Source organism: Kitasatospora aureofaciens (assembly GCF_001188955.3).
GTDB classification, from domain to species: domain Bacteria; phylum Actinomycetota; class Actinomycetes; order Streptomycetales; family Streptomycetaceae; genus Kitasatospora; species Kitasatospora aureofaciens.
The window spans coordinates 1-57,215 of the sequence record NZ_JPRF03000023.1 but is presented as its reverse complement, the minus strand read 5'-3'; the positions used below and the strand labels follow the sequence as shown (position 1 = coordinate 57,215).

The window sequence follows — 57,215 nt, the reverse complement described above, 5'->3', positions numbered from 1 at the left end:
GTAGTTGACGGTGCGGATGCCGAGTGCGTCCTTGAGGCGTCCGGCGGGCAGCACCTGTGGCAGTGGGGCGGGGCCTTGGCCGGGTTTGGGGAACGGATAGCAGGTGGGGCGGGCCGAGTGGAAGGTGATGTTGCCCTCGGTCTTGCTGAACAGCTGGTGGACGTGCCCGTTGAGGCAGGTGACCGAGGAGAAGCGCCGGAACATCGAGAGCAACTGCACCGCGTCGTCGGTGCCCCACCCCCACGCCGGGTACATGGCGAACAACGGGATGTGACTGAAGATGACGATGGGGGTGTCCGACGACAGGCCGGCGATGTCCCTGCGCACGAAGTCGATCTGATCGTTGCCCAGGTGGCCGAGTTGCTCCAGGTGAAGTGTGTTGACCAGCGCGATGAAGTGCACGCCGTGGGTGTCGAAGCTGTACCAGCCGTCGCCGACGGTGTTACTGCCGAAGGCTTGCCGGTACGCGCGTGGTCCGTTGTCCCCGATCGAGTCGTGCTCGCCCGGCACGGTGAACACCCGGTCCGTGTCCAGCTGCGACATCATCTGCTTGACCTGGTCGAACTCGTCGGGGGTGGAAAGATGCGTCAGGTCACCGCTGTGCATCACGAAGTCCGGCCTGAAACCCAGCGAATTGACCTGGTTGATCGCGTCGGCGAACGTCCCGGTGACGTCCATGTTGGCCGGGCCCTGGAAGCCGATGTGGCTGTCGGAGACCTGCACGAACCGCAGGTCCGCGCTGCTTGCCGGGGCCGCACTCGCCGAACCAGGGATGTGACTGATCACCTCCCCTGCGACGACTGTCAGGACCACGGCGCCACCGAACCAGGCAGAGTGCCGCATGAGCTGGCGGCGGGTCATGCCGTGCTCGCCGTCGCCGTTGGAGTCGCGGGTGTCCTCGGTCATGCGGTCACCACCACGGTGGCGGTCATGAACGGGTGGATGGTGCAGTAGTAGGCGTAGCTGCCGGGTTGGGTGAACGTGTAGCTGTAGGCGTCATTGGTGGCCAGCGCTGTCGACTGCAGCGGCCCGCCCGATCCTTGCTTGCTGGTGACGGTGTGAGCGTCGGGGTCGGTGTTGCTCCAGGTCACCTTCGTGCCAGCCTTGACCGTCAGCGTGGCCGGGGCGAACGCGAAGTTCTTGATCGTCACCGCGTTGGCGCCCACTGGAGCGGACGGCTGGCCGCTGGGCGAAGTCAAGGATGTGCCTGATGGCGGGCTGGCCGTAACCGTACCGTTCGTTCCGGAGGCGCCGGGAAATCCCGGCAGGGTCTGGCCGGGTGCCGGACTCAGCGCGCCGGAAGACCTGGGGTGTGACGACCCACCGCAGGCGCCGAGCAGTGCGAGCGCTGCGGCAACGGCGACAGCGGCCAGGCACACCGTCCGCGACCGCCGGACCGGGGGAGAGGAACTCGCATTCATGACCATCATTCCTTCTGCACGTCCCCGGCCCCACGAACGGGTGCGATCCAGGACCAGGCCGGGTGGCATTTTCAGACAAGACAGACAACCGCGTTGCACCTGCCGGGGGATGGCGGAAGGGATGCAACCCGTTGGTTACTGTATGTGAGCGAACAGCGCACTTCGTGTAGCGAAACGGATTTCCTGGAGGAGTCCCGTTCCGAGGAGGCCGCTCGCTGGGAGGAACCGCACGCGACCGAGCGCAGCTGTCAAGTAGGTCACGGCACACTCGGCGGTGGAGGCCGTCAGTCGAGTTGCCGCCGCCCACCACGACGACCCGCTGCCCGGCGAAGTCCGCAGCCCGTTGTTGGCCGGTGGGGTGGATCTGGCGTCCGGCGAGGACCCGGCAGGCCAAGGCGTTCGAGGCCGTCCGCCCGATCTGCGACGAGACCAAGGGCCTCATCGAGGGCCTGATCGCCGAGACCGACACCAAGGCCGCTGCTGAGCAGGAGAACAGACACCAGCATGTCGACGAACTCCGAAACCGGCGCCGAGGTGCGCGAGGTCGTCGTCATCGGTTCCGGCCCGGCCGGCTACACCGCCGCCCTGGACGCCGAGCGCTACCTCGTGGCCCTGGGCGACATGGAGGCCCGGGCCGCCGCCGTCACGGTCTGAGCCCCCGCCGCACCGGCCCCTACTCCGGGCAGGGCCCGCAGGGCCGCCCGAACACGAGGTGCCGCCGCGGCCCGTCCGGTCGTGACCGGCAATCCCCGGCCCGCCGCAGGCCTCAACTCCGCACCGCCCGCTGCGTGGCGCGTCGCCGGACGCGCCAACTGGCGAGACCGCCCCCGCCGAAGCGCCAGCCCCGGCCCGAACGGCCTGCCCTCTGCCCCGTGAAATACAGGCGCGAAATCGGCGCGAGAAAAGCTGCCCGGCAGGCCGTGCCAGAAATCCGCCGAAACTCAGGCGGAGATTGAGGGCGGTTGTTGCTCATCGCAAGAGCACCCCCATCGCTCGAGGGATCGGTGTTGCCACGATTAGAGAGCAGCGAACTAATCAGTGACTTTCTCGGTTAGAGTGTCCGAACTCCGCGACTCGCTCTCGACGAGAGCGGGTAGATCGCCCGCAAGGCTGAGGGGACGCGTCCGGAGCGGAGCTACGGGCCCGGGGACGCTGCGGGGACCGATGACATGGGAGACCGTGGACGGAGGTCCGCTCCGGTGATTGTGCTCGGGCTGACCGAGGCCGTCCACGGCCTCGGCCGCACGCCGCCGGTCCCGGCACGGCTCGCCGAGGTCGCCGAGGGGTGGCTCGGCGACTGTCCGGCGTGGCGGTCAGCCCGGTGGCGTGCGGCCGAGACCGACTCTGCGCCGGCCACCGGGGCGTGCCGCCTTCAAGCCGCGGCTCGGAGGGCTCAGGAGACGGACGTGGCGGGGGCGTCCGGCGGGTGGTGCAGCCGGTGGAGGGCGGCGTAGGCGGGGCTGCGGGCGATGAGTTCGTCGTGGGTGCCGTGGGCGGCGAGCCGGCCCTGTTCGAGCAGGACGATCTGGTTGGCGTCTCGGACGGTGAGCAGGTTGTGCGAGATGATGACCGTCGTGCGGCCGGCCATCAGCAGGCGCAGCGGGCCCATGATCCGCCGGGCCGACTCGGCGTCCAGGCCCGTGGTCGGCTCGTCCAGGACGAGGACGGGCGCGTCCCTGATCATCGCGCGGGCGATGGCCAGACGCTGGCGCTGGCCGCCGGAGAGCAGCCGGCCGCGTTGGCCCACCACGGTGTCGTAGCCGTCCGGGAGCAGGCTGATGAACCCGTGGGCGTCTGCGGCCCGGGCGGCCGCCCGGATCTCGGCCTCGCTCGCCTCCGGGCGTCCGTAGGCGATGTTCTCCCGGACGGTGCCGTGGAAGACCAGGGTCTCCTGGAGTACCACCGCGACGTTCTCGCGCAGCTGGGTGAGGGCCAGTTCGCGCAGGTCGAGGCCGTCCAGCCGGACCGTGCCGCCGTGCGGGTCGTAGAAGCGCAGCAGCAGTTTGGCGACGGTGGACTTGCCCGCGCCGCTGGCGCCGACCAGGGCCAGCATCTCCCCGGGCGCCACCTTGAACGACACGCCCGACAGCGCGGGGACTTCCGTCTCCGGATAGCGGAAGGTGACGTCGTCGAACTCGATCTCGCCCTGGGTGCGGCCGATCGCCCGGGGGGCGGCCGCCTCGCTCACCTGTGGGCGCTGGTCGAGCAGTTCGATGATCCGCTCGGCGGCGGCGGAGGCCGCGTAGAAGGTGGTGCCGAGTCCGGACATGCCCTGGATCGGGCCGTAGAGCCTGCTCAGCAGGGCGAGGAAGACCATCAGCCCGCCGAGCGTGAGCCGTCCGTGCACCAGCTCCCAGGCCCCGAGCCCCATCACCACCATGCCGCCAAGCAGTTCGATGAAGTCGACCGTCGGCCCGTAGAGCGCTCCGATCCGGGCGGAGGCCATCGCCGCGTGGTAGCGACCGACGCTTTCGCGCTGGAACCTGGCGTGCTCCCAGTCCTGGCGGTTGTACGCCTGGACGAGTGCGATGTTGCCGAGTGACTCCTCGGTGACGGCGCTGATCGAACCGGCGCGCCTGCGGCGCTCGCGTGAGGCCGCCCGGATCAGCTTCGCGAAGCGGCGGGCGGTGAGGAAGAACAGCGGTGCGGCGACCAGTGCGGTCAGCGTCAGGTCCCAGCGCAGCACCAGCAGTACGCCGACGTAGATGCCCAGCCGCATCGCCTGGCTGACCGCGCTGACGAGCCCGGAGAGCAGGAAGGTCTCGACCGCGTCGACGTCGCCGGTCACCCGGGACAGCACGTCGCCGAGCCGCCGCCGTTCGAAGAACCCCAGTGACAGGCCCTGGAGGTGCCGGAAGACGTCCGACCGCAGGATGAGTAGGAACCGCTCGCTGACCCAGGTGGAGGTCACCCGGTCGGCGAATCCCAGTACTCCGGAGAGCAGGGCGAGCAAGGCGTACGCGAGGGCGATCGGGAAGAACAGGCTCAGCCGGTGCGGAATGAGCATGTCGTCGATCACGATCTTGAAAAGCCAGATCTCCGCCACCTCGATCGCCGGGGCCACCGCGACCAGCGCCAGCAGCACCACCAGCCAGCGGCGGCCGCCCCTGGTGTACGGCCAGAAACGCTGGAAGACCTCCCGGAGTGGAACCGGCGGTGCGGTGGGGACCACGGCTGGGTCGGCGGTCTCGGCGACCGTGAGAAACCGTCGCAGCACGGACCGCAGGTAGCGTTTCCTGGTCATCTCACGGTCTTCCCGCTCGCCTCGAACCCGGTCCCCCGACCCAGCGGCAAGGCCGGGCACAGATGCCCGGCCCGCTCTCAGAGTGGATTCGTACAGATACTAACGGCAACTAGTCGCCCCAGTCGCCGTAGTCGCCGTAGTCGTCGCCGTAGTCGCCGCCGTGGTCACCACCGTGGCGCATGAAGTCGTCAAAGCCGTAACCGCCGCGACCGCCGTGGTCTCCACCGTGGCGCGTGAAGTCGTCGAAGCCGTAACCGCCGCGACCGCCGTGGTCTCCACCGTCGCGCACGAAGGAACGGATACTTGCGAGGAATGACATGGTCACACCTTCTCTCGATGTGCTTCTACATCCAGCGTCATCCTCGACTCGGGGATCCACAAGAGCATAATCGGGGAAGCGATGATTTGGCCGCAATGTCCAAATTGACGGATCGGTGTCCGCTGGTGTCGTCGCTCGACACTAGGTCGAGGCCCTGGAGCCGGAGGAACTGCGCCGGCTGCTAGCGGGCCGGCTTGTCGCCCGCCGCGCAGGAGACCCTGGCCGTCCGGCGGGCCGACCCACGCGTTCCATGCCGTCCACGGAACCGCGCCGGACGGTATGTGGTCCGCACTTGGGACGTCGCCCGCTCCCGGCCCGGGTGCCGTTCCACTCGACCGTCACCGGCGAACCGGTGCCGGTGCACCGCGCCCCCGAGGCGTTCCGGCACGTGCAACAGGCCCGGCACATCGGCAAGGCGGTGCTGACCATGCCCGCCCGGCTGGACGGCCCCGGCACCGTCCGGGTCACCGGCGGCACCGGCACCCTGGGCGGGCTGGTCGCCCGCCATCTGGTCACCCGGCACGGTGCTCGGAACCTCCTGCTGGTCAGCCGCCGGGGTTCGGAGGCGCCGGGGCCCGGGAACTCCTCGCCGAGCTCACCGCGCCGGGCGCCCGGGCCACCGCCGTCGCCTGCGACACCGCCGACCGTGCCGCCGTGGCCGCGCTGCTCGCCGGCCTCCCGGCCGACCGCCCGCTGACCGCCGTGGTGCACGCGGCCGGGGTCACCGCCGACGCCCGCTGGCCGGCCTGACCGGCGACCAGGTCGACGCCGTTCTGCGCCCCAAGATCGCCGCTGCTCCTGCACGCCGGGCCGCTGGGCATCCTGCAGCCCACGGCTCCCTCGCCGCTTCTCGACCTCGCGGAGCTGATCGGTGGAGACTACAGCGTCGAATCCGTCCGTTTCACCCGTGGCGACCTGCTGCTTCTCTACACGGGCGGTGTGATCGAGACCCGCAACCGCCCGGAGAGTTCTTCCCGCTGCCGGGCTGGATGCGGCGGCAGACCCGCAGAACGCAAGCCGACGGTCGAACTCGGGCCGTTTGGCGTTGACAATGGTATTTGTCCCCGTTGTCCTGGAACAAGGCTGGGCCTGGCTTGGTCGACTTGCAGCGAAGTCCTGATGTGCCCGGGCGGCTTGCTCGCCCGCGGCGCAGCGGGCAAGGACGCCAAGAACCCGGTCGGCCGGGTGCGGGAAGGCCTGGGCGGCTGTTCAAGGGCCTGCTGAGCCCGCGCAGCCTCGCCGGCCCGGTGTTCCTCCTGCAACTGGCGGTGATGCTGCTGATCGTCGCCGCCGCGCTGGGAGCTCTCGTGGTCGGGGCTCGGCGCGACGCCACCGCGGATGCCCAGAGCCGGACGCTCGCGGCGGCGCAGGCGTTCGCGAACTCTCCGGGGATCCTGACGGCACTGAGCAGTCCCGACCCGACCGCAGCCCTGCAGCCGTACGCCGAGGCGGCCCGGAAGGCCGCCGGCGTGGATGCCATCATCGTCTACCGGTTGGACGGGATCACGCTCACCCACAGCGACCCGAACCAGATCGGGAAGCACGTCATCGGTCCCTACGCGCAGGCGGCGACCGGCAAGCCCTTCACCAGCACCTTCCACGGATCGCTGGGCCTCTCCGTGATCTCGGCGGTACCCGTCAAGGCCGCCGACGGCTCCGTCGTCGCCATCGTCTCCTCCCCGGTCACGGTCGGGAAGGTACAGCACAGGGTCAACCAGCAGCTGCCAGTCCTGTTCGGCGGTGCCGCGTTGGCTCTTGCCATCGGTGCGGGCGGGACGAGTCTGGTGAGCCGTCGGCTGCAGCGGCAGACCCACGGCCTGGGCCCGGCCGAGATGACCAGGATGTACGAGCACCACGACGCCGTGTTGCACGCGGTCCGGGAGGGCGTGCTGATCCTCGGCGAGGACGGCCGCGTGCTGCTGGCCAACGACGAGGCCTCCCGGATGCTCGGCCTGCCCGTCGACTGCGAAGGCCGTCCGATCACCGAGCTGGGCCTGGGCGACCCGGTCGCCGAGTTGCTGGCCTCGGGGCGAGTGGTCACCGACGGCGTGGTCGGCTCCGGCGACCGCCTTCTCTCGGTGAACATTCGGGCCACCGACCGCGACGGGGGACCGCCCGGGCGGGTCGCGACCCTGCGTGACTCCACCGACCTGCGAGCCCTGTCCGACAAGGCCGAGGCGGCCAACGAGCGCCTCAAGATGCTGTATGAAGCCGGCAGCACGATCGGCACCACGCTCGACGTGGTGCGCACCGCCCAGGAACTCGCCGAGGCGGCCGTCCCGAGCTTCGCCGACCACGCCACCGTCGACCTCGCGGAGCCCGTCCTGCACGGCGACGAGCCCACCGGCACTCGGATCCTCCGACTGCGGCGCGCCGGGCTGAGCGGCGTCCACGCGGACACGCCGTTCCATCCCGTCGGTGCGACCATTCCGATCGATCCCACCGCCCCGCTCGGCCGCAGCCTTCATCACGGCGAGTCCGTGATCGAGACGGATCTGACCAGCGCCGTCGTCCGGCAGGACGACGCCCCGGACCGGGCCCAGCGCACGGTCGACCACGGCATCCACTCGCTGCTGAGCGTGCCGCTGCTCGCCCGGGGCCGGGTTCTCGGCGTGGCCGCCTTCTGGCGCGCGGCCTCACCGGAGCCGTTCGACCAGGACGACCTCTCGCTGGCCGAGGAGCTGGTCGCCCGGGCCGCTGTCGGCATCGACAATGCCCGCCGCTACACCCGCGAGCACCGGATGTCCGTCGCCCTCCAGCACAGCCTGCTACCCGGCCGACTGCCCGAGCAGAGCGCCCTGGACGTCGCCTACCGCTACTTGCCCGCCGAGGCCGGCGTGGGCGGCGACTGGTTCGACGTGATTCCGCTGCCCGGGGCCCGGGTCGCCCTGATGGTGGGCGACGTGGTCGGCCACGGCCTGCACGCCGCCGCGACCATGGGCCAGCTGCGCACCGCCGTGCACAGCTTTTCCTCCCTCGACCTGCCCCCGGACGAACTGCTCGGCCACCTGGACGACCTGGTCAACCAGATCGACCGGGACCGGGCAGCCAAGGACAGCGACGCCATCACCGGCGCGACCTGTCTGTACGCCATCTACGACCCGGTCACCCTGCGCTGCGTCGTAGCCCGGGCCGGGCACCTGCTGCCGGCCCTGGTCCACCCGGACGGCTCGGTGGAGTTCCCCGAGTTGCCCGCCGGGCCGCCGCTCGGTCTGGTCGACCTGCCGTTCGAGAACGCCGAACTACAGCTGCGGGAGGGCACCCGGCTGGTCCTCTACACCGACGGGCTGGTCGAGGACCGCTCCCGGGACATCGACGTCGGCCTCGAACTGCTGCGCACCACCCTCGGCCAGGGCGACCGCAGCCCCGACGACACCTGCGAGGCGGTGCTGAACGCCCTGCTGCCGGCCAACCCGACCGACGACATCGCCCTGTTGGTCGCCCGGACCAGGGCGCTGCCGGCCGACCGGGTCGCCACCTGGCACGTCCCGGCCGACCCGGCCGCCGTCGCCCGGGTCCGGGCCGGCGTCGCGGAACGGCTCACCGAGTGGGGGCTGGACGAGATGGCCTTCGCCACCGAGCTGATCGTCAGCGAGCTGGTCACCAACGCCATCCGGTACGCCGTCGGTCCGATCCAGCTCCGGCTGCTCCGTGACCGGGCACTCATCTGCGAGGTCTCCGACGGCAGCAGCACCTCCCCGCACCTGCGGTACGCGGTCAGCACCGACGAGGGCGGGCGGGGGCTGTTCCTGGTCGCCCAGCTCTCCGAGCGCTGGGGCACCCGCTACACCCCCAACGGCAAAGTCATCTGGGCCGAACAACACCTCCATGAGAGCGCCACCCCGGCAGTGAAAGGTCCCGGCGAGAACCCGCGCGTGACCCCCGAAAGACGTCTGGAGTCATCGTGACCGCATCCCGTGCCCGAGCGGCGACCGTCTCCGGCTGCTTGGTCCTCCTGGCCGTGGGCCTGGGGGCGTGCGGCCACACACCGCCCGCCGCCCCCAAGGATCCGTCGGTGGCCACCTCCGCGAGGGACGTGGGCGGCATGGACGCACTGACCGCCGCGGCGAAGAAGGAGGGCACGCTCAGAGCGATCGCGATCCCCCGCGACTGGGCCGACTACGGCGGCCTGATCGACGGCTTCGAGAAGAAGTACGGGATCACGGTCACGGTCGACGATCCTCTGGGTCACAGCCAGGACGAGATCGACGCCATCAAGAAGAACGGGAAACAGCAGAGTGCCCCCGACGTCATCGACGTGGGAGACACGTTCGCCCGGGCAGCAGGCCCGCAGAACCTGCTCGCGCCGTACAAGGTCGCCGCGTACAGCTCGATCCCGAGCAACCAGAAGGACCCGCATGCCCGTTGGTCCAACAACTACGGGGGCTACATCTCCATCGGCTGCGACGCGAACCGCGTCGAGATCTGTCCCCAGACCTTCGCGGATCTGCTGAAACCCGCTTACCAGGGCAAGGTCGCGCTTGAGGGCGACCCCACCCGTTCCGAGACCGGATTCGCCAGCGTTTACGCGGCGGCCCTGGCGAACGGCGGATCGTTCGACAACATCCAGCCCGGCCTCGACTTCTTCGCCAAGCTCAAGCAGGCGGGCAACCTCAACCCGGTCGGTGCCACCTCGGTCACGGTCGCGAGCGGCCAGACGCCCATCAGCATCAACTGGGACTTCGTCAACCTCAACTACACCGATCAGCTCCGCAGCAAAGGCGTCAACTGGCAGGTCTCGATCCCCTTCGACGGCAGCTTCGCCCAGTACTACGCGCTGGCGATCAACAAGGACGCCCCGCACCCGGCGGCCGCCCGCCTGTGGCAGGAGTACCTCTTCAGCACCGAGGGTCAGAACCTCCGGCTCAACGGCTACGCCCGCCCTGTGCTCCTCGACGTCATGAAGAAGGACGGCACCCTCGACGAGGCCGCCTTCGCAAGATTGCCGACGGTTGAGGGAACGCCCGAGTTCCCGACGGATGCGCAGACGGAGAAGGCGAAGGAGACGGTCGCCCTGGGCTGGGCGAAGGCCGTCGCGGACGGCTGACGCCGGGGGCGTGTCCAGCCGACGGCGCACTCACGGCAGCCCCGCCCATCGGCTGCGTGTCACGAGCCGGCGCGACCTGAAGGTCGCCCGATCCTCGTCGGCCGGGGAGTAGCCGGCCGTCCGCGCCGTCTGCGGGTGCTCGCGGAAGAGTATCTTCGGAGGGTCCACGGCCGGGTGATCCGCATCGGCCGCGAGGCCCTGCGCTGGCTGCTCGCCCGACGAGGCGTCACCTTCCAGCGCACCAAGACGTGGAAGGAGTCCACCAACCCCGAGTACGACGGCTGGGACGCCTACTTCGAGAAGATCGTGTCACCACCTTGTAACAGTCAGCGATGATCAAGGAGCGGCACAGGATCGGGCCCACCGGCCGGGACCGCGCGGCAAAACCCCGGACGGGCATCGCTCCGGGTGAGAGGTTCGCCTGTTCGGCTCAGCGAGGATGACGGCCAGGAGACGGCGCCCGGAGACCTTCCTACCGTTGGACCCCGGGAGGCTGCATCCCCGCGGAGCCCGGCCGAGGACCTCTCGCCCGTCGGCCACCGCCCACGCCGAACCCGGCAGTCGACTTCCACCGTGACCACGCAGGGTCCGGGTCGAAGGAGATGAAGGACATGAACACCACGCGCACCGCCCGCACGCCCGCGACACCCGCACTGAACGGGTGCGGGACATCACGCCGCCGCCCTCGGGCACGGATCGGGCTCGCCGCGACCGCCACGGCCCTGTCGCTGCTGCCGATCGCCCCGTCCACCGCCAGCGCGGCACCCCACCTCCCGCTCACACAGATCGTGCGGGAGGCCAAGGTGAAGGCGCAGCAGGAGCACCCCGGCTCGCAGTTCTACGACGCGGACGCCGTCCTGCTGACACCCACGACCAACCCCAACGACGTCCAGGCCTGGTGGATCCGCTTCCGGGCCAAGGACTCGGAGCCGTCCTTCGAGTACAAGTACTCGACCACCGGTCAGTACCAGAGCACGCAGCCGTGGAGCGTCCCGATCGGGATCCAGGCCATCTCCCCGTTCACCATGACGGAGGTCCAGGCCCACGATCTGGCCGTCAAGGCCGGGCACACCGGCGCGTTCAAGCCCCTGTACCTCAATGAGCCCGTCGTGCAGAACCCGCATCCCACCTACTACTTCTGCATTCCCAGCGAGGGCAGGACGGTGGCGGTTGACACCGTGACGGGCCACGTCACCACGCCGTGGTCGTGCTAGTGACCACGGTGTGAGCCCTGTTCGGTGGCCGTCACCCAGCGGGGGTGACGGCCATCGGCGGCTGGCGACCCTTGCCGTCCGCCCGCTCGGTGCCGCCGACCGGGCGGGCGATAAGGGTCGCCAGCCTGGAGTGCGAAGGGCCGGTTGCCGCCGGTCAGCCGGGCCCGGGTACGAGCGGGGGCCGTGCCGGTTCGGCCGGTCGCCGCGGATCCGCGCTGGCCGTTGCGGCCAGCATGCTCTGTGTCGCCGGCATCGCCCCGGTGGCGCTGTCCGGGACCGCCCACGCGCAGGGCACCTGCACGGTCTCGGGCCCCACCACCACCTGTACGTTCGCCTTCACGGGCGCCGAGCAGACGTTCACCGTCCCGAGCGGCGTCACCCAGGTCGACGTCACGGCGATCGGCGCGGCCGGCGGCCTGGAGGGTGCCAACAAGACGCCCGGCGGCCGCGGCGCGCAGGTCTCGGGCACGGTCACCGGGCTGTCCGCCGGGCAGACCCTCTACGTCGAGGTCGGCGGCACCCCCACGCTCGACGCCTCCGCCTGCTACGTGTTCTCGCCGTGCATCGGCGGCTTCAACATCGACGCTTCGGTGGCCCATCCATTCCGCCACGTCCGTGATCGGTATGCCGTTGCTCAGGCAGTTCGACGCCGGCGTCGAGGCGTACCCGGACCGGCTGCGTGAACTGGACGCCCTGATCCGGGCTGAGGGGCCGTTCGTCGTCCACTCGGCGCGCTTCCTGAGCGAGGCACGCAAGCCATGACGGGCCGCCGGGGCGCGCCCAAGCCCCGGTCCGGCCCGCCGCAGCCCGTCGCTCGGCCCGCCGAAGCCCGCCGCAGTCCGCAGCTCGGCCCGCCGGGGAGGCCGGCGGGCCGAGCGGGGCGTCAGGCCTGGGCGACCAGGTCCAGGTACTCGTCGTGCCAGAGGTCCTCGTCGCCGTCCGGCAGGAGCAGGACACGGTCGGGCCGCAGGGCCTCGATGGCGCCCGGGTCATGGGTGACCATCACGATCGCGCCCGGGTAGGTGCCGACCGCGGCCAGGACCTCCGCCCGGGAGGCCGGGTCCAGGTTGTTGGTCGGCTCGTCGAGGAGCAGCACGTTGGCCCCGGAGTGGACCAGGGCGGCCAGGGCCAGCCGGGTCTTCTCACCTCCGGAGAGGACGCCTGCGGGCTTGTCGGCGTCGTCGCCGCGGAAGAGGAACGCGCCGAGGACGGTCCGCAGTTCGCCGTCGGTCAGGTCGGGTGCGGCCAGGGCGAGGTTGTCGCGGACGCTGAGCGCCGGGTCCAGGGTGTCGTGTTCCTGGGCGAAGTAGCCGAGCCGCAGGCCGGTTCCGGGGACGACCCGCCCGGTGTCCGGCTGTTCGTGGCCGGCCAGGATGCGCAGCAGGGTGGTCTTCCCGGCGCCGTTGAGGCCGAGCACGACCAGTCGGCCGCCGCGGTCGACGGCGAGGTCCAGGCCGCTCAGCACCGCCCGGCCGCCGTAGGCCTTGGTGAGGCTGATCGCACCGAGCGGCATCCGCCCGCAGGGCGCGGGCTCGGGCAGCCGGATGCGGGCGGTGCGTTCGGCCTGCCGGACGGGTTCGAGCTCGGCGAGCATCCGGTCGGCGCGGCGGGCCATGCTGCGGGCGGTGGTCGCGGTGGCGACGTTGGACCGCATCCGGTCGGCCTGGGCGTGCAGGGCGGCGGCCTTGCGTTCGGCGTTGGCCCGCTCCCGCGTGCGGCGGCGCTCGTCGGCCTCGCGCTGGGCCAGGTAGGCCTGCCAGCCGGTGTTGTGGACGTCGATCACGGCGCGCTGCGGGTCCAGGTGGAGGACCCGGTTGACGGTCTCCTCCAGCAGGCCGAGGTCGTGGCTGATCAGGACCAGCCCTCCCTGGTGGGTGGCGAGGAATCCGCGCAGCCAGGTGATCGAGTCGGCGTCCAGGTGGTTGGTGGGCTCGTCCAGCAGCAGGGTGCCGTGGTCCGCGAACAGGATGCGGGCCAGCTCGACCCGGCGGCGCTGGCCGCCGGACAGCGTGCCGACGGGGGAGTCCATCACCCGGGCGGGCAGCCCGAGCCCGGCCGCGACCCTGGCGGCCTCGGCCTCGGCCGCGTAGCCGCCGCGGGACTGGAACCGGGCGTCGGCGCGCGTGTAGGCGTCCATCGCCCGACGCTCCTCGGCGGGGGAGCCGGCCAGTGCCATCGCCTCCTCGGCGGCGCGCAGCGCGCGCACGGCGGCGTCCAGACCGCGGGCGGACAGGATGCGGTCGGTGACGGTGACGGCCGGGTCGGCGGCGCGGGAGTCCTGCGGGAGGTAGCCGACCGGGCCGGTGCAGGTGACCGTTCCGGCGGCGGGCGGCAGCTGCCCGGCGAGGGTGGCGAGCAGGGTGGTCTTTCCGGCGCCGTTGCGGCCGACCAGGCCGATCCGGTCGCCGGGGGCGATGTGCAGGGTGACGTCGGACAGCAGCAGGCGGGCGCCGACGCGCACGTCGACACCATGGGTGGTGATCACGGGATAACGCTCCGAAACAGCTAGCGGACACACGGGTGGCGTGGAGGCGGTCCGTCAGCTAGGAAATTCGGGGCGTAGACATGTCGGCCAGGGTAGCCGCGGCTCGGAACGGACGCATCCGAATTAACGGGAGCGCTCGGACCGGGCGGCCGCCGCACGGGGGCGCGCACCGGGCGAGTGCCGGTGCGCGCCCCCGTACGGACGTCCCTCAGCCGCGCAGGACGGCGGCCACCACCGAGGGGTGGAACAGCCGGGTCGGCGGCTCGACCAGCGACAGCACCTCGTGGAAGGCCGCCGTGACCTCGGGGTTGCGGGTCGCGCCGTGCAGGACCCTGTCCAGGTAGCGGTGCTGGAGCCTGATCAGGGCTCCGGTGGGTCCGCCGGTGGTGGCGGCGAAGCGCACGTCCTCGGCGCAGGACATCATCCAGGCGTTCTTGGACACCGCCGCGATCTCCCGCCGGGCGTCCCGGGCCGTGGCGGGCCCGATGTCGCCGTGCCGCAGGGCCGTCCGGCGCAGCACCTGGGCGCAGAACAACGAGATGGTGACGCCCTGGCCGTACACCGGGTTGAAGGTGCTCGCGGCGTCGCCGACCGCCACCAGGCCCGCCGGGGAGCTGCGCTCGTAGTGGCGCCGCACGCCCGGGCCGGGGAGGAAGCCGCGCACCTCGCTCGCGGGTTCGGCCTCCCGCAGCATCTCGCTCAGGCCCGGGTCGCGCAGTTGGGACAGGTGCTTGGTGAAGCCCGCCTCGCCGGGCTCGGGTTCGGCACCGCGCATCCCGGCCAGGCTGACGATCCAGCGGTCGCCCTCCACCGGCAGCAGCACGCCCATCCGCGGCTTGTCCGGGGCCTTGGTCTGCAGGTAGATCGCCTGGTGGCCGAAGTCGACGCCGGGCGGACGGTGGAACAGCCGGGAGGCGTAGGCCACGCCCGCGTCCACCCGCTCCTCGGGCACCGGGCGGCAGCCCAGTTCGCTGAGCCACTTCGGCACGGAGGTCGATCGGCCGGAGGCATCGATCACCAACTCGGCAGGAAAATCCCGGACTTCACCGCGTTCCGAGCCGCGTTCCGAGCCGCCTTCCGAGTCGTGCGCCGCGTCGTGCGCCGAGTCGCGCTCCGTCTCCTGCTCCGAGCCGCGCCCGGCTCCCCGCTCGCGGAGCTTCACCCCGGTCACCGCCTGCGCGGAGCCGAGCAGGCCGACCACGTCGGTGCCTTCCAGGAACTCGATCGAGGGCTCGGTGCGGACCCGGTCCAGCACCAGCTTGTCCAGCACCGGACGGGTGCAGGAGAGGAAGGTCATCCGGGCGGGGTAGTCGATCATCCACCCGGCCGAACTGAGCCACTTGAGGTCACCCGAGGTGGAGACCCGATGCGCGCCCGCGGCCGTCAGCTCCTGGTTGATGCCGGGCATCAGCTCCTCCAGCGCCCGGTGGCCCGCCTCCAGCACCAGGTGCGCGTGCCGGCCCTGCGGCACCCCGGCCCGGAACGCCGGCTCCTCCGGGTACCGGTCCCGCTCCACCACGACGATCCGCTCGGCGAAGCCCCGCAGCGCCCACGCCGCCACCACACCGGCCAGCCCGCCGCCGATCACCACCGCCGTACCCCGCCCGGGGGCCGTCTCCGAAGAAGTCATGCGACGTAGCGTAGTGGCGGCGGCGTCGGACCGTAATCGCTCCAGCTGGACGAACGTTCCGGCAGCGCAGTGTGGTTGACGTCGCAACGGGCTCGAGGGCAGGTACCCCCACTCCCGCGGTGGACGTTAAGGAAGCGTCAAGAAGCCCGGGCCGCACCGTCAAGGAGGCGTCAGGAGACGTCCCTTCGCGGGTGGCGCGGCACTAGCGTCGCGCGCCGGAGAGAAACGGTTCTGCGCTCGGGCCCCATTCCGGGGCCCCGGCGAGCCGTACGACGGGGGAAAGGGACGTGTCGTCATGACCACCTCGGCAGCGGGCGCAACAGCCACCTCGGCCACCTCGGCCACCTCGGAGGAGGGGGACGCGGGGGAGGACGACGGCCCCGGACCAGCAGCCGGGCCGCCGATCCCCTCCGGCCTCCCGGCCCGGCTCGGCCGGAGCCTCCGCGCGGTCGGCAGCCGTGCCCACTGGACCACCCCGCGCCTGGTCCGCGGCCTCACCGCACTGAGCCTGGCCGGCCTGATCGGCCTCGGCGCCACCGCCACCGCCGTCCTCGGCGGCGCCCGCGACGGCACCGACACCATCGGACACCGGGCCGCCCCGCAGGCCACCCGCGCCTCCGATCTCTACTTCGCGCTCAGCGACATGGACGCCCAGGCCGCCAACCTGCTGCTGGTCGGCGCCGACCAGGACTACACCGCGCTGCGCAAGCAGACCCTGGACACCTACGAGCAGCGCCGCAACCAGGCCGACGACGACCTCCAGCAGGCCGCCCAGTCCGCCGCCACCGACCCGGCCGCGCAACGCGCCGTCCAGCTGGTGCTCGGCCGGCTCGGCAGCTACGAGGCCCTGGTGGCCCGCGCCCAGCTGCTGGAGGAACAGGCCGCGGCCCCGGCGGGCCGGCCCTCGCCCGCCGCCCTGGACGCCTACCGGCAGGCCTCCGACCTGCTGCGCAATCAGCTGCTGCCCGCCGCCGACCAGGTCACGGCTGCCAACGAGGCCACCGTCGACCACGTCTACGCCCAGCAGCGCGACGCCCTGGGCAGCGGTTGGTGGTGGCTGTTCGTCGTCGGTCTGCTCGCCCTCGCGGCGCTGGCCGGGCTCCAGCGGGTGCTGGCCGTGCGCTACCGCCGGGTGCTCAACCCCGCGCTGGCGGCCGTCACGCTGCTGACCGGCGTGGCGCTGGTGACCGGGCTGAACCTGGTGGGCCGCACCGAGGACCACCTGGTGACGGCCAAGAGCAACGCCTACGACTCGGTGATCGCGCTCAGCCGGGCCCGCGCCGTCGCGTACGACATGAACGCCGACGAGAGCCGCTACCTGATCGACCAGGGCCGCGCGGCCGTGTGGGAGCAGGCCTACCTGGAGCAGAGCCAGGCGGTCGTCCACCTGGACGGCGCGACCATGGGCAGCTACGGCTCCCAGCTGCAGGACGCCTTCGACCGGCACCGGGCGGACCGCTCGGCCGTCCCCTTCGGCGGCTTCCTGGGCAGCGAGCTGCACAACGTCACCTTCCCCGGCGAACAGGACGCCGCCGAGCGGGTCCTGGGCGCCTTCCAGGAGTACCAGGTGATCGACCGCCGGATGCGGGACCTGCACGACGCGGGGAAGCTCAAGGAGGCCATCACGCTCAACACCGGGCTCGCCAAGGGGCAGTCCAACTACGAGTTCGGGCAGCTGAGCGCGGCCATGGCGGACACCATCACGGTCAACCGGACGGCGATGGACGCGGCGGTCGCGGCGACCGACGGCGACCTCGACGGCACCACGGTGGCCCTGGCCGGGGCGGTGCTGGCGGCGGCGCTGGGGCTCACCGCGGTGGGGGTGCGGCCCCGGCTGCGCGAGTACCGGTAGCGCGGCGCCGCCCGCCCGGGGGCCGGCCAGGGGTCGGTCGATCGGTGACCGGTTTCCGGACGGCGACCGGTGGTTGGAAGGCGGCCGCTGTCCGGACGGCGACCGGTGTCCGGACGACCGGTGTCTGGAAACCGGTGACTGGAAACACGGAAAGCGGGAACCCGGAGGGCGGGGCCCGGTGACGAACGGCGGATCGTCACCGGGCCCCGCCGCGTGCTCAGCCCTCCCGGGCAGGCGTCACCGGTGTGCCGGATTGACAAAGGCCCTTGCCATCCCGGCGAATAGCAGGCATGGCCGACGAAGAGTTCGAGAACGTCCTCACCACGGTGGGTCCCCGGCTGCGCGCCCTGCGCCGGGAGCGCGGCACCACGCTCGCCAAACTGGCCGCGGCGACCGGCATTTCGCTCAGCACGTTGTCCCGGCTCGAGTCCGGCCAGCGCAAGCCGACCCTGGAACTGCTGCTTCCGCTGGCCCGGGAGTACCGGGTGCCGCTGGACGAACTGGTGGGCGCCCCGGCGACCGGTGACCCCCGCATCCACCCGCGCCCGGTGACCAGGAACGGCCAGACCATCGTCCCGCTCACCCGCCACCTCGGCGGTCTGCACGCGTACAAGCACATCGTGCCGCCCGGCCGGAACACCGGGCCCGAACTGGACCTGAAGGTCCACGAGGGCTACGAGTGGCTGTACGTGCTGTCCGGGAGGCTGCGGCTGGTGCTCGGCCCGCACGACCTGGAGCTGACGGCCGGTGAGGCCGCCGAGTTCGACACCCGGACCCCGCACGCCTTCGGCAACGCCGGTTCGCAGCCGGTGGAGTTCCTCAGCCTGTTCGGCCCGCAGGGCGAGCGTATCCACGTCAGGGCGCGCCCGGGAACCTCTGTTCGGTAGGTTCGTTCCCTGTCAGGGAGTCTCCGCTTCGAGCTCCCGCCAGGCCGTCGGGAGGGGCCGAACACATGAGTGTGCAGCAGAGTACGGAGTCCGGCGGGAGCGGCGGAACCGAGGAGAGGCCGACGACCGGACCGGACGGGACCGGGACGGAAGGTGACCAGCCAGCGGCCGTCCAGGAGGAGAACGCGGCGGCCGAGCCGGACGGGACCCCCGCCGCCGGTGCGAAGCCCGCGCGCAAGAAGCGCCCGTTCTGGCAGGAACTGCCGATCCTGCTGGTGATCGCCCTGCTGCTCTCGCTCGGCATCAAGACCTTCTTCGTGCAGGCCTTCTCGATCCCCTCCGGTTCGATGGAGAACACCCTGCAGATCGGCGACCGGGTGCTGGTCGACAAGCTCACCCCGTGGTTCGGCGCCGAGCCGGAACGCGGCGAGGTGGTGGTCTTCCACGATCCGGGCGGCTGGCTGGAGGACACGGCGCCGAAGGACGACGGCCTCATGGGCAGTGTGCAGAAGGTGCTGAGCACCGTCGGCCTGATGCCCTCGGCGGACGAGAAGGACCTGATCAAGCGGGTGATCGCGGTCGGCGGGGACACCGTCGAGTGCAACGCGGGCAGCCCCGTGAAGGTGAACGGCGTCGCGCTGGACGAGCCGTACCTGTTCCCCGGGGCGACGCCCTGCGACAACGACCCGGTCGGCACGGTCACCGTGCCCAAGGGCAAGCTGTGGGTGATGGGCGACCACCGCAACAACTCGCGGGACTCCCGCCCGCACCAAAACCTCACCGGGGACGGCTTCGTGCCGGTGGACGACGTGGTCGGTCGGGCCTTCGTGGTCGCGTGGCCGATCTCCAACTGGTCCACCCTGCCCGTCCCGGACACCTTCGACAAGGTGCCCTCGCGGGCCGCCGCTGCCCTGCCGGAGCAGGCGCCCCCGGCCCCGGCGGCGCTCGCCCTGGCGGGCGTGGTGCCGATCGCTCTGTGGCGGCGCCGGCGGTCGCGGCGGTCGCGGCGCCGGACGGGCTGAACGGACGGGCCCCAACGGAACTCCACCCGCCGTGTCCTGCGGCGGGTGGAGTTCCGGCGAGCGCCGCGGGATCGTGAAGGGCGTGTCAGGAGTTGTCGGCGGAACCGTTGGCAGGCCCCCGTCGTCCCTGGGAGCGACTGCCGACAGGCCACTTCAGCAACCGGGGACGACGTGAGTTCCGAGATCTACTTCAGCGACAACTACCGCGATCTGTGCGAGAAATACGGTACGGGAGCGGGCTTCCAGTTCGAGTTCTACTGCTACCGCTGCTCCGACACCTGGCGCTCGCCCTTCGAACGGTTCACCACCGGCCAGGTCGCCGGCTGGATAGGCAAGGGCGTCAACGCGGCCTGGAACCTCATCGGCGGCAACGCCAACACCATCAGCAACGCCGCGGACGGACTGGCCGGCCAGACCTGGGGCACCTCGCGGGACGCCGCCTTCCAGCGCGCGATCGCCAACGCCCAGTCGCACTTCAACCGTTGCGCCCGGTGCACCCACTACGTCTGCGGCCGCTGCTTCACTCCCGAGCAGGGACTGTGCCTCACCTGCGCCCCGGACACCGCGGCCGAGGCGGCGGCGGCGCAGCGGCGCGGCCTCAACGACATGGTGACCGACCGGGCGTACCAGGTCGGCCAGCAGTCCGGTGCGGAGTTCGACGTCCGTACGCCGACCCAGCTGGTCTGCCCGCAGTGCCGGGCCGAGACCCACGGCACGCCGTTCTGCCCGGGCTGCGGGTTCAGGCTGGCGCAGCCCGTCCAGTGCGGTCAGTGCCACAAGGACGTGCCGGAGGGAGCCGCGTTCTGCCCGTCCTGCGGGACGAGGCGCTGAGCGGCCGGTAGCCGGAACGGGCGGGGCGCCCGCGGACCCGAGGTCTGTGGGCGCCCCGCCCGTTCGTCGGTGCGGTGCGGTGTCGCGTCGTGCGGTCCGGTGCGGCGGCTCAGCCGTACGACACGTTGGCGCACGGGTCGTCGTCCGCCGAGCGGGCGGTGCCGCTGACGCTGGTCGGCAGCGGGGCCGGGGCGCCGGGGGCGCCAGGTGCCGAGGCGGCGGCGGAGGCCGGGTTCGCGGCGGCGAAGTCGTGGCCGAGCACCACGCTCAGGCCGCGGCCGCCCGGCTGGACGGTCGCGCCCGGGAAGAGCTTCGCGACCGACTCGGCGGCGGTGCGCTCGCCCGTGCCGTACTCGACCACGGTGGTGCTGCGCGGCTTCCCGGCCGCGTTGCCGACGGTGGTGACCGTGTAGCCGGCGCCCTTGACTGCCTCGGCGCCCTTGCTGCCGAGGCCGCTCTCGCCGGTGCTGTTGAGCACGGCGACCTTGATCTCGGCGTTCTTGGCGTCCGCGGCGGGGGTGGGCGTGGCCTCGGCGGTGGGCGCGGCGCTGGGGGCGGCGGAGTCGGTGGCGGCGGGGCTCTGGGCGCTGGCGTCCTGGCCGTCGATGGTGCGGTCGGCCTTGAGCGCGGCCCAGAGCTGGTCCACGTCCGGGTGCACCAGGGCGACCCGGGGGCCCTCGTAGCGCCACGGCGCGGTGAGGAACTTGATGTTGTGAAGGTCGACGTCCTTGATCGACATGGCGAAGGACATCAGCTTGGCGGCCGAGCCGAGGTCGGGGTCGACGGTCAGCGACTTGGTCGCCGCGTCGGCGAGCGGCAGCAGGGTGGTCGGGTCCATGCCCTTCGACTTGACCTCCTTGATGAGGGAGGAGAGGAAGGCCTGCTGGCGCTTGGTGCGGCCGATGTCGGAGCCGTCGCCGATGCCGTGCCGGACCCGGACGTAGTCCAGCGCGGCCTGGCCCGAGACCTTCTGCCTGCCCTTGGCGAAGACCAGCTTGCCCTTGTGGCCGAGGTTGGGGTTGAGGTCCCCCTCGTGGATGTCGTTCGGCAGGCAGACCTCGACGCCGCCGACCGCCGAGGTCATCGCGGCGAAGCCGCTGAAGTCCACCACGATGGTGTGGTCGACGCGCAGGTTGGTGAGCTTCTCCACGGCGTTCTGGGTGCAGGCCGGGTTGCCCTGGTCGGTGTTGCCCACCGAGAACGCGCTGTTGAACATCACATTGGTCTGTTCCTTGGTCCACTTGCCGTTGGGGAGCTTGCACGGCGGGAGGTTGACCAGGGAGTCACGGGGGATCGAGATGCCGACGGCGTGCTTGTGGTCGGCATAGACGTGCAACAGGATCGCGGTGTCCGAGCGGGCACCGTCGTCCCCGCCGCCACCCAGGTCGCTGTTGCCGTTGCCGCGGCTGTCCGAGCCGATCATCAGGACGTTCACCGGGGTGCGGCCCTGGGCGTCCGGCGCGGCCGCCTCCGGGCGGTCCTTGCTCAGGGCGTCGCCGTCGAAGGTGGTGATGTTGCTGTTCAGCCGGTAGTAGACGGCACCGCCGGCGAGCACCAGGAGGGCGGTGCAGCCGGCGGTCACCCAGAGCACCTTCTGCTTGGTGCTGCGCTTGGGCTTCGGCTTGGCCCGGCTGGTGGGACGGGTGTCGGATATGTCCTTGTCCGCCCCGCCCTTGCCCGGGTCGGCAGCCCGGCCGGCGGTCCTGCGTCCACCGGCCCGGTGCGGCGAATTCTCGGTCTCGGTGGAACCCCTGCGACCCGACACGGCGTCATCCTCCACAGTTGCCACGGAACCCCCGTGGGAGCGGTGGCTTGCGGGGTCCTGGGTCGGAGTGGATCCGGGCCGGCCCGTCGCTAAACTTTTACACCGCTGTAGAACTTTCAGAGGAGCATACTAGGCGTAGATGAGAAAAACACTGGTCAGACCATAAGAGAAGGTCGACCGGCCTCATCCCCGCCGCTCCGCACCCGCACGAGGAGCATGATGACTCACCGGATCGCACGTTCGATGGCCGGCGCCCTGGTGGCACTGCTGGCCGCCGTCGGTCTCAGCGCCGCGGCGTCGAGCGCGACGGCGGTGGCCGCAACCCGAACCGCCGTGGGGAGCACGGCCGTCGAGCCGGGGGCGGCGTCCGCGGATGTGGCGAATGTCACGCGGGGCCCGAACGTCTCGCAGGTCTCGCACGTGACGCCGGTCACGCGCGTGACGCAGGTCTCGCACGTCACGAACGTCGCGGCCAAGCAGGAGAAGAAGAAGTCCGGCTTCTTCGCCAAGCTCGGCAAGTTCCTGCTGGTCGTGGTCATCCTGATCATCCTGGTCGTCATTCTGCTGATCTGGGCCGTCGTCCACTTCGTGCGACGGCTCTTCCGCCGTCGGTGAAGCACCGCCGAGTTGACCGCTGAGTCCGCCCCGGGTGCCGAAAAGGCCCCCCGGGGCGGTCCACTCGGGTGGGATTGGCCCTGTCCGCCCCCGCCGCGGCGCCGCAGGATGGCGGGATGAGCGACCACCGTACCGACCGCACCGGCCCCGCCGACGCACTGCGCCCCGAGAGCCGGATCGTTCACCTGCCCCTGGCCGAGGCCGCCGGCAGCCGTCCGCTGGGCATCCCGCTGCACCAGAGCCACCTGTTCGCCTTCGAGACCAGTGAGGCGCTCACCAGCGCCTTCGGCGGGCCCGACGGGGCGTTCTTCTACAACCGGTTCGGCAACCCCACCGTCCGCTCGCTGGAGAGCGCCGTAGCCGACCTCGAAGGCGGTGCGGGCGCCATCGCCACCGCCTCCGGCATGGGCGCCATCAACACCGTGCTGCTCGCCCTGCTGCGCTCCGGCGACCACGTGATCGCCCAACGCAGCCTTTACGGCGGGACCTTCGCAATGCTGGCCGACCTCGGCCAGCGGTGGGGCGTCGAGGTGACGCACGTCTCGGGCGACGACCCGGACGAGGTCGCTGCGGCGCTGCGGCCCAACACCCGGCTGCTGCACCTGGAGACGATCTCCAACCCGACCACCCGGGTCACCGACCTCCCCGGGCTGATCGCGGTCGCCCGGGGCGCCGGGGTGCTGAGCGTGGTCGACAACACCTTCGCCACCCCGCTCCTGTGCCGGCCGATCGAGCACGGCGCGGACGTGGTGGTCCACTCGGCCACCAAGTACCTGGGCGGGCACTCCGACGTCCTCGCCGGGATCGCCGTCTTCGCCGAGGCCGAACTGCACCGGAAGGTCTGGCACTACGCGACCGAACTCGGCGCCAGCGCCGACCCCTTCGCCGCCTGGCTGACCGTACGCGGCCTGCAGACGCTGGCCCTTCGGGTCCGCCGCCACTGCGACACCGCCCTCGACCTGGCCACCCGGCTCTCCGCCCACCCGGCGGTCTCCGCCGTCCACTACCCGGGGCTGCCCGCCCACCCCGACCACGACCTCGCCCGCCGCCTGCTGCCGGACGGCCACGGCGGCGTCCTCGCCTTCGACCTGGCCGGTGGCCGCGAGGCAGCCCGGGCCTTCACCGAGTCCGTGCGCCTGGCCTCCCTGGCGCCCTCGCTCGGCGGCGTCCACACCCTGGTGCTCCACCCGGCCAGCACCTCGCACCGGCAGCTGTCGGACGAGGAGTTGGCGGCGGCGGGCATCGGGGCGGGCACGGTCCGGGTGTCGGTGGGCATCGAACACCCGGAGGACCTGTGGACGGACGTGGAGCAGGCCCTCGCGAAGGTCTGACGGACGACGGGCACCGATCCCGGCTGCGGTGGGTGCGTTCCCGGGGCGGCCGTGATGCGGCTCGTGGGGACGGACGTCCGAGGCTTTCACGCGCCGAGCCGCGCCACGCCCACTAATGGGTGAAAGCTTGGCCGGCCCCAGACGTCATCGTGCCTGAGCCGTGGCTCATTGTGTGCGCGTGCACATAACTGTATGGTGCGTGCGCACGCACACAGTCATCGGCGTCCAGGAGACGCGGAGGCCGTGAGGAGGGACCGCATGGCAACCCATCGCATCGTTCTGATCACCGGCACCTCCTCCGGCGGTTCGGCGGTGCTCGGGATGACGAGCGGATGGATCGGGGGCGCCAACGCCTGACGGCGGGTCGCCGCGGGGGAGGGTCCACGCGGTCGGCGCCGGGTGATCACCGGTCATACTTGGGCAGCGGCGCCCGACACCGGACGCTGCGGGCGGTGCCGGGGCGACCGCCCCGTCGGCAGGGAAGGTCCGTCCGGACCGCCGGCCGTGGACCGTCCCCGTGGTGGCCTGCCCGTCGTGGACCGTCCTGTGGCGGACCGCTGCGTGGCGGGCCATCCCGTGGCGGACCGCCGTGTCGTGGCGGGTCGTCAGCAGTCCAGACCGGAGGAAGCGATGAGCCCCCACCAGCCGACCAGTCGTCCGGCGGCCGGGGCCCCCGGTGTGCCGTGGAACCGGCAGCGGCTGCGCAGCAACAACGAGTGGCTGCTGCTGGAGCTGCTGCGCACCGGCGGCGGCACCTCGCGCGCCCAACTGGCCCGGGACACCGGCCTGTCGAAGCCCACCGTCTCCGCCGCACTGGCCGACCTGGAGCAGGCCGGGCTGGTCCGCGAGGCTGGGTGGGTGTCCCCCGAGCGCGGCCGCACCGCGGTGCTGTACGAGGTCGACCCGACCGCCGGCCACGTGCTGGGCGTGGACATCGGCCGGGCCCGGCTGCGGGTCGCGGTGGCGGACCTCGCCGGGACGGTCGTCGCCCGGCGGGACGTGGCCAACCGGGGCCGGACGGCCGACGCCGTCGCGGACGCGGTGGTCGCCGCCGCGCGGGAGGCGACCGCCGAGGCGGGCCTGGGAGCCGCGGACATCGTGCACGCGGTGATCGGCACGCCCGGGGTGTGGGACGAGGAGCGGCGCGGCGTCCGGTACGCCACCAGCCTGCCCGGCTGGGGCCGGCCGGGGCTCTTCGACCGGATCGGGGAGGGTCTGGGCACGGCCGTCACGGTGGCCAACGACGCCAACCTCGCCGCGCTCGGCGAGTACACCCTCGGCGCCGGGCGGGGCAGCCGGATGTTCGCCTACCTGCTGGTGGGCACCGGGCTCGGGCTGGGCGTGGTCAAGGACGGCGAGCTGCTACTCGGCGCGCACGGCGCGTTGGGCGAGATCGGCCTGGTGCCGCTGCCGGCCCTCGCGGGCGGCCAGCCCGGTGTGGAGGGCGCGGTGGGCGGCCCGGGCGGGACGACGCTGGAGCAGGAGGCCGCGGCGGACGCGGTGGTGCGGGCCGCCCGGGAGTTCGGGTTGGAGGGTTCGGGCGGGCGGCAGTTGACCGCCAAGCGGGTCTTCGAGCTGGCCCGGGCCGGCGACGCCGCCGCTCTTCGGGCGGTGCACTGGGAGGCGGAGCGACTGGCCTACGCCGTCGCCGTGCTGTCCGCCGTGCTCGACCCCGATCTGCTGGTGCTCGGCGGCGGGATCGGCAGCAGCGCGGACCTGCTCCTGGAACCGCTGGAGCAGGCCCTGGGTCGCTTCAGTCTGATGCGTCCGACGCTCGCACCGAGCCTGCTGGGGGAGGAGGCGGTGCTCCTCGGTGCGGTCTCCACGGCGTTGGAGACCGCCCGCCCCGAGGTGTTCGAGCGCCGGACGGCCCAGCTGTGATGCGGTGTCAGCCGGTGGCGAGGGTCAGGCCGTAGGTGCTGAGGATCGGGTTGACCGGTTGGAAGTAGGTCTCACCGCCCGAGGAGCAGTCGCCGGAGCCACCCGAGGTCACGCCCTGGGCCTGGTTGCCGGAGATGAACGAGCCGCCGGAGTCGCCCGGTTCGGCGCACACGTCGGTGCGGGTGACGCCGTAGACGCTGCCCTCCTGGTAGTTGACGGTGGCGTTCTGCTCCTCGACCGTGCCGCAGTGCCAGCCGGTGGTGGAGCCGGAGCGGCACACCGAGCCGCCGACCGACTGCTCGGTCGAGCCGCCCACCGTCACCGCGCCGCCCGCGTAGTCGTTCACCTGCGGCTGGGCGGTCCAGCCCGGGTCGGCCGCCACCCAGGACCAGTCGTTGCCCGGGAAGGTCGAGCCCTGGAAGGTGCCGATCGAACTGCCGTCGGAGGCAGTCGCGTTGGAGCCGGGCTGGCCGCAGTGGCCGGCGCTGACGAAGCCGGGCTGGCCGTTCTGGGTGACCGGGAAGCCGATCGAGCAGCGGGCGGCGTTGTCGATGTAGTACGCGTCCCCGCCGTGCAGGTCGGCGAGCGGTCGGGGTGCGGCGGTGGCCCGCTCGACCCGTACCAGCGCGCGGTCCACCCCGGCCTGCTCCAGGAAGGCTCCGGTGCGGGCGTCGTCGGCGGACTGCACCACGACGGTGTTGGCGCGGACGTCGACGTACCAGAGCGGGGTGGCCTCGGGTGCGGCGCCCCGGGAGGCCCGGTCGAGCGCGGCCTTGGCCTGGTCCAGGGTCTTCAACGGGTGCCGGACGACGGTGGCCCGGCCGCCGTGGGCGGTGATGGTGCGGGCGGCGGAGGCGTCCGTGGTGGCGACCACCAGTTCGGCCTGCGGCCCGTCGATCCAGGCGCCGGCCCAGTGGTCACCGAGCGCCCGGGTGAGGGCGCCACGGACCGCGGCGGCCCGGCCCTCCCGGGCGATCCGCTCGGCGGCGGCCTGCGGGGCGAGCCCGAGGTCGCGCTGCATGGCGTGCAGCAGGGCGGGCGGCACGGCGGCGGTGCGGGCGGGGGCGGCCAGGTCGGGGGCGTCCAGGGCGGCGGCTATGGACGGGTCGTCAGCGGGCGCGCTGACGGCGGGGGCTGCGGTGAGCGCGACGGTCGCGAAGGCGGCGGCGACGGCGAGCGCACGGATCCGGAGCATGGGGTCTCCTTGTTCGCGTGGGGGTTGCCGGAACCGTAGCGATCCGCGCACGCTGTCCGGAACATGTCATTACTCCCTGAGCTACGGCGCTATACCCCGCGGGTAGGCCGGGGGCCGGGGGGCGCCGATGGCCGTCGCGCCCGGGGTGGGTGGGGGCTCCGGTGGCCGTCGCGCCCGGCGGTTGCCGCGCCGGGGCGGCCGTCGTGCCCGGGTGGCCGGATTGTCTCGATCTGCAAACGAGTGGGGAAAGCGTGGCCACGGCGTGTGCGCGTTCTGCTTGACTCGCACGCCTCGCCCATACGGAACGGAGCGTTCTCCCCTCATGACTTCACGGATAGCACGCCGGCGGGCGGCCGGCCTGGCCGGATTCGCCGGACTCGTCCTCACCGTCGGTCTGACGCTGACCGGTTGCGACCCGTCGGCAGCGGACGGCAAGGCGTCCTCGGCGCCGACCGCCTCGGCCGGTTCGACCGTCCCGCCCACGCCGAGCGCGCCCCCGGCGACGACCCCGGCCCAGGCCGCGCCGGCGATCACGCCGTCGACGCCGCCGACCTCGCCGTCCACCCCGCCGCCGTCCGCCTCCTCGGCGCCGTCCGCCGCCCACCCGCAGACGCCGGCCGCCAAGCCGCAGCCCAAGGTGACCACCGCGCAGCCCCCGACCGACCCGGAGACGCAGCGCACCCAGGCGGCGGCCGGCGGTTCGGGGTGCGAGATCCGCTCCAATGCGGGCAACTGCTACGCGGCCGGGCAGTTCTGCCGCAACGACGACCTCGGCCGGAGCACCCACGACGCCAACGGGCGGGTCATCTACTGCCGGGTGGTCAGCGGAAAGCCGCACTGGCAGGCGTGAGTCACCCGCCCAGGGTGGACCAGAACAGGTGCTCGTAGGCCTGGAGCAGCAGGCCGTACTCCCGGGCGGTGGCCAGTGTGAGGCCGTCCAGCGGGTCCGGCCCGAGGGCGTCGGCGGCCCGCTGCTCCAGTTCGGTCGCCGGCTGGGCGAAGAAGTCGAAGAACGCGCAGGCCTCGTCGGAGAATCCGTGGTGCCGGCGCAGGGCCCGGGCGATGGTGGCGCAGTAGCCTCCCCAGGCCGCGAAGTTGGCCACCAGGGCGGCGACCGCGGCGGGCGGCACGCTGTTCAGCGCGAGCCAGGCGAGGTAGGCCGGATAGGCCTGGCAGCCGGGCAGCGGCGGTCGGTCGGCCACCGCCCGGCCGTCCAGGCCGCAGGCGGCGGCCAGCGCCGGGAGGGTGCGCAGCGCGGCGCTCTCGCCCTCGGCGAGGGTGGCGAACCAGGCGCCGAGCGGACGGTCCGCGCAGCGGGTGGCGAGCAGTAGCAGGCTGCGCCGGTCGGAGGTGATGATCCGGTGCTGCTGGGCGGCGAGTTCGGCCACCGCGGTGAGCGGGGCGCTGCCGTCGGCGAGTGCCGTGACCAGCGCGGGGGCGAAGTCGCCGGGGGCCAACTCGGCGCGCAGCTGCTGGATCTGGTCGAGGATCGGGTCGTTCACCGGTGCCTCCGGGGTGCGGTTCGGTCCGGTGCCCATTCCTACCGCCTGGCGGCGGCCGGATGGTGGCGACAGGCCGGGAGCGCTGGGGTCGGTCGGCGCTCCCGGCCGCTGCTGGGGTCAGGCTCCGGCGCAGGCCTTGGTCAGCTCGGCGGCTGCGTCGCCGATCGGTGCGAAGTCGGGCTCCTTCCCGAGGGAGACGGCGTCCTGGGCCTTGTCGACGGCCTTGGACAGCTTGTCGGCGGCCACGTCGAGCTTGCCGTCCCCGTCCTTGCGGATCTTCTTGACGTCGTCGACGATCCTCTTCAGGGCGTCCACGGTGTGTTTGCGTCGACCCTCGTCGGTGATCTGGCCGACGTTGATCGCCGAGTCGGTGAGGTCCTGGACGTCGCCGGTGAGGCTGATCGCCCGCTTTCCGCAGTCGAGGGCCTGGTCGGCGTTCTTGCAGGCGGTGAACAAGGGGGCCGCCACGAGCAGTGCGGTCGCGGCGGCGGCAAGCCGGTACGGCTTCTTCGTCATGTCTGTTTCCCTCCCGCCTTCGAGAACGCCCGGCCCTCGTGCGGTGGTTCCGGCATGACAAGTGAACGATCGGAAGATATCGCGTTAGTGGTACAAGTTTTGATGTCCGTCAGATGGATTGTCCGTACTTGTCGTGCCAGGCCTGCCAGGCGGCGGCCGGAAGCAACTCCCTGTTTCGGGAAAGCAGTTCGTACAGGACTGGGCCGTAGCGGTCGGCCAGCTCGGCGTTGTGGGTGAACACGTCGAGCTCATTGGCGGCCGTGATGGCGAGGAAGGCCCGCAGGTCCTCCTCCGGCGGGGTGTGGTCCCGTCCGGTGAACCGGTCGTGGAACAGGGGCACTTCGTCCCGGCCCAGCCGCGGGTAGACGGCGGTCCGGCCGCAACTGGCGTACAGGTAGACGAGCGCCTCGGCGCGCTCGCCCACGACGTCGACCAGGGTGCCCCGTTCGTCCAGCGCGAGCAGGGCGCCGTCGAACCCGTCGGTGCTGTACGCGGCGTGGCAGAGCCCGGCGGCCTGGACGGCGGAGTCGGTGCCCCACTCCGCCAACAGGGCGGCCACCCTGGTCAGGTGCTCCAACAGGGTGCCGCCCGGGTGCGGGATCCGGTCGGCGTCGTGGGCGCGGAGGAACTCCTCGACGTGGCTCCACGCGGGAGTGCTGGGGCTGCGGTGGTCGGCTGGCGTCACCTGAGGAGTTCTACTCCTGCGGCCGACCGACCCGCAACCGGGATCGGCCGGCCCGCTACCGCGATCGGTCGTGCCGTTACCGCGATCGGCCGGCCCCGCTGCTGCGATCGGCCGTTCCGCAACCGAGTTCGACCGGTCCTCTGTTGCGATCGGCCGTTCCGCTACGACAGTTCGCGCACCAGGCGGGTGATGGTCGGGGTGGGGACGGAGTGCGCGGCGGCGGCCCGCAGCACGGCGCCGCCGATGGCGTCGAGCTCGGTCGGCCGGCCCGCCTCGACGTCGCGCTGCATCGAGGACTTCATCGCCCCGGGGATCCGGTCGAAGGAGGCGAGCAGCGTCCGGGCGTCGGCCGGGGCGCCGACCGCCTTGGTGACGGCGGCGATCTCGTCCAGGACGGCGAGGAGTTCACCCCGGTGCTCGGTGCGCACGGCGCCGATGCCGTCGGCGTGCCGGGTGGTCAACAAGGCGAAGGGGGCGAGGAAGGACAGCTTGCTCCAGAGCATCGCCGTCTCGTCCTCGCGCAGCGTGACGTCCAGGCCGGTGCGCCGCAGTTGCTCGGCGAACTCCTCGACGGGCGCCGCCAGTTCGATGGTCGCGAACGGGCTGGTGTGCTCGATCCGGCCGGGGGCGGTCCGGGTGGCCTCGACCCGGATCGTCCCGGCCACCACCCGCCCGGCCGGGTAGTGCTCGCGCAGGAGTGCCATGTGGTCCAGGCCGTTGAGCAGGGGCACCACGATGCCGGTGCCGAGGGCCTGCGGCGGCATCCGGTCGAGCGCGGCCGCCAGGGCAGTCTCCTTGACGGTCACGAAGGCGGCGTCGACCGGCTCGCGCAGCTCGGTGGCGGCCTCCACCCGGGCGGTGAACTCACCGAACTGGCCGCTGCGCACGTGCAGTCCGTCCCGGGCGAGGGCGGCCGCGGTCCGCTCGCCGGCCAGGCAGATGACGCGGTGGCCGTCGCGTGCGAGCAGGCCGCCGATCAGTCCGCCGACGCCGCCCGGGCCGAGGACGGCGACGGTGAGGGGGGTGGTGGTCATGGTCACTCCTGGTGGGTGTGCGGATGTGCGGATGTGCGGGTGGTCGGGTGGTCAGTGGTCGGGTGGTCCCGTGCAGGCGAGGCGTGGTACCGGGATGCGCCGGGTCAGGGGTTTTCCCAGGAGAAGCGGCCCTCCAGGCCGTCCGGGCTGAGGAAACCGAAGCCGACGCCGTAGCCGAAGTTCAGGAAGTACGGATCGCCGTCGTCGGGGGCGTCGGAGAGGGAGAAGAGGTAGCGCCAGGGCGCGGGGACGCCGGCCCGTCCGGTGGGGAAGGACGGGACACCCCCGAGGTGGTCGTACACGTGCGCGCCGTCCGGGAACGGCACTTCGGGGCCCTCGCCGCGCAGGTACCGCTGGAAGGCGGCCCGTTGGTCCATCGCCCGGTCGGCCCCGGGGGAGAGCGGCAGCAGGTCGAGGTGGAACTCGACCGGGGTCGTCGGGGCGTCATCGGCATGGTTGCCGTCGGTTTTGCTGCCGCCGGCTGAGTGGCGGCCGTCGCGGCGCCAGAGGGTGCGGCCGTGGGTGCCGGGCGGACCGATGACGGCGAACGGCGGGACACGGCCGCCGGGTTGGACCAGCAGGACACCGTCGCCGGATTCCGGATCCAGGCCGCCCATCACGCCGTTCTCCTCCGCGAGGAAGAGGTACGCCAGCCGCTCGTCCTCACCCGGTACGGGGAACTGCCCGATGAACACCAGGGGTTCACCGGTGTCGGGCGAGAGCGGCCAGGCGGGCTCGGCCAGCCAGCAGGGCTCGCCGCCGAGCTTGGGGACCGCTTCGGTGATCGGTTGCTCGGCCGGGCGCGCGGAGAGTTCCCGCCGGGGCAGGAACGCGGCGTCGTGCGGACCGGTGGCGGTGCCGGTGGGCTGCGGGGCGATGGCGGCCTCCGCTGCGGTGCGGTGGAGGGAGACGTGGTCGAAGTAGTAGGGGGCCTCGTGACGCGGCTTCCGGCCGGGCGCAGCCGGCTGGGCGGGGCGCCCGCTGCTCCGGTGGAGGTAGAGGTGGGTGTGGCGCATCGTGCCGTGGTCAGGATCGGGCACCGGCAGGCCCTCGGCGCGCAGTGCCTCGGCCAACTCGTGGGCCGGCCAGCCGAACACGTCGATCCCGAGGTAGCCGACCGGGCAGGCGGGGCGGTCGTCGTTCGGGTTCCGGCTCACCCCGATGTTCTCGAGGACGTCGCTGTCGCCGTCGTTCTCCCTGTCCCTGCCGCCGCCGGAGGAGAGCGTGACGGTCACCCCGGGGAGCTGGAAGGTCAGGGCCCAGCGGGAGCCGCAGACGAAGGCCGGGTGCACCCCGCCCGGCAGCAGCGCGCCGTACGGGTCCAGCAGCGCGCGCACCGCCGCCTCCGAGAGGCCGAAGCGCAGCTCGGGCAGCGGGGCGGGCAGGCGGACGCCGTGGCCGGGGAGCAGGTCGATGGTCACCTGATCATGATTCCTCCTCCGGCGCTCGTACGGGAGCCCGATTTTTCGCGGGGAACCGGCGGGCCCCGTTGGGGCGGGTCGGTCCGGCCGCCGGCGGTGCGGGCCGGGGACGTGGAGGGCCGAGGCGCCAGCCGCGTCCTCACCCCAGTCGAAGCACGGGGCACGGGCAGTCCGGCACGTCGGTGACCGACACGTCGGGCGGGCGGCGTGCCTCGACGTTCCAGGAAAGCGGGCCGGTCGGGAGAGCTGGGAGGCGCTGACGGTTACCGGCGGCACCCGGGCCGGGCTTACCGCCGCTTCGTCGCCTCCTGGGAGGAGGACGAACTGCCCGTGGCCCGGGGGAGCAGCGCGACGCAGGCGCCGCGCCTGCCGGCCGGCCGGGCGGTCGCCGACCTGTGTCGTCGTGCATGGGGCGCGGTTGGCGGGGCCGCTCCGGCGGAGCCGAACGACTGGACGGCTGAGACGGCCGATGCCCTGGCTGCGTCGTTGAGCGAGGAGGGTCGTCGGGCGCGGCACCGGCGGACGTGTACGGGGTCGCTGAGCGGGACGATCCTCGGACCGCGGGGGACAGGTCGCGCGGGTCGGACCGCTGGCGTGGTCCGAGTACTGGTACGGCCGGCGGGCGGACGCCCTCTGGCGGCTTCCGGCGCGGCACCGGCGTGAGGGGATGTAGCACCACCTGCGGGGTTCGGTTTTCCGAACCTCGGATCGGGGTGCCAGCACAATCGATCCGACGGCCCCGAGTGCCCAGGATTGGGGGCATGAACGGGATGACGACAGCCGCCGCCGGGGCGGCGCACGGCGGGGCGACGGGTGCGGCGCTCACCGGTGAGGGGCTGCACCGCGAGTACGGGCGGGGCGCGGCCGCCGTCCGGGCCTTGCGCGGGGTGTCCGTGGCCTTCGCGCCGGGCACCTTCACGGCGGTGATGGGGCCCTCCGGCTCGGGCAAGACCACCCTGCTGCACTGCCTGGCCGGGATGGACCGCCCCAGCCGGGGCACCGTCCGCTGGGGCGACACGGAGGTGTCCGGCCTGCCCGAGCGGCGGCTGGCCGACCTGCGGCGCACCAGGGTGGGGTTCGTCTTCCAGGCCTTCAACCTGATGCCCGCCATGACGGTCGCGCAGAACGTCGAGCTGCCCGGGCGGCTGGCCGGGCACCCGCCGGAGCGGGCCCGGGTGCGGGAGGCGCTCGCCCGGGTCGGACTGGCCGGTCGGGAGCGCCACCGGCCGGGCCAGCTGTCCGGTGGCCAGCAGCAGAGGGTGGCGATCGCCCGTGCGCTGGTCGCCCGGCCCGAGGTGTTGTTCGCCGACGAGCCCACCGGCGCGCTGGACCGGGCGACGGGGCACGACATCCTCGACCTGCTGCGCGCGGGGGTCGACGAGGACGGGCAGACGTGCGTGATGGTCACCCACGATCCGGTGGCCGCCGGGTACGCGGACCGGGTGCTGCTGCTGGCCGACGGCGTCCTGGTCGACGAACTGGTCCGGCCGACGGCCGCGCAGGTGGGCGAGCGGCTGAGCAGGCTGGGAGGGTGAGGGTGATGAGCGGTGCCGTGCCGACGCTGGCGGTCGGTCAGATCCGGCGCCGACCGGCGGCGTTCGCCGGGCTGGCGGTGGCGCTGTTCCTGGCGACGGGGGCGGTGACGCTGTTCGGCTCGCTGGTCGCCGCGCAGGTCACTGCTCCGCGGGCCGTGGCGCGGGAGCCCGTGGAGGGGCCCGGACTGGTGGTGATCGCGGGGGCATTCGGCGAGATCGCCGTACTGGTCGCTCTGTTCGTGGTGGTCAACGCCCTCGGATTCACCCTCCGTCAGCAGCACCGCGACCTGGCGATGCTGCGGACGGTCGCGGCCACGCCCCGGCAGATCCGGCGCCTGGTGCGCGCCCAGGTCGCGGTGACCGTGCTGCTGGCGGCCGTGCCCGGCTGTGCGGGCGGTCTCCTGGCCGCCCGGGCCTTCCTCGCGGCCCTGCAGCGGCGCGGGATGGCCGCGCCCGGCCTGCGGATACCCGGGTCGCCGGTGCCGATGCTCATCGCGCTCGCGGTGGCGCTGCTGGTCGGCCTCGCGGCCACCGCGCTCACGGCCCGGCGGATCACCCGGCCCACCCCGGCCGCCGCGCTCACCGACAGCGCGGTCGGGCAGCGCTGGACGGGCGTGGCGCGGCTGCTGGCCGGCGCGGTGGTGCTGGCTGGCGGCGTCCTCCTGCTGCGGCTGGCCGCCGACCGGTCGGCCGCAGAGCTGGACAAGGCGGGGCAGGCGGCCATGCTCGGTTCGCTGGTGCTGCTGGTCGCGGTGGCACTGCTCGGGCCGGTCGCGGCCCGGCTGCTGGCGACGGTGCTCGGTGCCCCGGCCCGGCTGCTGCTGCCGCGGGCCGGTTGGCTGGCCGACGCCAACCTGCGCGGGTACGCGGCGCGGCTCTCCTCGGCGGTGGTCCCCGTGGCCCTGCTGGTCGGGCTCGCGGCGACCATGCTGATCATGACCAGCACCGCGGAACAGGCGGCCCGGGCGACGGGGGCCACCACCAGCGTCACCAAGGAAAGCGACGTCTGGCTGCGACAGGCGGAACTCGGCCTGCTGGTCTGCTTCGCGGCGGTCTCCACGGTGAACACCCTGATCGCGCTGACCGCCGACCGGCGCCGGGAGTTCGCGCTGCTCCGGCTGGTCGGGGCGACGCGACGGCAGCTGCTGCGGATGCTCTCCGTCGAGGCCGTGCTGACCACGGTGGTGGGTGTGCTGCTGGGGGCGGCCGTGGCGGGTGCGGCAACCGGGGCGTTCAGCCGGGCGGTCAGCGGCTCGGTGCTCCCGGTGGTGCCGGGCGCGGCCTGCGGCTGGGTGGTGGCGGGGGCGGCGGTGCTGACGGTGCCGGGGATCGTGGGCACGGGGCTCTGGGCGATCGGTGGGCGTGCGGTGGAGGAGGTGGGAGGCGAGAGGGGGTGAGGAGGCGGGCATGCGAGGTGAGGCAGGTGTCGGCGCACGGAACGAAGGGAGAGTGGTGAGGTGACGGATGGTCCGGGCGTGCGGTGGTTCCAGTGGCGCCTGGGGGATGCTGGGGGCCGGTTGATCGGTGAATGGTGAGGCGTGTGGTGACTTGGTGGCGGCGGGGACTGTCGGTGCGTGGCGGTGAGCTGGCGTTCGCCGTACTCGGGTTGCCGCTCGGAGTGTTGGGCGCGGTCTACGCCGTGGCCGTGCTCTACGCGGGGGCCCTGCTCTCGCTCACCGTCCTGGGGCTGCCGTTCGTCGCGGCCGCCCTGGTCGGGGCGCGGGGGATCGGCGGGCTGCACCGACGGCTGGTCGGCCGGCTGCTGGGCGAACCGGTCACTGCGCCACCGCCATTGCCGCGGCCCTCGGGGGTGCTGGCCCGGGGGCGGGTGGTGCTGGCCGACCCGGTGGCCTGGCGGGCGCTCCTCTACCTCCTGCCACGGCTGCCGCTCGGGCTGCTCGGCTTCCTGGCCGCGGTCGGGTTGCCGCTGAGCGCGGTGTGGCTGGCCGGATTCCCGCTCTGGGTGCGGCTGCTGGAGCCGGGCCCACGCCCGGTCGACTGGCTGGACGTGGCCGGGCTACCCGCCGGCCTCGCGGTGCTCACCGCCGTACCCGCCGCACTGCGGGGCCTGAGCCGGGCCAACCGTGCGCTGGCCCGGGGGCTGCTCGGACCGGTGCGCTCGCAGCAGCGGGTGCGCGAACTGGAGAACGCCCGCGCCACGCTGCTCGCCGAGAGCACGGACCGGCTGCGGCGGCTCGAACGCGACCTGCACGACGGTACCCAGGCGCAGCTGGTCGCGCTCGCCATCACCCTCTCGCTGGCCGACGACATCCTCGGCGAGCCGGACGGGCCCGGGACACACGGCCCCGGGACAGACGGGTCCGCAGCAGACGGGTCCGGGACCGACGGGTCCGGGACAGACGGCGGTCACGCGCCCGGACGTGCTCACACCTCCGGGCCCGGGCGGGTGGGCGGCCCCGGGCACGAGTCCGGCCCCGACCTCGGGCGGCTGCGCGCCCTGGTCGACCGGGCGCGCGGACAGACCGACGCCACCATCGCCGGGCTGCGCCGGCTGACCCGGGGCATCCACCCGGTGGCGCTGGACGCCGGGTTGGCCGAGGCGCTGCCCACGCTGACCGCCACCTCGCCGGTGCCGGTGACGGTCCGGCTGGACCTGCGGGAGCGGCCGCAGGAGGTGATCGAGCGGGCGGTCTACTTCTGCGCGGCCGAACTGCTCACCAACCTCGCCAAGCACAGCGGCGCGCGGACGGCCGAGTTGAACGCGAGCGCGGTCGGCGGGCGGGTCCGGTTGACGGTTCGCGACGACGGGCGCGGCGGCGCCGCGATCGGACACGGCGCGGGCACCGGGCTGGCGGGGCTGGCCGAGAGGCTGGCGGCGGTGGACGGGGTGCTGCGGGTGGACAGCCCGCCCGGCGGGCCGACGGTGGTCAGCGCCGAGCTGCCGAGCAGGCTGTGACGCGTCCTGCCGGAGGAGTGGTCGTGGCGTGGGTGGACTGGTGGATCGGGGCGGCGGCGCGCCGGGATTTCGCGAGGCTCCGGTTCTCGGGCGCAGGCCCTCAGGCTCCGGTCTCCGCGAGGTAGGCCAGGACGGCCTTGACCCGCCGGTTGTCGGCCTCCGTCGCGGGCAGGTCGAACTTGGTGAACACGGAGGCCACGTGCTTCTCCACCGCCCGCTCCGACACCACCAGCAGCCCGGCGATCGAGCGGTTGGAGTGGCCCTGGGCCATCAGTTCCAGTACCTCGCGCTCGCGTGTGGTGAGCGAGTCCACCCGGCTGCGCCGTCCGCCGTGCATCAACCCGTTGACGATCTCCGGGTCGAGCGCCGTGCCGCCCGTCGCCACCCGGTGCAGCGCGTCCACGAGTTCGGAGGTGCGGGCGACCCGTTCCTTGAGCAGGTAGCCGATCCCGGCCGCGCCGCCGGCCAGCAGCCGGGCCGCCCAGGCGGTCTCCACGTGCTGGGAGAAGACGAGGATTCCGACGCCGGGCGCGGTGGCCCGGATCTCGATCGCGGCCCGGATGCCCTCGTCGGTGTGGGTGGGCGGCATCCGGACGTCCACCACGGCCACGTCGGGCCGGTGTGCGGCGACGGCGGCGAGCAACTCGGGGGCGGTCCCGGCGGTGGCGACCACCGCGCAACCGCGGGCGATCAGGAGTTCGACCATCCCTTCCCGGAGGATCACCGAGTCCTCGGCGAGGACGACGCGGAGCTGCTTGTCGATCATGAGGCCAATTATCGGGGTGCGCGGGAGCGGCGATGGTCGAAATATATACAGCAAAACTGGACAGCTTGGACTGACGAAATTACCGTGGGACCATGACCGAGAAGCGAACCGCCCCAGCGCCCCCCGAAGCCCCGGCCGATCGCGCCGCCGTTCACCCCGCCGGTGCCGGCGACTCCGAGAGCGCCGACTCCGGCGCGCTGGCCGCCCGGGAACTCCGTGCCGTCTTCAGCCGGTTGCGCCGGACCCTCCGGGAGAAGGGGCAGGCCGCAAGCGGTCTCACCCCTTCCCAGACCGCCGTGCTCAGCCGCCTGATCACGGACGGGCCGGCCTCCGCCAGCGCGCTGGCCGCTGCGGAGCGGGTCCGCCCGCAGTCGATGGCGGCCACGCTGGCCGTGCTGGAGGGGCACGGGCTGGTCGTTCGCCGTCCTGATCCCGAGGACGGGCGCCGTCAGCTGGTCGGCCTGAGCGAAACCGGGCTGTCGTGGATCGCGGACAGCCGTCGGGCGCGCGAGGAGTGGCTGGCCCGGGCGTTCCAGGAGGACTTCACCGAGGTCGAACGCGCCACCGTCCTCGCGGCGTTGTCCCTGTTGGATCGGCTGAACCGGCGATGACCGGCCCGTCGATACGCCTGGCGCGACTCCGCGCCCGCCTTCAGGAGTCCCGGAAGCCCGGTGACGACGGCGGGTTCAACCGTCGGCTGCTCGCCCCGATGGTGCTGGGCTCGGTGCTCAACCCGATCAACTCCTCGATGATCGCGGTGGCCCTGGTGCCCGTGGGCACCGCCTTCGGCGCACCGCCCGCCGAGACCGCCTGGCTGGTGACCGCGCTCTACCTGGCCACCGCCATCGGCCAGCCGGTGATCGGACGGTTGGTGGACGGCTACGGGCCGCGCCGGCTCTACCTGGCCGGGACGGCACTGGTCGGTCTTTCCGGGCTGGTCGGCGCGCTCGCGCCCTCCTTCGGCCTGCTGGTGGTCGCCCGGGTGCTGCTGGGGATCGGCACCTCCGCGGCCTACCCCGCCGCGATGCACCTGACCCGCAGTGAGGCGGAGCGCACCGGTCGGAGCAGCCCCACCGGGGTGCTGACGGCGCTCGCCGTCGCCAACCAGACCGTCGCCGTGGTCGGGCCGACGCTCGGTGGGCTGCTGATCGGGCTCGGCGGCTGGCGGACGATCTTCGTAATCAACGTCCCGCTGTCGCTGGCCTGCCTGGTGCTCGGTGCCGCCCGTCTGCCGGTAGCCCCGCCGCGCCGGAAGAGCGGGGACCGGCTCGACCACGCCGGGATCGGGCTGTTCGCCGTCCTCCTGCTGGCGGCGATGCTGTTCGTGATGAAGCCGAGCTCCGCGCTCTGGTACCTGCCGGTGCTCGCCGTCCTGGCCGGCGTCGGCTTCGCGCTGCGCGAGACCAGGGCCCGCAGCCCGTTCATCGACCTGCGGGCGCTGGCCCGCAACCGTCCGCTGCTCGCCACCTATCTGCGCCAGGTGCTCGGCTACACCGCCACCTACGCCTTCCTCTACGGCTACACCCAGTGGCTGGAGGAGGGCCGCGGGCTGAGCGCCGCCACCGCCGGGCTGGCGCTGCTTCCGCTCTCGCTCAGCGCCCTCGCGGTCTCCAGCCTGACCGGCCGCAACCCGGCGGTGCGCGGCAAGCTGGTGATCGGCGCAGCGGTCCAGACGGCCGCCTGCGCCGCCCTGCTGCTGGCCGGGTCGGCGAGCCCCCTGACCCTGCTGGTCGCGGTCGGAGTGTTGGCGGGCGTCCCGCAGGGGCTGATCGGGCTCGCCAACCAGACTGCGCTGTACCACCAGGCCGACCCGGCAGCCATCGCCTCCGCGGCCGGGCTGTTGCGGACCTTCATGTACCTCGGCGCGATGGCGGCCTCCGCCGCGAACGCCGCCTTCTTTCCCCACGGCGCCACCACCGGCGGGCTGCACCACCTCGCGCTGTTCATGCTCGGCGGCGCGGCCCTGATCTTCCTCCTCACCCTGTCCGACCGCTCGCTCGGTCGGATGGGTAGAGCCACTACGACCGGTGCGGCAGAAGGGAATTGACTACTGGAGCTGGTCGGCCTGCCACCCGCTGACCGAACTGTGGCGCTGGGACCAGCCGGGCTGGGAACTGCGCGCGCTCGTACGGCCGTCGGGGTGCCCGGGGCGGGCGAGGCGGGCGAGGGGGCCAAGGTGGGCGAGGCGGGCGCCGCGGGCGACCGGGTGGTGCTCCCGGACGGGCGGCTGCTGCCGGCCGGGCCCGGGGACGCCCCCGGGACGAGCCTGCCGCGCTGGACCGAACGCGGCAACGCGGAGCAGGCGGTCACCGCCCCTGCGGTGAGGTTCAGCGCCGACGGTGTGCACTGGGCGTTCACCGAGTGGTCCGGGACCGGTCTGCGGACCACCGTCGGGGCAGAGTCCGGGGCGGAGTGCGGGGCGGCCTTCACCGCCGTGGTGCCCGGTGTGACCGCCCCACCGGCGCACGTGTGCTCGCATGCCGGGTGCGGTCACCGCCTGGCGCCGCGGCGGACGGGTGTTCGCCGTACGGGCGGACGGTTCGGAGCTGCTGGCCGACCTGGGAGTCACGGCGGGCTGACGATGGCCTTCGAGGCCGCCACGAGGCGTCCCGAGCGGTGGTGATGCTTCCCGAATGCCGACGCAGCGGTCAGAGTCACGGCCAGATCGCCGCGCAGACGGTGCTGACCGGGCCCAGCACGGCCACCAGCAGACAGCCGCCCGACCCGGCCCCGCCCTGCGACTTCGACGCCCCGTACCCGGAGGCCGGCCGGTACTCCCCGTACCTGTCGCCCAAGGAGGTGCCGAAGGTCTTCCCGAAGTGCGGACACCACCGCGGGCACCGGGTCTTCGGGCCCCGGCCGGCGGCGGTGGCGAACCACTGCTCCAGCGCCGGTCCGACGGTGGGCCGAGTGGGCCCGAGGTAGGGCCACTGCGATGTGCACAGCGGGTGGTTCCTCTTCGAGTCCCCGATGTTCGAACTCAGCCGAGGGGTAACGCAGGTGGAGCGGTCAGGCATCCGGTTCGCGCATCAGCACGCGGGCCCGCCCGGGGGTTCGGCGGACAGCGAGAGGTAGGCGTCGAGCCGGGCGGCGGCGGTGAGCATCGCCCGGCCGCGGGCGGTGAGGCGGTGCTGCCAGCCGTCGAGCGCCTCGGTGAGGCGGGCCGTTCCGCCCGCCGTGCGGATCTGCTGGACCACGCTCGCGATGTGGGCCAGCGGGTAGCCGCCGCGGCGCAGCAGGTGGGCGAGTTCGGCGTCGCGGGTGTCCCCGGGGTGGTAGAGGCGGTGGCCGGTGGCGCGGTCGCGGGGCGGGGCGAGGATGCCGGCGGCCTCCCAGGTGCGCAGGGTGGCGGGGCTGAGGCCGAGGCGGTGGGCGAGTTCGCCGATGCTCAACGGGCCTCGGGGCAGGCCGGACTGCGGTCCGGACTGCGGCCCGGGGAACGTCTCACGAACCTCGACGAACTCCTGTGCGGTGGAGAGGTGGTCGACGGCCCGGCGGACGGCGGCGAGCGTCTCCCGGTCGCGCAGCAGTTGGGCATGGCCCCGGTCGATGGCGGTCAGCGCCTCGTCCTGGCGGTCGGCGTGCAGAGCGGTCATGACCAGGCCCGCGAGCGCGTGCCCGTACGCGGGGACGAGGGCGAGGAAGGCCCGTAGCGCGGCGGCGTGCAGCGCGGTGTAGATCCGGTAGCCGCTGGAGGTGCGCTCGGCGGGTGGGAGGAACCCGTCGCGCTCGTAGTTGCGCACGGCCTGGGGGGAGAGGCCGTGCTCGCGGGCGAGGTCGGCGGGGCGCACGGCGGTGTGTCCTCCTGTTTGAGGCTTCTGTCGGCAATCACCGGAATGTGAGCGGAAAAGTCTCAACCGATCCTTCAAGGATACGCTTGAGGTCCATGAGTCAGGACATTCGAGACTTCCTCACCCCCTGCTGCGAACTGCTGGCGCTCGGCGAACCGACGCACCAGGAACCGGCCTTCGGGCGGGTCCGCAACCGGCTGTTCGCCCAACTGGTCGAGCGGGGCTTCCGCTCGATCGCGCTGGAGACCGACCGGGTGGCCGCGCTCGCCGTGGACGACTACGTCCGGCACGGCGCGGGCACCCTCGACGCGGTACTGGACGAAGGCTTCACCCACGGCTTCGGCGCCCAGCCGGGCAACCGCGAACTCGTCGCCTGGATGCGCGAGTTCAACCGCGACCGGGGGCCCGCCGAGCAGCTGGCCTTCCACGGCTTCGACACCCCGACCGAGAACACCACGGCCCCCAGCCCGCGCGGCTACCTCGAACACGCCCGTGACTACCTCCGTCACCATCTCCCTGACCACCTCCGACTCGACGTCGACATCGCCGAGTTGGCGGGTGAGGACGAGCGCTGGAGCCGGGAGCAGGCGGTGCTGGACGCGGCGAGCTCCCCCGGGGAGACGCCGGAGGCCGTCCGGCTGCGCCGCATCGCCGACGACCTGCTGACCCAGCTCTACCTCCGGGCACCGGAGTTGATCGAAGCCGGCTCGCGCGCCGAGTGGTTCCGGGCCCGGACACGGCTGCAGGCCGGGCTGGGGCTGCTGCGCTACCACGCGCAGGTGGCGGTCCGGGGCCTCGGGCTCAGCGACCGGGTGTCCGGCCTGCTCGGGCTGCGGGACGCGCTGATGGCGCAGAACCTGCTGGACATCCGGGCGATCGAGGCCGGGCGCGGTCCGACCTTGGTGTTCTCCCACAACCTGCACCTCCAGCAGGCCCCGAGCGCCTGGGCCGGTGGCGAACTGGAGTGCCGCTGGAACGGCGCGGGCCGTATCGTCGGTCCGCTGCTGGGGGAGCGGTACGTGTTCGTCGCCGGCAGCCTCGGGCGCAGCGAGGTGCTGGGGCTGGCCGAGCCGGTGCCGGGGACGTACGAGGCGCTGGTGGGGCAGGGGGTGGACGCCGCCTGGGCCCTGGTGGAGCCGCCGGCGCCCGGCGAGGGCCGGGCCCGTTCGGACACGGCCCCGCAGCAGGGCTACGCCTTCGACCGGGCGAGCTTCGCCGGCGCGTCCGCGGTGCTGCACATCGGCGACGGGACGGCGGCGGCCACGGCCGGATAGCAGCCCGTCACCGGCCCGGGGAGCGGCCCGCCGCAGGCCTGGCCGGTCGGCCGGCCGACCGGATCCTCACGGCCCCGGGTAGGCGGCGCGCAGATGGGCCAGCAGGGCGGCGGTCGGCGGTGCGCACGGCCTCCCGGTGGGCCAGGCCAGCGCGATCCGCACCCGGGGGACGGGGTCGGTCAGCCGCCGGACCGGCAGTCCGGCGGCGGCACCGGGATCCGGCAGCACCGCCACGCCCAGCCCGTGCGCGGCGAGTTCGGCCAACTGCGTCGGCGCGGCGGCCTCGACGGCCACGGTCGGGGCCGCTCCCGCCTCGGCGAGGGCCCGTTCCAGCGCCGTCCGCAGACCGGTGCCGCGCGGCGTGCTCACCAGCGCGTGCCCGGCGAGCGCGGCGACCGGCAGCGGGCCGTCCGCGGCGGCCAGTGGATGGCCGGCGGGGCAGAGCGCGACCAGGGGGACCTCCAGCACCGGGTGCAGGGCGAGCCCGGACAGCGCCGTCCAGCCGTCGTCCCCCTCCTGCCCGCTCGCGGCGGTCGGCAGGCCGATGACCGCCAGGTCCAGCCGCCCCTCGCGCAGGCAGCCGAGCATCCGGGCGGTGGTGTCCTCGGCCAGCGAGAAGTCGATGCCGGGGTGCTCCTTGCGGAAGGCGGCGAGGGTGGTGGCCAGCCCGGGGAAGGTCTCCGGGGCCAGCACGGGCCCCGGCGGCGGGGTGAGTGCCGCGCCCGCGACCATGCCGAGCCGCACATGCCCGTGCCGCAGGCCGTCGAACTCCTGCGCCGTCAGCCGGGCGGCCGCCGCCGCGGCGAGCGCGGCCCGAGCGTGCGGCAGCACCGCCTCGCCGACCCTGGTCAGTTGTACCGACCGGCCGGAACGGTCGAGCAGCCGGTGTCCCAACTCCCGCTCCAGCTGGCGGATCTGGGAACTCACTCCGGGCTGGCTCAGGTGCAGCAGCTCGGCCGCCCGGGTGAAGCTGCCGTGCTGGGCGACGGTGACGAAGTACTGGAGCTGCCGGAGTTCCATAACTGTTGATCATAGGTGGCAGAACCAGCCGGTCTTGGACGGGCGGCAGCCCCGGCCGCAGGCTGGGGAGCATGAAAAGTGTGCAGCAGGAGCAGGGCGCCGGGTGGATCCGCGAGCAGATCGCGGCCGAACGGCGGGAGCTCGCCGGGGTGTTCGCCGGCCTCACCGCCGAGCAGTGGAACTCGCCCTCGCTGTGCGAGGGTTGGCGGGTCCGCGAGGTGGTCGCGCACATGGGCACCGGCTTCCGGCACTCCACGGCCCGGACGCTCGGGGAACTCGTCCGCTCCGGCGGCAACGTCCACCGGATGGCCGACCGGATCGCCCGCCGCGACGCCGCCGCACTCACCGAGGACCGACTCGCCGCCGCCCTGGCCGAGCACGCCGAGCACCCCTGGCGGCCCCCGGTCGGCGGCCGGATCGCCGCCCTCGCCCACGACGCCGTCCACGGCCTCGACGTCACCGTCGCCCTCGGCCTGCGTGCGCGCCTCCCCCTTCCCCGGGCCGCCGCCCTGCTGGGCACGGTCTCCGCCCGCAGCCTGCGCTTCTTCGGGGCCCGGCTGGAAGGCGTGCGGCTGCGGGCCACGGACCTGGACTGGTCGTACGGCCAGGGGCCGCTGCCGGTGGAGGGGCGGGCCGAGCACCTGCTGCTGGTGGCGTACGGACGGCGGGTCCCGGCGGGGCTGCTGTCCGGTGCCGGGGCGGAGCGGTTCACACGCTGACGCGAGCGCGTCAGGGCCCCGCCGGGCCGAATGACGGCGGGGGAGGCCGCACTCCCGGCCCCCACCGCCCTGCGCCCCGCCCCCGCCCGTGCCTACGATCGGAAGAGCCCTCCTGATGGGCGCATGAGACGGAGGCCAGGAAGCCGATGGCCCAGAAGTCCGTGCGGTGGCCGCCGTACGTGCGGGTCGCGCCGTGGTTGCTGATCGTCGGCGGGCTGGTGTGGAACTCGCTGGATCCGTCCGACTACTGGGGCGACCCGCTGCTCGCGGCGGCCGCCGTGCTGTCCGGGGCGCTGCTGACGCTGCGCGACACCCTCGCCGTCGGGGTGGCGAACGTGACCGGGATCCTGGTGCTGTCCCTGCGGGACGGGTCGCTCGGGACCCAGGACGGCTACCTGGAGCTGGTGAACACCGCCCTCGCCGCCGTGCTCGGCGTCGGTGTGAACCTGGTGGTGGCCCGGCACGGGCGCAGACTCGCGCGGGTGCGGTCGGTGGCGGAGGCGGCGCAGCGGGCGGTGCTGCCGGAGCCGCCGCGGTGGGTTGCGGGGCTGGAGGTCGCGGCCTGCTACCGGGCGGCCCAGGACGAGGCGCTGATCGGCGGGGACGCGTACGCGCTGCAGGACACTCCGTACGGCGTGCGGGTGCTGATCGCGGACGTGCGGGGCAAGGGGCTGCACGCGGTGGGGGCGGTGTCGGTGCTGCTCGGGGTCTTCCGGGAGGACGCGCACCGGGAGCCGGACCTGGCCGCGCTCGCGGACGCGCTGGAGCGCACGCTGGCCCGGGAGAGCGCCGCGCTGGGCGAGGAACTGCGGCTGGAGGGGTTCATCACGGCGCTGCTGGTGGAGTTCCCGCCGGGGGAGGCGGTCGCCCGCACCCTGGACTGCGGCCACCCGGGGCCGTACCTGCTGGGCGACGGCGGGCCGACGGTGAGCCGGTGGGACGCGGCCGATCCGGGGCTGCCGCTGGGGATGGGCGTGCTGGGGGTGGCCCGCCCGGAGGTGGAGACCAGGGCCTTCCCGCCGGGGTGCACGCTGCTGCTGGTGACCGACGGGGTGACCGAGGCGCGGGACGCGGCAGGGGAGTTCTACGACCCGGTGCAGGGGCTGGCCCCGCTCGGGCCGTTCGCCGGTCCGCGGGAGGCGGTGGACGCGTTGGTGGCGGACGTGGCCCGGTGGACGGGCGGTCCGCGCGACGACGACATGGCGGTGCTCGCGGTGTCCCGGCGCGGGGACGCGGCAGGGGTCGGGGAGCCGGTCCGAGCAGGGGCCGAGTCCGACCGGTAGCGCGCTCCGGGGCGGCCGGTTACGGCGCTGGACGGTCACGCCGGTATCACGGTGAGGTTACGGAAGGTGCCTGCTCCATGGATTCCGGCCAAGTTGTACGCCGAACTCCGGTGGCCGGAAAGCGGGTGTCCGGATAACGGACGATGAAATGGACTCCCTGGTCGCAGGCCCGTCGGGACGTCCGGACGGGCCGGGATGCCTTGGGCGACGGGCGGCGACGGCGGCCCGCCGCATGGTACCGGGGGCACAAGGGCCCGTAAGGGAGGCGCAAGGGCCGGTCACGGCAGTGGCGGGATCCGGCCGACCCGTGCTTCGTCCGGAAAAGGACCTGGTGCTTGCCCCGTGTCGAATGTGTGACCGAGAGTCGCATCGATGAACGAGAAGCTTCACCCTCGCCAGGCCCGTCTGTTCGGCCACCGCGACTTCCGGCTCCTGCTGACCGGAGCCGCGGCGGCCCAGACGGGCAGTCAGGTCACCCTGGTTGCCCTGCCGCTGGTGGCGGTGGTGGTGCTCGACGCCACCCCGTTCGAGGTCGGTCTGCTCACGGCCGCCGAGACCGCCGCGTTCCTGCTGGTCGGCCTGCCGGCCGGCGCCTGGCTGGACCGGATGCGCAAGCTCCCGGTGCTGATCCGCGCCGACGTGGTGCGCTGCCTCGCGGTGGGGTCGATCCCGCCGGCGGCGGCGCTCGGGGTGCTGACCATGCCCCAGCTCTACCTGGTCGCGCTGGTCACCGGGGTGGCCACGGTCTTCTTCGACGTGGCCCACCAGTCCCTCCTGCCCGCCGTCCTGCCGCGCGAACAGCTGGTGGCGGGCAACGGTGCGCTGGAGACGGTCCGCTCCTCGGCGCAGATCGCCGGTCCGGGCCTGGGCGGTGGGCTGGTCCAGCTGCTCGGCGCGCCGGTCGCCATCGTGGCCGACGCCTGCGGCTACCTCGCCTCGGCCCTGCTGCTCGCCCGGATCCGGGTCGAGGAGCCGCAGCCGGAACCGGAGCCCGGGCGCTCGCTGCGCGCCGAGGTGGCCGAGGGCGTGCGCTTCGTGCTCGGCCACCCGCTGCTGCGGGCCATCGCCACCGCCACCGCCACGTCCAACCTGTTCGCCGCCGTGCTGATGGCCGTCCAGACGGTCTTCTGGGTCCGGGTGCTCGACCTGTCGCCCGGGGCCATCGGCGGCCTGCTGTCGGCCTCCGCCGTCGGCGGGCTGGCGGGCGCGCTCTGCGCCGGGCAGCTGGCGCGCTGGGTCGGGCAGGCCCGGCTGATCTGGCTGGCCACCGTGGTGACCGCGCCCTTCGCGGTGCTGTGGCCGCTGTCCGGCGGCGCGGCGGGCGCCCTGCTGTTCGGCCTCGGCTCGGGCGTGGTGCTGTTCGGCGCGGTGGCCTACAACGTTGCGCAGGTGAGCTTCCGGCAGAGCGTCTGCCCGCCCGAGCTGCTCGGCCGGATGAACGCCACCATGCGCTTCCTGGTGTGGGGCACCCTGCCGATCGGCGCGCTCGGCGGCGGACTCGTCGCCGACTGGGCCGGCCCGCGCGCCGCGCTGTGGCTGTGCGCGGTGGGCTTCCTGCTGGTGCCGGTGCCGCTGCTGCTGTCGCCGCTGCGGGGGATGCGCGAGCTGCCCGCCGCGCCGTACGAGCCCCGGGCCGTGGACGCGGGGGAGGCCCAGCTCGCGGCGGAGGCCCAGCACACGGCGGAGGCCCAGCGCGCCGGAGAGGCGCAGGACGCCGTGGAGGCCCCGTCGGCCCGTGAGGGCCACGCCGCCCAGGGCGCCGAGCACTCCGCCGTGAGCCCCACCGCCCCCTGACCTCCTGACCCGAGCCGACACCGGAAACCGGAGACCGTTCCGTGCACGCCAGCATCACCGCCGCCTACCTCGCCCGGTACCGCTCCGCCGCCGCCGAATCGCCGGTGGAGCTGCTCCCGCTGACCGGCGCCCAACGGCGGTTCCTGATCACCCGCAGGCTCGCGCCGCAGAGCCGCTCCGACCTCGCCCCGCTGTTCTTCGCCTTCCCCGGGGGCACCCTCGACCTCGACCGGCTGGGCCGGGCCGCAGCCGCCGTCGCGGCCGGCCACCCGGCGCTGTGCGGCGCCTTCGCGACCGTCCGCGGCACACCCGTGCTGCGCACCGGCGGCCCCTCGGTGGAGGTCGCCCGGGTCGCCGTGGCCCCCGGCGGCAGCGCCGAGGGCGCGCTGCGCGAAGCGCTGCTGGACTGGCCCCTGGACGGGCCCGCGCTGCGCCTGCTGGTGGCCCGGCAGTCCGACGGCGGCGAGGAGCTGCTCGCCCTCGCACTGGACCACGCGGCCTGCGACGAGCAGTCGATCGGGGCGCTCCTCGGCGAGCTCGGCGAGGCCTACCGGCACGACCGGGCACCCGAGGCCGCCCCCGGCCCGCAGGCCGTCGCCGCCTTCCGGGAGGCCGTCGAACTCCAGCTGGCCGCCGAGGAGGCCGCCGCCGGGCCCGCCGCGCGCGCCCACTGGGGCCGCCGGCTCGGCGCCCTGACCGGGGCGGGCGGTGGCGCCGCGAAGGCCGCCGGCCTGCTCACCGAGCGGCTGCCCGCCGTCGAGGGGGGCGCCCGCAGCGCCCTCTTCCCCGCCCTGCTGGACGCCGTCGGCGCCGCCGCCCGGCGGCTGCACCGCACGGACGGCCCGCTCGCCCTCGGCTACCCGTGGGGCGGCCGCCCGCCCGGCGCGCCCGCCGTGCTCGGCTGCTTCCTCAACACCCTGGTGCACGCCGTCCCGCCGCGACCGGCCGCCGACCTGGAGGCGCTCTGCGACGACTGGTGGGACGACCTCGACCACGCCGGAACCCCCTTCGACGAGGTGGTGCGGGCCGCCCGGGCCGCCGGGTCGCCCTGGTCGGGAGCGCTGGACGCGATGCTCACCTTCGAGGACCTCCAGCGCCGCCCGCCCCTGGTGCTCGGCGGCGTACCCGGCCGGGAGGTCCACCTCTCCGGCCGCCCGCTCGCCGCTCCGCTGGCCGCCTCCGCCTCCCACGGCGAGGTCCTGACGGTGCACCTCGCCTGGGACAGCGAGCGCTTCCCGGCCGCCGACGCCGAAGCCGCCTTCGGCGACCTGCTCGCCGTGCTGCGCCGCCACCTCGCCTAGGGCACGTCCTGGACGCCCCCGGACCCCCGGCCGACGGGGCTCCCACGTCACCGGGCCCCGGCCCCTCAGACCACAGTCCCCCGAGGAACCCCGGGTCGCGCACCCACCCCGGTGCGGCCCGGATCCCACCGGCCGCAACCGGGACCACCCCACCCCCGCACCCGGCCACCGCAGTGCCAACACGCCCACCACACAAGGGAACCATCCATGTTCGCACTCTCTCCCTCGCAGGAGATCGTCTGGCTGCACGAGCAGATGCAGCCGGGCAGCCGCGCCTACAACTTCACCGGCGTCCTCGACCTGTGGGGCACCCTCGACCGGGACGCCCTGCACACCGGGCTCGCCGCCGTCCTGGCCCAGCACCCGGGCCTGCGGCTGGAGTTGGTGCCCCGGCCGGAGGGCATCCCCGGCCAGCGGGTCGCCGAGGACTGCCAACCCGTGCTGCGGCAGAGCGACTTCACCGCCGAGGCGGACCCGGAGGCCGTCTTCCGCCGGCTGCTCGCCGCCGAGGCCGAGGAGCCGCTGGACACCGAGCGGGCGCCGCTGCTGCGCTGGCACCTGGTCCGCCTCGCCGAGGACCACCACCGGCTGATCCACGTCGAGCACCACCTCGTCCACGACGGCCACTCCTTCGCGATCTTCCTGCGCGACCTGTTCACCGTCTACCGCGCCCGCGTCCTCGACCAGCCCTACGAGCTGGCCACCGCCCCCTCGTACGAGCAGCACGCCCGTACCGAGGCCGACCCGCAGGCCCGCGAGCGCGCCCTCGCCTTCTGGACCAAGGAGCTGGCCGGGGCCCCGCGCGAGGTCACCCTGCCCGGGCTGGCCCGGCCGGGCGTCGAGCGCCGCCACCGCGGCGGGCAGCTGCGCCAGTCGATCGGTGCCGACCTCGCCGAGCGGCTGCGCGAGCGCAGCAAGGCCGACGGCCACACGCCGTTCAGCACCCTGCTCGCCCTGTTCGCCGAACTGCTGCGCCGGCACAGCGGTCACCGCGAGGTGACCGTCGGCACCGCCGTCGGCAACCGCCCGGAGGGCTACGAGGGCACCGTCGGCATGTTCGTCAACACCGTGCCGCTGCGCCTGCGGCTCGACCCGACCGCCTCCGGCACCGACGCCGTGGACGAGGTCACCGACGTCCTGATGCGCGCCCTGCCGTACCAGGACCTGCCGGTGCAGGAACTGACCCGCCGGCTCGGGCTGCACACCGGCGGCGCCGACAACCCGCTGTTCAACGTGATGTTCAGCGCCCACGACGCCGCGCTGCCCGACGTCCAGGCGCCCGGCCTCGACGTCTCGCTGTACGAGGGCTTCAACACCGGCACCACCCGCTTCGACCTCGACCTGGTGCTGCTGCCCGACGACCGCCGGGTGGTCGGCGAGAAGCACGGCGCCGCCGGCATGACCCTGATCTGGGACTACGACGCCGACCTGTTCGGCGAGGCCCGGGCCGTGCTGCTCTCCGAGCGCCTGCTGGAGCTGCTGCGCTGCTACCTCGACCGGCCCGAGGAGGTGCTCGCCGCGCTGGCCCCCGCGCCGCAGGCCGAGCCGGCCGTCCCGGTCGCCCCGGCCGGACTCGACCCGGCCGCCGCCCACGACCCGACCGCGCTCGCCCTGCTGGCCGGCACCGAGCGGATCACCTACGGCGAACTCGACCGCCGGGTCGGCGAACTGGTCAACCGGATGCGGGCCGCCGGGGTCACCGCCGGTCAGCCGGTGGCCGCCGTGCTGCCGCGCGGCACCGACAGCGTGGTCACCCTGCTGGCCTGCCTGCGCCTCGGCGCCGTCTACGCGCCGCTGTCCACCGAGGACCCGGCCGCCCGGCTCGGCCTGCTGCTGGAGCGGCTCGCCCCCGCGCTCGTCCTCGCCACCCGGCAGAGCGCCCTCGCACTGCCCGCCGAGGGCGTCACCCCGGCCCTGCTGGACGGCCCCGCCTTCCCGAAGGCCGAGCCCGCCGCCGTCCTGGACGGCGCCGCGTACATCATCCACACCTCCGGCTCCACCGGCGTGCCCAAGCCCGTCCTGGTCGGCCGCGAGGCCCTCTCCGGGTACGTCGCCGCGATCGTCACCCGGCACGAACTGACTTCCGCCGACCGGGTCCTGCTGTTCGCCCGGCCGTCCTTCGACGTGGCCCTGGAGGAGGTGCTGCCCGCCCTCGCGGCCGGCGCCGCCCTGGTCGTGCCGCAGCGCGAGGTGCCCACCGGCCCGGAGCTGGTGGCCGTGCTCGCCGCCCGCGGCGTCACCGTCGCCAACCTGCCCACCAGCTACCTGCTCGCCGTCCGCGAGGACCTGCGCGAGGCGCTGGGCGACGGCCGCTGGGCGCCCCGGCTGCTCGTCCTCGGCGGCGAACGGCTGCCCGCCCGGGCGCTGGCCGGACTGACCGAGGCCACCACCGTGCTCAACGCGTACGGCGTCACCGAGGCCACCGTCACCTCCACCGTCCACCAGGTCACCGCGGCCGACGTCGCCGAGGACGGCGAGATCCCGCTCGGCACCGAACTCGACGGCGTGCGCCTGCACGTCCTGGACGAGACGCTGCGTCCGCTCCCGTACGGCGGTGTCGGCGAACTCGCGGTCAGCGGTGACCTGTTGGCCGAGGGCTACGTCGGCCTGCCGGAGCCCACCGCGGCCCGCTTCACCACTGTCCCCGCGCTCGGCGGCCTGCGGGTCTACCGCACCGGCGACCGCGGCTACCGCGACACCGAGGGCCGACTGCGCTTCCTCGGCCGCGCCGACAACCAGGTCAAGCTGCGCGGCCACCGGATCGAGCTGGAGGAGATCGAGGCCGCCGCCTCGGCCGAACTCGGCGGCCGCTCCTGCGCGGTGGTGCTGCACACCGACCCGCGGACCGGCCCCCGCCTGCTCGGCTTCCTGGAGGGCGCCGAGAGCCCCGACCAGGCCGCCCTGCACACCGCGCTCGCCCGCCGGCTGCCCGGCGGACTCGTCCCGGCCAGCTGGACGGCCGTCGCCGAGATGCCCACCCTGCCCGGCGGCAAGCCCGACCGCGCCGCCCTCGTCCGGCTCGCCGAGGCGGCCCCGGAGGAGCCGGAGAGCGCGCCCAGCACCTTCGCCGACCCCGGTCAGGAGCTGATCGCCGCCGCCTGGCGCGAGGTGCTCGGCCACGACCGCTTCACCGCGGACTCGCACTTCTTCGAGGTCGGCGGCCACTCGCTGCTCGCCGCCCAGCTCGCCGCTTACCTGGAACCGCACCTGGGCAGCCGTCCGCCGCTGCGCACCCTGTTCCGCCACGCCGTGCTGGCCGACCAGGCCCGCGTCCTCACCGGGGAGAGCAAGTGAACGAGCGAAGCGAGCGAACCATCAAGAGGTGCGGGTTGTGCGAAGCGCTCGCCGAGCGAAGCGAGGTGGGCGTATGAGTGCCCCGTCCGCCGTCTTCGAAGACGGCCACCGCGAACTCGTCGACGCCTTCGAGAGCTTCATCCGCCGCGAGCTCGTCCCGCTCGCCGCCGAGCTGCCCGAGACCGCCGACCAGGTCCCGACCGACCTGCGGGCCTACGTCCGCAAGCGCTCCGCCGCGCTCGGCTTCTACGCCGGCGACTACCCGGAGGAACTCGGCGGCGCCGACATGCCGTTCATCGCCGTCGTGCTGCTGCACCACGCCGCCGGACGCAGCGGCTGCGTGCTCGCCCCGTACGCGCTGGCCGGCTCCGACGGCCCCAGCCCGCTGCTGCGGCACGGCACCCCCGAGCAGGTCGAGCGCCACCTCGTCCCGCTGGTGCGCGGTGAGCAGACCCGCTGCCTGGCGCTCACCGAGCCGCAGGCCGGCTCGGACGCCTTCCACCTCACCACCACCGCCGTGCGCACCGGCGACACCTGGGTGCTGAACGGGCGCAAGACATTCGTCAGCAATGCCGAACACGCCGGGATCGCCCTGGCGGTCGCCGCCACCGACCTCGGCGACGGCAAGGGCCCGAACGCGGGGGCCACCGCCTTCGTGCTGCCGATGGACCAGCCCGGGCTGCGGATCGGCCAGCGGTACGAGGGGATGTCCGGCGAGCCGCTGTTCGAGCTGCTGCTCGACCAGGTCACCGTCGGCCCGGAGGCCGTCATCGGCGGCGAGGAGGGCATCGGCGCGGCCACCGCCCTCGCCATGGACAGCCTCTCCCGCGGCCGCCTGGTGGTCGCCGCGATGTGCAACGGCATCGCCGAGTACGCGCTGAAGGCCGGCGTCGAGTACGCCCGCGAGCGGCGCGCCTTCGGCAAGGTGATCGGCGAGTACCAGCACGTCCAGGAGCACCTGGTGGCCACCCGCGCCGAGGTGGAGTCCTCCAAGCTGCTCACCCTCGCCTGCGCCCGGCTGGTGGACGAGGGCACCGAGTCGCCCGAGAACGCGGCGCTCGCCAAGCTCACCGCCTCCGAGACCGCCGTCCGCGCCGTGGACCGCTCGCTCCAGGTGCACGGCGCCACCGGCTGGGTGCGCGGCCACCCACTGGAATTCCTGTACCGCTACGTCCGGATGACCACGATCATCGAGGGGACCTCCGAGGTCCAGAAAGTGATCATCGCCCGTTCCATGGGCCTGAACTGACGGTTCCTCCGCACGTACTACGCACGCATCTGGAGACGATGATGGAATCCCTGAGCATCGGGTACGGCCGTCCGCACCAGGACGGTGCGGTCCTCGACCTGTTCACCAGCTGGGCGCGCCGCACCCCGCAGGCGCCCGCCCTGATCGACGGCGAGCACACTTACAGCTACGCCGAGCTCGACCGCCTCGCCGACACCGTCGCCGAGGCCCTGCGCGGCAAGGTCGGCGAGGGCGACCTGGTCGGCGTCTGCCTCGGCCACTCCGTGGAACTGGTCGCCGTCACCCTGGCGACAGCCAAGCTCGGCGCCGTCCACCTGCCGCTCGGCCCGCGCCCCGGCGAGAAGCGACTGCAGGCAGTCGCCGAGCAGCTGCGCCCGGCCTGCCTGATCGGCGAGTCCGCCGTGCTGCCGGCCGGCGGCGAGCGACTGGAACTGGACCTGCCCGCCGGCGGGGTGCTGGCCGCCCTGACGCCCGGCGAGCAGGCCGGCGTGCCCGTCGGCACCCACTACGCCGTCCTCACCTCCGGCTCCACCGGAACCCCGAAGGCCGTCGCCGTCACCGAGCCGGCGCTCGGCGCGCTGCTGCACTGGTACCGCGAGCTGACCGGCCTCGGCCCCGGCGCGCGGCACAGCCTGGTGATCGGGGTGTCCTTCGACCCGCACGTCCTGGAGCTGTGGGCCGGCCTCACCTCCGGCGCCGCGCTGGTCGTCGCCCCCGAGGCCGTCCGCTGGGACTCCGGCGCGCTCACCGACTGGTGGCGCGAGGCCGGCATCACCACCTGCGTGCTGCCGACCCCGCTGGGCGAGCCGATCCTGGGCCGCCCCTGGCCCACCGGGCTGGCGCTGCGCCACCTGTTCATCGGCGGCGACCGGCTGCGCCGCGCCCCCGGACCGGAGGTCACGGCGACCGTCCACAACGTATACGGCCCGGCCGAGGCGACCGTGGTCACCACCGTGCACACCATGGCCCCCGGCGGCGACCACGGCGCCGGCGCGCCGCCGATCGGACTGCCGATCCCCGGAGCCGTCCTGCTGGTCACCGACGAGCAGGGCCGCCCGGTGCCCAGAGGGACGGCCGGCGAACTGAGGATCGGCGGCCGCGGCCTGGCCGCCGGGTACCTCGACCCCGAGCTGACCGCCCGCCGCTTCGTCGAGGCGCCGCCCGGCGTGGACGGCACCGACCGGGTCTACCGCACCGGTGACCGGGTGGTGATGCGCGCCGACGGCGTGCTGGAGTTCCACGGGCGCCTGGACGACCAGGTCAAGGTCAGCGGGGTGCGGATCGAACCGGCCGAGGTCGAGGCCGCCTTCGAACGCGACCCCCGGGTACGCCGGGCCGTGGTCGCCGCCGAGACGGCCCCCACCGGCGTACGGCTGCTCGCCTTCGTCCAGACCGAGGAGGAGGCCGAGCCCGCCGGCCTGCTGGACGCCGTCCGGCTCTGGCTGCCGGAGCAGGCCGTGCCGTCCACCGTGCGGCTGGTCGAGCAGTACCCGCTGGACGCCAACGGCAAGGTGGACCGCGCGGCGCTGCTCGCCGCCGTGCCGCCGGCCCCGGTGGAGGCGGTCGAGGACGGGGACACCCCGGTCGAGCGCACCGTGCTGAAGCTCTGCCGCGAGCTGATCGGCCGCGCCGACCTCGGCCCGGAGTCCAACTTCCTGGACTCGGGCGGCAATTCGCTCGCCGCCGCCCGACTGCTGGAGGCCCTGGAGGGGGAGTACGGCGTGCGGCTGCGCGCCCCCCTGGTGCTGCGCCAGCCCGACCTGCGGGCCATCGCGCGGCTGGTCGAGGAGCGGATGCCCAGCGCTTCCCTCGCCTGACCCACCCCCGTTCTGAACAGCGGCGCCCCGGCCCCACGGCCGGGGCGCCCGGAAGGGAACCAGCCATGAAGCCCGCCCTCCCCACCCTCCCCGCCCTGGTCGCCCGGCAGGCCGAGCAGCACCCGACCGCGCTCGCCGTGACCGACGGCGCCAGCTGCCTCACCTACCGCGAACTCCTCGACGCCTCCGGCCGGTTGGCCGCCGTCCTGGCCGCGCGCGGCGTCGGCCCCGGCAGCTCGGTCGGCCTGCTCTGCGCCCGCTCGGCCCGGTTCGCCGTCGCCCAACTCGCGATCTGGCGGACCGGCGCCCTCGTCGTCCCGCTCGACCCGGCTTACCCCCGCCCGCGAATCGCCGAGATGACCGCCGACGCCGACGTACGGCTCGTCCTCGGCGACAAGGCCCTGCTCGCCGAGGCCGGACTGCCCGCCGAGCACACCCTCGTGTTGACCGAGCGCGGCACCGAAGCCGCCGAGGCCACCGGCGCGGCGGTGCCCGACGCCGCCGAGCCCGACGCGCCCGCCCTGCTGTACTACACCTCCGGCTCCACCGGCCGCCCCAAGGGCGTGCTGGTCCCGCACCGCGCCGTCGCCGACCTGGTCACCGCCCCCGACGCGATCGCCCTCGGTCCGCGTGACCGGGTGCTGTTCCACTCCACCCCCTCCTTCGACGCCGCCACCTTCGAACTGTGGGCCCCGCTCGCCCACGGCGCCGCCACCGCCATCTCCCCGGCCGACCGGCCCAGCGCCGAGGAACTCGTCCGCGACGTCGAGCGGTTCGGCGTCACCACCGCCTTCATCACCACCGCGCTCTTCCACCACCTGGCGGCCAGGCAGTCCCGGATCTTCGGCGTGCTGCGCACCCTGGCCGTCGGCGGTGAGGCGCTCGCCCCCGACCACGCCGGGGCCGTGCTGCGCGCCTTCCCGTGGCTGGAGCTGTACAACGTCTACGGCCCCACCGAGGCCACCACCTTCACCACCGCGCACCGGATCACCCCGGCCGACTGCGAGAGCGGCCCCGTCCCGATCGGACGGGCCTTCGGCGGCTCCACCACCGCCGTCCTGGACGAGCGGCTCGCACCGGTGGACGCCGGCACGGTCGGCGAGCTGTGGATCGGCGGGGAGCGGCTCGCCCACGGCTACCTGGGCCGGCCCGAACTGACCGCCGAGCGCTTCCGCGAGCTCCCCGGCCTCGGCCGTGCCTACCGCAGCGGCGACCTGGTGCGCCAACGGACCGACGGCACACTGGAGTTCCACGGCCGTACCGACGACCAGGTCAAGGTTCGCGGCTTCCGGATCGAGCCCGGCGAGGTCGAGCAGGCGCTGCTGCAGTTCCCCGAGGTCGCCGAGGTCGCCGTGGTGGTCCGCCGGGCCGGGCAGGCCGACGCCGCGCTCACCGCCTGCGTGGTCCCCGCCGAGGGCGCCGCAACGGCCGTCGAGAGCCTGCGCACCCGGCTCGCCGAGCGACTGCCCGCCCACCTGGTGCCCACCGCCTGGACCGTCCTCGCCGGACTGCCGCTCAACGGCAGCGGCAAGGTCGACCGGCGGGCCCTCGCCGCCGCCCCCGACCCGGCCGCCGCCGAACACGCCCCGGCCGAGGCCGAGCTCACCCCGATCCAGCAGGTCGTCGCCGAGGCCTGGAGCCGGGCCCTGGAACGCCCGATCACCGACCCGGCCGCCGACTTCCTCGCCGAGGGCGGCCACTCCCTGCTCGCCATGTGGGTCGTCGACGACCTGCGCGAGGACCTCGGCGTCGAACTGTCCCTCGCCGACTTCCTCGGCCACCCCACCGTGGCCGGACAGGCCGAACTGCTGGAGCGCGCCCTACGGGCCGCCGACGACACCCCGGGAGCAGCACAGCGATGACCAGCGACCAGAACGACCTGCTGCGCCGCGCCCGCAGCCGTCGCACCGCACTGACTCCCGCCCGCCCGCAGGCCGCCGAGGACACCGGCCCGGCCCCGCTCTCGCACGCCCAGCAGCGGATGTGGCTGATGGAGCAGCTCGGCCAGGGCGGCGCCCTCTACAACGTGCCGGTCGCCACCCGGTTGCGCGGGCCGCTCGACCCGGCGGCCCTGGCCACCGCGCTCACCGGCCTCACCGAGCGGCACGCCGTCCTGCGCACCCGCTACCCGCGCCGCGGTGAGCAGCCCTACCAGCAGATCGAGCCCGCCGGGCCGGTGCCGCTGCCGGTGGTGGACGCCGACGGTGACGGCAGCGGGCAACTCGCCGCGGAGGCAGCCCGGCCGTTCGACCTCACCGCCGGGCCGGTGCTGCGCGCCCTGCTGCTGCGGCACGGGGCCGAGGACCACACCCTGCTCCTGACCATCCATCACATAGCCGTCGACGGGGGCTCCCTGCCCGTACTCGCCGCCGACCTCGGAACGCTGTACGCCGCCGCCCGTGACGGCGTCGAGCCGCAGCTCCCGCCGCCGGGCATGCCGTACGCCGAGTACGCCCGCCAGGAGCGCGCCCGCGACGCCGAACTCACCGCGAACGCCCTGTTCCACAGCCATCAGAACAAACCTACGCTGCATCAAAGCCCAAGGAGCGAAACCGTGA

The 57,215-nt window shown here is 73.7% G+C and carries 46 protein-coding genes and 2 pseudogenes (1 of these 48 running past the window's edge); 32 read left to right on the top strand and 16 right to left on the bottom strand.

The annotated features are described in order from the left end of the window. Nucleotides 1–906, bottom strand: partial view of a metallophosphoesterase family protein gene (locus HS99_RS16300; RefSeq protein WP_030552975.1) — the 5' portion only. The gene continues 48 nt to the left of window position 1, outside the view; 906 of the gene's 954 nt are visible here — the first part of the coding sequence; it begins with the start codon at nucleotides 904–906; the stop codon falls past the left edge of the window. Beyond that, the gene (locus tag HS99_RS46725) at nucleotides 903–1,199 is read right to left on the bottom strand and encodes a cupredoxin domain-containing protein (protein ID WP_030284671.1); all 297 of its coding nucleotides are present in this window, start codon (nucleotides 1,197–1,199) and stop codon (nucleotides 903–905) included. Before HS99_RS46725 ends, HS99_RS16300 begins: the two co-directional genes overlap by 4 nt. Before the next feature lie 726 nt (nucleotides 1,200–1,925). On the opposite strand from HS99_RS46725, the gene HS99_RS44950 reads away from it, so the two are divergent. Next, on the top strand, nucleotides 1,926–2,075 hold the full coding sequence (locus HS99_RS44950; RefSeq protein ID WP_157881880.1) for a hypothetical protein: 150 nt from the start codon (nucleotides 1,926–1,928) through the stop codon (nucleotides 2,073–2,075). A 739-nt stretch (nucleotides 2,076–2,814) separates the two neighbouring features. Here the strand turns inward: HS99_RS44950 and HS99_RS16285 are convergent. Next, entirely contained in the window at nucleotides 2,815–4,665 is a 1,851-nt protein-coding gene (locus HS99_RS16285) for an ABC transporter ATP-binding protein (RefSeq protein ID WP_043480707.1), read from the bottom strand. Nucleotides 4,666–4,774: 109 nt separating this feature from the next. After that, the gene (locus HS99_RS16280) at nucleotides 4,775–4,984 is read right to left on the bottom strand and encodes a hypothetical protein (protein ID WP_141763737.1); all 210 of its coding nucleotides are present in this window, start codon (nucleotides 4,982–4,984) and stop codon (nucleotides 4,775–4,777) included. 445 nt (nucleotides 4,985–5,429) lie between these two features. Between HS99_RS16280 and HS99_RS48705 the strand changes: the two are divergent. The 6 genes and pseudogenes from HS99_RS48705 to HS99_RS16255 form a co-directional block, all read left to right on the top strand. After that, nucleotides 5,430–5,781, top strand: a pseudogene (locus tag HS99_RS48705) (SDR family NAD(P)-dependent oxidoreductase); the annotation flags it as partial. 450 nt (nucleotides 5,782–6,231) lie between these two features. Next, nucleotides 6,232–8,892, top strand: coding sequence for a SpoIIE family protein phosphatase (locus HS99_RS16270; RefSeq protein WP_050366337.1), 2,661 nt, complete (start codon nucleotides 6,232–6,234; stop codon nucleotides 8,890–8,892). After that, nucleotides 8,889–10,031: an ABC transporter substrate-binding protein gene (locus tag HS99_RS16265; RefSeq protein WP_030284683.1), complete on the top strand. Its 1,143-nt coding sequence runs from the start codon at nucleotides 8,889–8,891 to the stop codon at nucleotides 10,029–10,031. The genes HS99_RS16270 and HS99_RS16265 overlap by 4 nt, the downstream gene beginning before the upstream one ends. Nucleotides 10,032–10,178: 147 nt before the next feature. Further along, nucleotides 10,179–10,310 (top strand): annotated as a pseudogene (locus HS99_RS48150) (IS630 family transposase); the annotation flags it as partial. A 332-nt stretch (nucleotides 10,311–10,642) separates the two neighbouring features. Continuing rightward, nucleotides 10,643–11,245: a hypothetical protein gene (locus HS99_RS16260; protein ID WP_070043277.1), complete on the top strand. Its 603-nt coding sequence runs from the start codon at nucleotides 10,643–10,645 to the stop codon at nucleotides 11,243–11,245. Nucleotides 11,246–11,478: 233 nt separating this feature from the next. Next, nucleotides 11,479–11,928 (top strand): hypothetical protein, encoded by a 450-nt coding sequence (locus HS99_RS16255; protein ID WP_030552967.1) that lies wholly within the window; start codon nucleotides 11,479–11,481, stop codon nucleotides 11,926–11,928. Between the two features lie 200 nt (nucleotides 11,929–12,128). On the opposite strand, the gene HS99_RS16250 is transcribed toward HS99_RS16255, so the two are convergent. Together HS99_RS16250 and HS99_RS16245 are read right to left on the bottom strand one after the other, a co-directional pair. Beyond that, nucleotides 12,129–13,730, bottom strand: a complete 1,602-nt coding sequence (locus HS99_RS16250; protein ID WP_030552966.1) for an ABC-F family ATP-binding cassette domain-containing protein — start codon at nucleotides 13,728–13,730, stop codon at nucleotides 12,129–12,131. Between the two features lie 208 nt (nucleotides 13,731–13,938). Continuing rightward, nucleotides 13,939–15,360, bottom strand: a complete 1,422-nt coding sequence (locus tag HS99_RS16245; RefSeq protein ID WP_030284691.1) for an NAD(P)/FAD-dependent oxidoreductase — start codon at nucleotides 15,358–15,360, stop codon at nucleotides 13,939–13,941. Between the two features lie 295 nt (nucleotides 15,361–15,655). Here HS99_RS16245 and HS99_RS16240 point away from each other — a divergent pair, with 295 nt between their 5' ends. From HS99_RS16240 to HS99_RS16225, 4 genes are all read left to right on the top strand, one after another. Beyond that, complete coding sequence (locus tag HS99_RS16240; RefSeq protein ID WP_030552965.1) at nucleotides 15,656–17,212, top strand: GlnX family signal transduction membrane protein; 1,557 nt, start codon at nucleotides 15,656–15,658, stop codon at nucleotides 17,210–17,212. A gap of 290 nt (nucleotides 17,213–17,502) precedes the next feature. Continuing rightward, nucleotides 17,503–18,099 carry a helix-turn-helix domain-containing protein gene (locus tag HS99_RS16235; RefSeq protein WP_030284695.1) on the top strand — a complete coding sequence of 199 codons (597 nt, stop codon included), beginning with the start codon at nucleotides 17,503–17,505 and terminating at the stop codon, nucleotides 18,097–18,099. Nucleotides 18,100–18,164: 65 nt separating this feature from the next. Then, nucleotides 18,165–19,121 (top strand): signal peptidase I, encoded by a 957-nt coding sequence (lepB, locus tag HS99_RS16230; protein WP_078938935.1) that lies wholly within the window; start codon nucleotides 18,165–18,167, stop codon nucleotides 19,119–19,121. 171 nt (nucleotides 19,122–19,292) lie between these two features. Continuing rightward, on the top strand, nucleotides 19,293–19,952 hold the full coding sequence (locus HS99_RS16225; RefSeq protein ID WP_030284699.1) for a double zinc ribbon domain-containing protein: 660 nt from the start codon (nucleotides 19,293–19,295) through the stop codon (nucleotides 19,950–19,952). A gap of 109 nt (nucleotides 19,953–20,061) precedes the next feature. On the opposite strand, the gene HS99_RS16220 is transcribed toward HS99_RS16225, so the two are convergent. After that, nucleotides 20,062–21,717, bottom strand: coding sequence for an LCP family protein (locus tag HS99_RS16220; RefSeq protein WP_078968640.1), 1,656 nt, complete (start codon nucleotides 21,715–21,717; stop codon nucleotides 20,062–20,064). 243 nt (nucleotides 21,718–21,960) lie between these two features. On the opposite strand from HS99_RS16220, the gene HS99_RS16215 reads away from it, so the two are divergent. From HS99_RS16215 to HS99_RS16205, 3 genes are all read left to right on the top strand, one after another. Continuing rightward, nucleotides 21,961–22,332 carry a hypothetical protein gene (locus HS99_RS16215; RefSeq protein WP_050366336.1) on the top strand — a complete coding sequence of 124 codons (372 nt, stop codon included), beginning with the start codon at nucleotides 21,961–21,963 and terminating at the stop codon, nucleotides 22,330–22,332. Between the two features lie 116 nt (nucleotides 22,333–22,448). Beyond that, on the top strand, nucleotides 22,449–23,663 hold the full coding sequence (locus tag HS99_RS16210) for a trans-sulfuration enzyme family protein (protein WP_046387366.1): 1,215 nt from the start codon (nucleotides 22,449–22,451) through the stop codon (nucleotides 23,661–23,663). Nucleotides 23,664–24,293: 630 nt separating this feature from the next. Beyond that, entirely contained in the window at nucleotides 24,294–25,544 is a 1,251-nt protein-coding gene (locus HS99_RS16205) for an ROK family transcriptional regulator (RefSeq protein ID WP_043480704.1), read from the top strand. Between the two features lie 7 nt (nucleotides 25,545–25,551). On the opposite strand, the gene HS99_RS16200 is transcribed toward HS99_RS16205, so the two are convergent. Then, on the bottom strand, nucleotides 25,552–26,739 hold the full coding sequence (locus HS99_RS16200) for a S1 family peptidase (protein ID WP_050366335.1): 1,188 nt from the start codon (nucleotides 26,737–26,739) through the stop codon (nucleotides 25,552–25,554). A gap of 322 nt (nucleotides 26,740–27,061) precedes the next feature. On the opposite strand from HS99_RS16200, the gene HS99_RS44940 reads away from it, so the two are divergent. Then, nucleotides 27,062–27,589, top strand: coding sequence for a hypothetical protein (locus HS99_RS44940; RefSeq protein WP_037829715.1), 528 nt, complete (start codon nucleotides 27,062–27,064; stop codon nucleotides 27,587–27,589). Between the two features lies 1 nt (nucleotide 27,590). Here the strand turns inward: HS99_RS44940 and HS99_RS16190 are convergent, their stop codons facing one another. The 5 genes from HS99_RS16190 to HS99_RS46715 form a co-directional block, all read right to left on the bottom strand. Further along, entirely contained in the window at nucleotides 27,591–28,277 is a 687-nt protein-coding gene (locus tag HS99_RS16190) for a thiaminase II/PqqC family protein (RefSeq protein ID WP_191898829.1), read from the bottom strand. Nucleotides 28,278–28,358: 81 nt separating this feature from the next. Then, nucleotides 28,359–28,757 carry a hypothetical protein gene (locus HS99_RS16185; RefSeq protein ID WP_050366334.1) on the bottom strand — a complete coding sequence of 133 codons (399 nt, stop codon included), beginning with the start codon at nucleotides 28,755–28,757 and terminating at the stop codon, nucleotides 28,359–28,361. 109 nt (nucleotides 28,758–28,866) lie between these two features. After that, nucleotides 28,867–29,442 carry a DUF6817 domain-containing protein gene (locus tag HS99_RS16180; protein ID WP_030552956.1) on the bottom strand — a complete coding sequence of 192 codons (576 nt, stop codon included), beginning with the start codon at nucleotides 29,440–29,442 and terminating at the stop codon, nucleotides 28,867–28,869. Nucleotides 29,443–29,603: 161 nt separating this feature from the next. Beyond that, nucleotides 29,604–30,476: a ketopantoate reductase family protein gene (locus tag HS99_RS16175; RefSeq protein ID WP_030552955.1), complete on the bottom strand. Its 873-nt coding sequence runs from the start codon at nucleotides 30,474–30,476 to the stop codon at nucleotides 29,604–29,606. 104 nt (nucleotides 30,477–30,580) lie between these two features. Next, the gene (locus tag HS99_RS46715) at nucleotides 30,581–31,897 is read right to left on the bottom strand and encodes a hypothetical protein (RefSeq protein ID WP_078938784.1); all 1,317 of its coding nucleotides are present in this window, start codon (nucleotides 31,895–31,897) and stop codon (nucleotides 30,581–30,583) included. A 761-nt stretch (nucleotides 31,898–32,658) separates the two neighbouring features. On the opposite strand from HS99_RS46715, the gene HS99_RS16165 reads away from it, so the two are divergent. The 3 genes from HS99_RS16165 (at nucleotide 32,659) to HS99_RS46710 (ending at nucleotide 36,349) form a co-directional block, all read left to right on the top strand. After that, complete coding sequence (locus HS99_RS16165) at nucleotides 32,659–33,432, top strand: ABC transporter ATP-binding protein (RefSeq protein WP_370863257.1); 774 nt, start codon at nucleotides 32,659–32,661, stop codon at nucleotides 33,430–33,432. Between the two features lie 5 nt (nucleotides 33,433–33,437). Continuing rightward, entirely contained in the window at nucleotides 33,438–34,829 is a 1,392-nt protein-coding gene (locus tag HS99_RS16160) for an FtsX-like permease family protein (protein WP_030552953.1), read from the top strand. Between the two features lie 131 nt (nucleotides 34,830–34,960). Continuing rightward, the gene (locus tag HS99_RS46710; protein ID WP_030552952.1) at nucleotides 34,961–36,349 is read left to right on the top strand and encodes a sensor histidine kinase; all 1,389 of its coding nucleotides are present in this window, start codon (nucleotides 34,961–34,963) and stop codon (nucleotides 36,347–36,349) included. Between the two features lie 100 nt (nucleotides 36,350–36,449). On the opposite strand, the gene HS99_RS16145 is transcribed toward HS99_RS46710, so the two are convergent. After that, nucleotides 36,450–37,115 (bottom strand): response regulator transcription factor, encoded by a 666-nt coding sequence (locus HS99_RS16145; protein WP_030284727.1) that lies wholly within the window; start codon nucleotides 37,113–37,115, stop codon nucleotides 36,450–36,452. 92 nt (nucleotides 37,116–37,207) lie between these two features. Between HS99_RS16145 and HS99_RS16140 the strand changes: the two genes are divergently transcribed. The 4 genes from HS99_RS16140 (at nucleotide 37,208) to HS99_RS16125 (ending at nucleotide 40,040) form a co-directional block, all read left to right on the top strand. Continuing rightward, nucleotides 37,208–37,726, top strand: coding sequence for a MarR family winged helix-turn-helix transcriptional regulator (locus HS99_RS16140; RefSeq protein ID WP_078656737.1), 519 nt, complete (start codon nucleotides 37,208–37,210; stop codon nucleotides 37,724–37,726). Further along, nucleotides 37,723–39,162 (top strand): MFS transporter, encoded by a 1,440-nt coding sequence (locus HS99_RS16135; RefSeq protein ID WP_043480701.1) that lies wholly within the window; start codon nucleotides 37,723–37,725, stop codon nucleotides 39,160–39,162. Before HS99_RS16140 ends, HS99_RS16135 begins: the two co-directional genes overlap by 4 nt. A 93-nt stretch (nucleotides 39,163–39,255) precedes the next feature. Further along, nucleotides 39,256–39,738, top strand: coding sequence for a hypothetical protein (locus HS99_RS16130; protein WP_030552948.1), 483 nt, complete (start codon nucleotides 39,256–39,258; stop codon nucleotides 39,736–39,738). Beyond that, complete coding sequence (locus HS99_RS16125; protein ID WP_030552941.1) at nucleotides 39,732–40,040, top strand: hypothetical protein; 309 nt, start codon at nucleotides 39,732–39,734, stop codon at nucleotides 40,038–40,040. Before HS99_RS16130 ends, HS99_RS16125 begins: the two co-directional genes overlap by 7 nt. Nucleotides 40,041–40,144: 104 nt before the next feature. On the opposite strand, the gene HS99_RS16120 is transcribed toward HS99_RS16125, so the two are convergent. Next, the gene (locus tag HS99_RS16120) at nucleotides 40,145–40,906 is read right to left on the bottom strand and encodes a TioE family transcriptional regulator (protein WP_030552939.1); all 762 of its coding nucleotides are present in this window, start codon (nucleotides 40,904–40,906) and stop codon (nucleotides 40,145–40,147) included. 95 nt (nucleotides 40,907–41,001) lie between these two features. Here HS99_RS16120 and HS99_RS16115 point away from each other — a divergent pair, with 95 nt between their 5' ends. Further along, nucleotides 41,002–42,180, top strand: coding sequence for an erythromycin esterase family protein (locus HS99_RS16115; protein ID WP_030552937.1), 1,179 nt, complete (start codon nucleotides 41,002–41,004; stop codon nucleotides 42,178–42,180). Nucleotides 42,181–42,246: 66 nt separating this feature from the next. On the opposite strand, the gene HS99_RS16110 is transcribed toward HS99_RS16115, so the two are convergent. After that, nucleotides 42,247–43,200 carry a LysR family transcriptional regulator gene (locus HS99_RS16110; RefSeq protein ID WP_030552935.1) on the bottom strand — a complete coding sequence of 318 codons (954 nt, stop codon included), beginning with the start codon at nucleotides 43,198–43,200 and terminating at the stop codon, nucleotides 42,247–42,249. Between the two features lie 71 nt (nucleotides 43,201–43,271). Here HS99_RS16110 and HS99_RS16105 point away from each other — a divergent pair, with 71 nt between their 5' ends. From HS99_RS16105 to HS99_RS16065, 9 genes are all read left to right on the top strand, one after another. Further along, a complete protein-coding gene (locus tag HS99_RS16105; protein WP_046386624.1) occupies nucleotides 43,272–43,919 on the top strand; it encodes a maleylpyruvate isomerase family mycothiol-dependent enzyme in 648 nt (215 codons plus the stop codon). A 146-nt stretch (nucleotides 43,920–44,065) separates the two neighbouring features. Then, nucleotides 44,066–45,202, top strand: coding sequence for a PP2C family protein-serine/threonine phosphatase (locus tag HS99_RS16100; RefSeq protein WP_030552933.1), 1,137 nt, complete (start codon nucleotides 44,066–44,068; stop codon nucleotides 45,200–45,202). A gap of 372 nt (nucleotides 45,203–45,574) precedes the next feature. Next, complete coding sequence (locus tag HS99_RS16095) at nucleotides 45,575–46,996, top strand: MFS transporter (protein WP_078938950.1); 1,422 nt, start codon at nucleotides 45,575–45,577, stop codon at nucleotides 46,994–46,996. Nucleotides 46,997–47,037: 41 nt separating this feature from the next. Continuing rightward, the gene (locus tag HS99_RS16090) at nucleotides 47,038–48,297 is read left to right on the top strand and encodes an amino acid adenylation domain-containing protein (protein WP_030284749.1); all 1,260 of its coding nucleotides are present in this window, start codon (nucleotides 47,038–47,040) and stop codon (nucleotides 48,295–48,297) included. Nucleotides 48,298–48,504: 207 nt separating this feature from the next. Then, nucleotides 48,505–51,591 carry a non-ribosomal peptide synthetase gene (locus HS99_RS16085; protein ID WP_030552929.1) on the top strand — a complete coding sequence of 1,029 codons (3,087 nt, stop codon included), beginning with the start codon at nucleotides 48,505–48,507 and terminating at the stop codon, nucleotides 51,589–51,591. 73 nt (nucleotides 51,592–51,664) lie between these two features. Beyond that, entirely contained in the window at nucleotides 51,665–52,840 is a 1,176-nt protein-coding gene (locus HS99_RS16080; RefSeq protein ID WP_030552927.1) for an acyl-CoA dehydrogenase family protein, read from the top strand. 41 nt (nucleotides 52,841–52,881) lie between these two features. Continuing rightward, the gene (locus HS99_RS16075; RefSeq protein ID WP_223885867.1) at nucleotides 52,882–54,657 is read left to right on the top strand and encodes an amino acid adenylation domain-containing protein; all 1,776 of its coding nucleotides are present in this window, start codon (nucleotides 52,882–52,884) and stop codon (nucleotides 54,655–54,657) included. Nucleotides 54,658–54,722: 65 nt separating this feature from the next. Further along, nucleotides 54,723–56,519: a non-ribosomal peptide synthetase gene (locus HS99_RS16070; RefSeq protein ID WP_050366332.1), complete on the top strand. Its 1,797-nt coding sequence runs from the start codon at nucleotides 54,723–54,725 to the stop codon at nucleotides 56,517–56,519. After that, a partial coding sequence (locus HS99_RS16065) for a condensation domain-containing protein (protein WP_244915990.1) occupies nucleotides 56,516–57,215 on the top strand: 700 nt, incomplete at its 3' end. The genes HS99_RS16070 and HS99_RS16065, both read left to right, overlap by 4 nt.

Coding starts and splice junctions, on each gene's coding strand:
- HS99_RS16200 (WP_050366335.1), bottom strand. CDS start 26,739: ATGCTCCGGATCCGTGCGCTCGCCGTCGCCGCCGCCTTCGCGACCGTC.
- HS99_RS16085 (WP_030552929.1), top strand. CDS start 48,505: ATGTTCGCACTCTCTCCCTCGCAGGAGATCGTCTGGCTGCACGAGCAG.
- HS99_RS16135 (WP_043480701.1), top strand. CDS start 37,723: ATGACCGGCCCGTCGATACGCCTGGCGCGACTCCGCGCCCGCCTTCAG.
- HS99_RS16190 (WP_191898829.1), bottom strand. CDS start 28,277: ATGGGCACCGGACCGAACCGCACCCCGGAGGCACCGGTGAACGACCCG.
- HS99_RS16260 (WP_070043277.1), top strand. CDS start 10,643: ATGAACACCACGCGCACCGCCCGCACGCCCGCGACACCCGCACTGAAC.
- HS99_RS44950 (WP_157881880.1), top strand. CDS start 1,926: ATGTCGACGAACTCCGAAACCGGCGCCGAGGTGCGCGAGGTCGTCGTC.
- HS99_RS16165 (WP_370863257.1), top strand. CDS start 32,659: ATGAACGGGATGACGACAGCCGCCGCCGGGGCGGCGCACGGCGGGGCG.
- HS99_RS16070 (WP_050366332.1), top strand. CDS start 54,723: ATGAAGCCCGCCCTCCCCACCCTCCCCGCCCTGGTCGCCCGGCAGGCC.
- HS99_RS16215 (WP_050366336.1), top strand. CDS start 21,961: ATGGCCGGCGCCCTGGTGGCACTGCTGGCCGCCGTCGGTCTCAGCGCC.
- HS99_RS16075 (WP_223885867.1), top strand. CDS start 52,882: ATGGAATCCCTGAGCATCGGGTACGGCCGTCCGCACCAGGACGGTGCG.
- HS99_RS16235 (WP_030284695.1), top strand. CDS start 17,503: ATGGCCGACGAAGAGTTCGAGAACGTCCTCACCACGGTGGGTCCCCGG.
- HS99_RS44940 (WP_037829715.1), top strand. CDS start 27,062: ATGACTTCACGGATAGCACGCCGGCGGGCGGCCGGCCTGGCCGGATTC.
- HS99_RS16175 (WP_030552955.1), bottom strand. CDS start 30,476: ATGACCACCACCCCCCTCACCGTCGCCGTCCTCGGCCCGGGCGGCGTC.
- HS99_RS16280 (WP_141763737.1), bottom strand. CDS start 4,984: ATGTCATTCCTCGCAAGTATCCGTTCCTTCGTGCGCGACGGTGGAGAC.
- HS99_RS16245 (WP_030284691.1), bottom strand. CDS start 15,360: ATGACTTCTTCGGAGACGGCCCCCGGGCGGGGTACGGCGGTGGTGATC.
- HS99_RS16105 (WP_046386624.1), top strand. CDS start 43,272: ATGAAAAGTGTGCAGCAGGAGCAGGGCGCCGGGTGGATCCGCGAGCAG.
- HS99_RS16110 (WP_030552935.1), bottom strand. CDS start 43,200: ATGGAACTCCGGCAGCTCCAGTACTTCGTCACCGTCGCCCAGCACGGC.
- HS99_RS16095 (WP_078938950.1), top strand. CDS start 45,575: ATGAACGAGAAGCTTCACCCTCGCCAGGCCCGTCTGTTCGGCCACCGC.
- HS99_RS16140 (WP_078656737.1), top strand. CDS start 37,208: ATGACCGAGAAGCGAACCGCCCCAGCGCCCCCCGAAGCCCCGGCCGAT.
- HS99_RS46710 (WP_030552952.1), top strand. CDS start 34,961: ATGGTGAGGCGTGTGGTGACTTGGTGGCGGCGGGGACTGTCGGTGCGT.
- HS99_RS16185 (WP_050366334.1), bottom strand. CDS start 28,757: ATGACGAAGAAGCCGTACCGGCTTGCCGCCGCCGCGACCGCACTGCTC.
- HS99_RS16285 (WP_043480707.1), bottom strand. CDS start 4,665: ATGACCAGGAAACGCTACCTGCGGTCCGTGCTGCGACGGTTTCTCACG.
- HS99_RS16210 (WP_046387366.1), top strand. CDS start 22,449: ATGAGCGACCACCGTACCGACCGCACCGGCCCCGCCGACGCACTGCGC.
- HS99_RS16205 (WP_043480704.1), top strand. CDS start 24,294: ATGAGCCCCCACCAGCCGACCAGTCGTCCGGCGGCCGGGGCCCCCGGT.
- HS99_RS16100 (WP_030552933.1), top strand. CDS start 44,066: ATGGCCCAGAAGTCCGTGCGGTGGCCGCCGTACGTGCGGGTCGCGCCG.
- HS99_RS16145 (WP_030284727.1), bottom strand. CDS start 37,115: ATGATCGACAAGCAGCTCCGCGTCGTCCTCGCCGAGGACTCGGTGATC.
- HS99_RS16255 (WP_030552967.1), top strand. CDS start 11,479: ATGCTCTGTGTCGCCGGCATCGCCCCGGTGGCGCTGTCCGGGACCGCC.
- HS99_RS16160 (WP_030552953.1), top strand. CDS start 33,438: ATGAGCGGTGCCGTGCCGACGCTGGCGGTCGGTCAGATCCGGCGCCGA.
- HS99_RS16240 (WP_030552965.1), top strand. CDS start 15,656: ATGACCACCTCGGCAGCGGGCGCAACAGCCACCTCGGCCACCTCGGCC.
- lepB (WP_078938935.1), top strand. CDS start 18,165: ATGAGTGTGCAGCAGAGTACGGAGTCCGGCGGGAGCGGCGGAACCGAG.
- HS99_RS16115 (WP_030552937.1), top strand. CDS start 41,002: ATGAGTCAGGACATTCGAGACTTCCTCACCCCCTGCTGCGAACTGCTG.
- HS99_RS16080 (WP_030552927.1), top strand. CDS start 51,665: ATGAGTGCCCCGTCCGCCGTCTTCGAAGACGGCCACCGCGAACTCGTC.